The organism is Sphingomonas trueperi (assembly GCF_040545665.1).
Classification (GTDB): Bacteria; Pseudomonadota; Alphaproteobacteria; order Sphingomonadales; family Sphingomonadaceae; genus Sphingomonas; species Sphingomonas trueperi_B.
The window spans coordinates 112,627-170,297 of the sequence record NZ_JBEPMH010000003.1 but is presented as its reverse complement, the minus strand read 5'-3'; the positions used below and the strand labels follow the sequence as shown (position 1 = coordinate 170,297).

The window sequence follows — 57,671 nt, the reverse complement described above, 5'->3', positions numbered from 1 at the left end:
GTTCAACTATCTGCTCAACAACGCGCTGACCTATCGCGAGCGGCGGCTGAAGGGCGCGGCGCTGCTGGGCGGCTGGGTGAGCTTCTGCCTGGTCTGCGCGGTGGGGGCGGCGGCCAATGTCGGGCTCGCGGCGTTCCTCCACAACGTCCAGCATGGTGACTGGCGGCTCTCGGCGCTGGCGGGGATCGCGGTCGCGGCGGTGTGGAATTTCGCGCTGTCGTCGCGGTTCGTGTGGGGGCGGTACTGAGTCCGGAGTAATTTCTAGCCCCTCCTCCTTGGAGGAGGGGTTTGGGGGTGGAGGGATTCCAGAACGCTGGTTGGTCTCTGTGAGACAAAGCCCCACCCCAACCCCTCCCCTGAAGGGGAGGGGCTGAAGCTGGTCAATCCTTACACCAGCTCGGCCAGCGCCGCCGGGCTGAAGCCCTGCAGTTCCTCGCCCGCGCCCGCTTGGACCTTCTTCGCCCAGTCCGGATTGCTGATCAGCGCGCGGCCCACCGCGATCAGATCGAACTCGTCGCGCTCCATCCGCTCGACCAGCTTGTCGAGATCGCTGTGCTCGGAGGTCTCGCCGCCGAACGCCGCGATGAATTCGCCCGAGAGTCCGACCGAGCCGACGCTGATCGTAGCGGCACCGGTGAGCTTCTTCGCCCAGCCGGCGAAGTTGAGGCCGTTCTCGCCGTCGATCTCGGGGAACTCGGGCTCCCAGAAGCGGCGCTGCGAGCAGTGCAGCACGTCCGCCCCGGCATCGACCAGCGGCTGCAGCCAAGCGGCCATTTCGTCGGGCGTGGTGGCCAGACGGGTGCTATAGTCCTGCTGCTTCCACTGGCTGAGGCGCAGGATGACGGGGAAGTCCGGCCCCACCGCCGCGCGGACGGCCTTGACCACCTCGACCGCGAAGCGCGACCGCTCGGACAGGGTCGCGCCGCCATAGCCGTCCTCGCGGGTGTTGGTGCCCTCCCAGAAGAACTGGTCGATCAGATAGCCATGCGCGCCGTGGATCTCGACCGTGTCGAAGCCCAGCCGCTTGGCATCCGCCGCTGCCTTGGCGAAGGCGGCGATCGTCGCCTCGATGTCCTGCTCGGACATCGCCACGCCGCGCGGCTTGCCCGGCGCGACCACGCCCGAGGGGCTCTCGACGTCGACCGACGGCACCCAGTCGGTCTGGGCCTTGGTCGAGCCGGTGTGCCAGATCTGCGGTGCCATCTTGCCGCCCGCGGCATGGACTTCGTCGATCACCGTCTTCCAGCCGGCAAGCGCTGCGTCGCCGTGGAAGAAGGGAATGTTCGGGTGATTGCGGGAGGCCGGGCGGTCGATCACCGTGCCCTCGGAGAGGATCAGGCCGACGCCGCCCTCGGCACGGCGGCGATAATAGGCGGCGTTGGTCGCGCCGGGAATGCCCTCGGGCGCGAAGGTCCGCGTCATCGGCGCCATCACGATCCGGTTGGGCAGATCGAGCGACTTGATGCGGAACGGACGAAACAGGACGTCGGTCGACGCGGTCATGGGAACTCCGTTGCCGTTTGAAACTGAAGTCAAGCTAGCGACTGCCGCGTGCGGATCAAGATGGTCGCAGGGGTGCCCGGCAATTTATCGCCAGCTCGGGAACCACATCCAGTGGATGTAGCTCTGCGTGTCGTTGAGCGGCGCGGCGGAGAGGATCGGGTAGAAATAGCCGAAGCAGACCAGCGCCAGCGCGAGATACCATTCTTCCCACCCCTTGGCGCGCAGCCGGTCGAACTGGTGGAAGGTCACCGGCAGCACCAGGCACAGGAAGAGCGCCGACAGGTGGTAGTAATAATAGAAGCCCAGCGACTTGGGGATGATCGCGAAGATCGCCACTGAGAAGGTCCACAGCAGCGCGAGCGCCAGGGGGCGCCACGCCTTGGTGCGGAACCACAGGACATAGCTGGCGAGCACCGCGACCAGGCCGCCCCACATGATCACCGGGTTGCCGATCAGCAGCACGCCGCGCTGGGCGCCGTGATCCCATTCGTAGAAGAACCAGATCGGCCGCAGCATCAGCGGCCAGCTCCACCATTCGGACTGATAGGTATGATGGGGCAGCACCTGGGTCTGCTGCGCGTACATCTCGCGCTGGAGGTGAAGTAGCCCGCGCAGCCCGTCGGTCGCGCCCGTCATGTAGAAGAAGGTGGGCGCGAAGGTGGCGAAATAGACGGGGATGCTGATCGCGCCGAGCAGGACGAGCGCCGCCAGCGTCGACAACCCCGGCCAGTGCGGTTGGTCGACCGAGAGGAACGCGGCGGCGATCGGGCGGCGGGCGCGGCGGGCGTCGCGCAGCCGGACGGCGATCAGCGCGAGTCCGAACACGGCGATATACGGCGCGGCCGCCCATTTGACCGCGGTAGCGAGGCCCAGCAGCACCGCGCCGACGCACCAGCGCCACCGCACCTGCGTGCGCGACCCGTGCATCGCCCAGAGCAGGAACACCATGCCCCACAGCAGGAAGGCGCCGAGGAACACGTCGAGCATCGCGGTTCGGGCCTGGACGAACAGGCTCTGGTTGAGCATCGCCAGCACCGCGCCAGTCACCGCCACGCGCATCCGCCCGCGCATCAGGATCCAGAGGAAGGCAAAGATGCCGAGCACCGTCGCGGTGCCCGCGATCGAAGGCATCAGTCTCCAGCCGAACGGATTGTCGCCGAGCAGGTCCATGCCCGCGCCGATCAGCTCCTTCCCGAGCAGCGGATGCTCGGTGTTGCGCGGGCCGCTCAGCTCGATCAGCGTCTTGGCGGCGGGGACGTAATGGACCTCGTCGAACATGATCTGGCCCGGCTGGTCGATATGCAGCGAGAACAGCAGCTGCGCGGCGAGGCCGAGCAGCAGGGCGACGAGCCAGGGACGAGTGGCGAGAGCCGATAGGCGAAGGCGCATGGGGAAACGGTAGCGAAGGCCCGGGCGGCGTCCAACAAAATCCTCCCCGAAACGGAAGGCAGAGAGGGCACCTGGCACAAGGCAAAGGTTGACGCACCGCCCCCAAGCGCCGCAAAGCAGCGCCCATGAAGCGTCGTACCGGACAGGATCCCAGCGTCACCCGTAACTGGAAGCCCGCGACTCAGGCGGTGCGCGGCGGCACCGCGCGCTCCGAGTTCGGCGAGACCAGCGAGGCGCTGTTCCTCACCTCGGGCTATGCCTATGATTGCGCGGGCGACGCGGCTGCGCGCTTCGCCGGCGAACAGGCGGGCATGACCTATTCGCGCCTCCAGAACCCGACGGTGGAGATGCTGGAACAGCGTATCGCCCTGCTCGAAGGCGCCGAGGCGTGCCGCACCATGGCGACGGGCATGGCGGCGATGACCGCCGCTTTGCTCTGCCAGGTGAGCCAGGGCGACCATATCGTCCAGGGCCGCGCCGCCTTCGGCTCGTGCCGCTGGCTGACCGACAGCCTGCTGCCGCGCTTCGGCGTGACGACCACCACGATTGATGCGCGCGATCCGCAGCAGTTCGAGGACGCGATCCGCCCGAACACCAAGATCTTCTTCTTCGAAACGCCCGCCAACCCGACGATGGACGTGGTGGACCTGGAGGCGGTCTGCGCGATCGCCCGCAAGCACGGCATCGTCACCGTCGTGGACAATGCCTTCGCGACGCCGGCACTCCAGCGCCCGATCGACTTCGGCGCCGACGTGGTCGCCTATTCCGCCACCAAGATGATGGACGGCCAAGGCCGCGTGCTCGCCGGCGCGGTGTGCGGCTCGGAAGACTTCATCACCAACACGCTGCTGCCCTTCACCCGCAACACCGGCCCGACGCTCAGCGCGTTCAACGCCTGGGTGGTGCTGAAGGGGCTGGAGACGCTCGACCTGCGCATCCGCCGCCAGAGCGAGAATGCGGTGAAGGTCGGCAGCTTCCTCGAACAGCGCGTGCCCCGCGTGAACTTCCCGGCGCTGCCCAGCCATCCGCAGCACAATCTGTTCATGCGCCAGATGGCAGCGGCCGGCCCGATCTTCAGCTTCGAGGTGGATGGCGGCCGCAAGCAGGCCCACGCGCTGCTCGACGGGCTCGCGCTGATCGACATCTCCAACAATATCGGCGACTCGCGCTCGCTGATGACGCACCCGTCCTCGACTACCCATTCGGGCCTCGCCGAGGAAAAGCGGCTGGAGATGGGCATCGCCGAAGGCATGATCCGCATCAATGTCGGACTGGAAGACGCCGACGATCTGATCGCCGATCTCGACCAGGCGCTGCGAGGCGCCGGGCTGTGAAGGCGCTCTTCACCGACGAGGCGACGACGCGCGGCGTGGTCGTCCGCGTGTCGGTGTCGTACCTGCCCGAACAGTCGGAGCCGACCCGCGGCCGCTGGTTCTGGGCCTATCACATCCGCATCGAGAACGAAGGCCCGGTGGCCGTCCAGCTGCTCACGCGCCACTGGATCATCACCGATGGCCGGGGCCTGCGCCACACGGTGGAGGGCGAGGGCGTCGTCGGCGAGCAGCCGATGATCGCGCCGGGGGCGAGCTTCGATTACGTCTCGGGCTGCCCGCTCTCGACGCCGACCGGCTCGATGCAGGGCAGCTATCACATGATCGACGAGGACGGCGACGCGTTCGACGTCACCATCCCGCGCTTCGCGCTGATTGCACCAGCCGTGGCGGGCGAGCAGTGAGGGGCGCGGTACTAGGATCCTCCTCTGCAAGGGGAGGTGTCGCGCAGCGACGGAGGGGTGTCACCGCTGGGGTGGCGGTCTTCGGTTGCAACCGGGGACACCCCTCCGTCAGCCCTGCGGGCTGCCACCTCCCCTTGCAGGGGAGGATCTGACCCATGAAGCGTACGCACCTACCGCTGAACGGCATGCGCGTGCTCGATGCCGCCGCGCGCCATCTGTCCTTCACCCGCGCTGCGGACGAACTGGCGGTGACGCCCGCCGCCGTCGGCCAGCAGATTCGCGCGCTGGAGGACACGCTGGGCGTCGTGCTGTTCCGCCGCACCACCAAGGGGCTGGAACTCACCCCCGAGGCGGAAAGCGGACTCACCGCGCTGCGCAACGGCTTCCTCCAGTTCGAGGAAGCGGTGCGCGCGATGCAGGCGGGGCAGTCCTCCAAGTCGCTGACCATCGCGGCGCCGCGCGACCTCACCGCCAAGTGGCTGATGCCGCGCCTCTCCGACATCGCCCGCGCCGATCCGGACCTGCGCTTCGTGCTGGTCCCCGCCGACGACGCACTCGACTTCACCGAAGCCAATCTCGATCTCGCGATCCGCTGGGGCGAGGGCCCCGGCGAGCATGAGGGCGAGGCGCTGGAAAGCGACGGCATGATCACGGTCGAGCGCCCCGGCGGCGGCAGCATCGACGTGCGCATCTCCTGGCCCGGCTGCATGGCCGAGGACGCCGGATCGCTGGTCCGCGTCGCCGATGCGGGGCTTGCGATCGACGCGGCGGCGCAGGGGCTCGGCCGGGCGACCGTTCCCGAGCTGCTGGCACGCGCCGATATCGAGGGCGGCCGCGTCGCCGTGGTCGGCGAGCCCAAGGCCTCGCGGCTCGGCTATTGGCTGGTCGCGCCGCTGCCGCAGTGGCGCCAGAAGAAGGTGCAGACGCTGGTCGAGGTGCTCGGCGGCTGAAGTGCTGCGCTATTGTTCCTGAATGTTGATGGTCTGGCTGTCGCGCGCGGTAGATGAAATTGGCGCCGTCTTGTCGATAGCCTGCAGCACCTTGGCCGGCTCCGGAAGCCGATCGAAAGCCGGGTAGACGAAGGACTGGTCCAGAGTGTTGAGCGTGACCGCGTAGCCGGGCTTCTTCGCATCGGAAAATAGGTCGGGGTACACAGAGATCGTGCGGCCCGCGTCGGAAAGGGCAATGACATAGTCCTGGGTATCCCCCGGTACATGTCGATATACCCCCAATTCCTTGGTCGGCTCTCCGTCCCGGCAGAAGGTGGCTGGGCTTGCATCCTCCGCCTTCTCTTCCGTTTCCGGCCGCTTCGATGCCATCATTGCCAGCGTCGCACCCAGCAATCCGGCCGCCATGTCCGGTTTCTTCATCTTCGCCTTGGCATCATAGCGTAGCGGCGTGGCACAGGGCTGGATCGGGACGGCGGCGGGCGCATGCTGGGTCTTTGCCCACATGGCAGGCCAGCCGAGGCCGGCGATCAGCGCCGACATCGTGGCATCGAGCTGCGCCGGCGCCTGGTCGATGGAACTGATCCGCACGACGACGAGCCAATCGCCCAGCGGCAGCACCGCAGCGCCGGTGGCCGAATAGGGTGGGGTGGAAGGCTTGTAGATTCGACGAAGCGCAGCGGTGGCGGTGCCGCCGGGCACGGCGAATCCGCTCGGCGTGTCCGCCGCAACTGCGTTGCCATAGGCGCTTCGCAGCAGGATCTGGGTTTCGACGCGGTCGAACCACACCGGCACGCTCATCAGCGACGGGCGGAAAAGGTAGAGAGTCGCCTGCGTCTTTTTGGAATCGCCGAACTGCACTGCGATATCGAGTTCGCCTTGGCCCTCGCTGGTGATTTCGGTGCGGGGCAGGCCTCCGGGCGCTTGCGGGACGATCAGGCCGGTCTGTGCGTGCTTCCATTTTTTGGAGGCCGGCACGTCGAGCGTCGACGTCTGCGCGTGCACGCTGGCCGGCAGAGCGCCCGTGGCCAAAAGCAGGGCGAACCCTGCCGCGATCGATCCCTTGCCCATCTGCCTCTCCTCCCCCAATTGTCCCGTGGATGGTAACCGCAGTTGCTGTGCGCTGCCATGCTCTATCCAGCCGGGCGCTTCGCTACGTCTTCACCCGCCCGATCGGGACCGGCAGCAGCCGGCCCTGATCGTCGCCGATCACCATCACTTCCACCCCGAACGCGTCGCGGAGCGGCTGGTGGGCGAGCGCGGCATCGGCCGGGCCGAACGCCACGGTACGGCCGTCGCGGAGCAGCAGCACGTCATCGGCGGCGCGGGCGGCCTGGACCAGGTCGTGGAGCACGATCATCACGCCCATGCCGGTCGCGGCCAGCCCGCGCAGCCGATCGAGCAGGTCGAGTTGGTGGACGGGATCGAGGCTCGCCAGCGGTTCGTCGGCGAGCAGCCATTTCGGCTGGCCGGCGAGTACCCGCGCCAGCAGGACGCGCGCGCGCTCGCCGCCCGAGAGCTGGGTGACCGGGCGATCGGCGAGCGGGCGGATTGCGGTGGCCTCGATCGCCGCGTCGATGGCGGCATGGTCCTCGGCGGACAGCCCGGCAAACGGTGATCGATGCGGCAGGCGGCCGAGCGCGACGAGGTCGGCGACGCGCAGGTCCCAGTGGACCGTCGCCTCCTGCGGCAGATAGCCGATCCGGCGGGCGCGCTCGCGCGGCTCCAGCCGAGCGAGCAGCTTGCCGCCCAGCTTCACCTGCCCGGCATCGGGATCGAGCAGCCCGGCGAGCGTCCGGACCAGCGTCGACTTGCCCGATCCGTTGGGGCCAAGGATCGCGGTGACCTTGCCCGGCCGCAGCACCGCGTCGATCCCGTGCAGCACCCGCCGCTTGCCGAGGCTGACCGCGAGATCGGTGACGCTCAGTTCCATGTCGACCGCCGGAGCTTGAGGAGCAGCACGAAGAAGAAGGGGGTGCCGAGCAGCGCCATCGCGACGCCCAGCCGCACTTCGCTGGGTCCGGGCGACAGCCGCACCAGGCTGTCCGCCGCCAGCAAAAGCGCCGCACCGCCGAGCGCGCTGGGCAACAGCAGCGCCGAGGGCCGCGCGCCGGTGAGCGGGCGGAGCAGATGCGGCACGATCAGCCCGACGAACCCGACGATCCCGGTCACCGCCACGCTCGCCCCCACCGCCAGGCCGGTGCCGAGCACGACGAGCAGCTGGGTGCGCTCCAGCCGCAGGCCCATCGAGCGCGCCGCCGCCTCGCCCAGCGTCAGCGCATCGAGCGAGCGGCCGGTGAACAGCAGCAGCGCGGAGCCGATCGCGATGAACGGCAGGGCCAGCTGCACTTCCGCATAGCTGCGGTCGGTCAGTGCGCCCATGATCCAGTCGAGGATCTCGGCGGTGGCATAGGGGTTGGGCGCGATCGAGATCAGGAAGCTGGTGAGCGCCGCACCCAGGCTGGCGAGCACCGTGCCGGCGAGGATGAAGGCGACCGCGCTCTCCGCCCGCCAGGCGAGCCCCGCGAGCAGCAGCATCGATCCGCACGCCGCCGCCATCGCGCAGCCGAACAGCACCAGCGGGGCACTGCTCCCGAGCAACACGATCGCGCTCACGGCGCCGAGTGCCGCGCTGGAGGAGACGCCGACCACCGCCGGATCGGCCAATGGGTTGCGCAGGAAGCCCTGCAGCACTGCACCGGACAGGCCCAGCGCCGCGCCGATGGCAATCCCAAGGATCGCGCGGGGCAGGCGGAGCTCGGCGATGATCCACCAGCGCGGATCGTGGCTGAACCAGGCGGCGGGCGGCACCCAGAACTTGCCCGCCATCAGCGAGCCGGCGAACAGCAGCGCGACCAGCAGCAAGAGGCCGCCATTGAGCGCGACCCGGTTCATGCGGCGAGGGTCCGCCGGCAGCATGGGCGCGGTGCAGCAGGGTGGGCGATCGCGATCGACATGGATTCGCCCATAGCATTCCGATCGCGAACGCCTACCGAAACCTTGCCTTGCTCGCTGGAACAGCGGTGCGGGGTGCGACCCCAAACCTTCGTATAGCCATCCCAAATCAAAGCGATGTCCTGCCGTGCGGAGGTTCGATTTCGCCACGCCCCCGGCTGCGCGACAGTCCTCCCGGCAAGACGGGATGGAACCATGTACCACCAGGCGTTGATCGATGTTGCTGCTCCGGCCCAGACGGGCGGAACCCCCGAACTCACCGCGCTGCTGGCGGGTGCGATGCGGTCGCTCGACGAGGACCCGCCGCTCGCCCGGCGCTATCTCGAGCGGCTGTCGAGCCTGCTCGTCACGCCCGGTGCCGACGCGCCGGAGGACCTGCTGCAGGATGGGCCGATGCGCGCCGACGGCGTCGCCAAGGGCGGTCTCGCCGGCTGGCAGCTGCGCCGTGTCGCCGCGCATGTCGATTCCTATCTGCAGGGGCCGATCCTCACCTCCACGCTGGCGGAGGTGGCGCAGTTGAGCACCGGCCATTTCTGCCGCGCCTTCAAGATCAGCACCGGCGAGACGCCGCACGCCTATATCATCCGCCAGCGCATCCGCCGCGCCCAGCTGCTGATGCGCGACACGCGCGACACGTTGTCGCAGATCGCCTTTTCCTGCGGGCTGAGCGACCAGGCGCACCTGACCCGGCTGTTCCGCCGGCTGGTCGGCACGACCCCGCTCGTCTGGCGGCGCGCGTGGCAGCAGGGCGGCTGATCGCGGCCGATTTTTTCGAGACGAGGGCGGCCCTCGCCGGGCTGCCGGATGTTCGGCGGGCAGGATGGCGCGCCGTTCGGCAAGGACTTGCGGGGGCAGGGAGCGCGGCGTCGGGATGGAAAGCGGGCAATCGCTGGCGATCGGCGCCTGGCGGGGCGTGTCGTTTGCGGCGGCACGGATCGACGTCCTGGCGGCCGAAGACGATTTGCTCGTCGTCGGCATGCTCCAGAAGGATATGGCCGGCGCGCATCGCGGCGGCGCCGATGCGGTCGATCATGCGCTGCACGGCACGCTGTTCCGGCTGCGCGAAGGTGGGATCTTCACGGGCGGATTCGGCGAGACGCTGATGCTCACCCGCCCGGCACCGCCCATTCGCGCGGCGACCCTCATGCTGATCGGCACCGGAAACGCGCCGGGTACCAACCCCGAGGCTGTCGGCAACCTCACCGGCTTGGCGATGCGCGCGGCGCTGCGGATCGGCGCGGCATCGGTAGGCTGCCTGCTCGGCTGGTCCGAGCGCGATCTTCCCGACGCGCTGGCCGCGCCGAGTGCCGCTGCGATGATGCGCGGCGCGCTCGCCGCGATCGATGCGCATGGCGGCGAGGCCTTCCCGATGCGATGGACCTTCGACATCCACGACGCCGCCGCGGAACCCACTATCGCCACCTTGCGCGACACCCTGGTGACCTGGCGCTGAGCCATGGGTGCGCAATGCCGCCAAAGCTGCTATGCTTGGCATTCTTCCGGAATGTGGGTGCGCGTACGATGTTGACCAGGGTTTCCAGCGGGCGTGCGCCGGCACGCGTCAGCGCGCCGATCCGCATCCTGCTGGTCGACGATCACATGCTGCTGCGTGAAGGCGTGCGCGCGGTCGTCTCCACCCAGACCGACATGGAAATCGCCGGCGAGGCCAGCAGCGGCGCCGAGGCGATCGGCGCCTATGCGCGGCTCCGCCCCGACCTGGTGCTGATGGACCTGCAGATGGCGGACATGTCCGGCCTGGAGGCGATCACGGCCATCCGCGCCGCCTCGCCGGATGCCCGAATCATCGTCCTCACCACCTATTCGGGCGACGGGCGCGCGATCAAGGCGCTGCGGGCGGGGGCGATGGGCTATCTGCTGAAGGCCAGCCTGCGCAACCAGCTGCTCGAGGCGATCCGCTCGGTGTATCATGGCGGCAAGCATCTCGATGCCAGCGTGGCGACCGCGATCGCGCTGCACGTGCTCGACGAAGACCTCACCGAGCGCGAAGTTTCGGTGCTGACGCTCGCCGCCTGGGGCAATTCGAACAAGCAGATCGCCGCCCGTCTCGAACTCTCCGAGGAAACGGTGAAGGGCCATATGAAGGCGCTGTTCGCCAAGCTCGGCGCCAATGATCGCACCCATGCGGTGACGATCGCCGCCAAGCGCGGGCTGATCGAGCTGTAGAATGCCCGGCGCGGGCGACCATGTCGCTGTTGCGCCACATCTTTTCCTGCATCGCTGCTCGAAGACGACGCAGCGCGACGAATCCGACATTTGGGCGCGCGCGGCGCAGGATTCGCATCAATCATATCCAATATTCGCGGGCGGGGCGGGCCTAGGCCTTGGGTGCAGGCGGCCTCCGCCGCGCCGCGCCGGCTTGGGTCCGGCGCTGACCGGCAGGCTGCTAACTGTTCGAGAGAATAGAACGTAACGCACCAACTTATCCGAGTTTTCGGAAAATGCGCGGCGGCTATTCTGTCCCCATCAACGCCGGACCCCGGCAGCAACAGGAGCCGACCCATGACCCTCACCGCCACCGCCACGCCGGGCAAGTCGCTGATTTCGCCGACCAATCACACGCTCGTGCTGATCGACTTCCAGTCGCAGATGGCGTTCGCCACCAAGTCGATCGACGCGACGATCCTGCGCAACAATGCGGCGCTGATCAGCCGCGGCGCCAAGTCGTTCGGCGTGCCGACGATCCTCACCACCGTCGCCGAGAAGAGCTTCTCCGGCCCGATGTTCAGTGAAGTGACCGGTGCGTTCCCGGGCCAGAAGCTGCTCGACCGCACCTCGATGAATACCTGGGAAGACGCCGCGGTGATCGAAGAGGTCAACCGCATCGCCAAGCCGCGCATCGTGTTCGCGGGTCTCTGGACCAGCGTCTGCATTGTCGGACCCGTAGCCTCGGCGATCGACCAAGGGTTCGAAGCCTATTTCATCGCCGATGCCTGCGGCGACATCTCGGCCGAAGCGCATGAGCGGGCCGTGCAGCGGATGATCCAGCTCGGCGCCGTGCCGATGACCTCGCTCCAATATCTGCTCGAGCTGCAGCGCGACTGGGCGCGCGCCGAAACCTACGACTCGACCACCGGCATCGCGAAGCAGTGGGGCGGGGCGTACGGCCTGGGCGTCACCTACGCCAAGACGATGTTCGGCGCCTCCGAAGGCCATTGAGTTTGCCCCCGGTCCGGCGGCGCGCCCCCTCTCCAGCGCTGCCGGGCCCACCCCGTTTCCTGCCCCCAACGACAAGGAATGCTTCCCATGACTTCCACCGTGACCACCAAGGACGGCGTCTCGATCTTCTTCAAGGATTGGGGACCCAAGGATGCCCAGCCGATCATGTTCCACCATGGCTGGCCGCTTTCGTCGGACGATTGGGATGCCCAGATGCTGTTCTTCCTGGCGAACGGCTTCCGTGTCGTCGCGCATGATCGCCGCGGCCATGGCCGCTCCGAGCAGGTCAGCGACGGCCACGACATGGATCACTATGCCGCCGACGCCGCTGCCGTCGCCGAGCACCTCAACCTGCGCAATGCCGTGCATATCGGCCACTCGACCGGCGGCGGCGAAGTCGCCCGCTATGTCGCCAAATATGGCATCCCGCAGGGCCGCGTCGCCAAGGCGGTGCTGGTCGCGGCCGTGCCGCCGATCATGGCCAAGACCGAAGCCTATCCGAACGGCCTGCCGATCAGCGTGTTCGATGGTTTCCGCAAGGGCACCGCGGACAACCGCGCACAGTTCTTCCGCGATGTCGCCGCCGGCCCCTTCTACGGCTTCAACCGCGAGGGCGCGAAGGTCTATCCGGGCGTGATCGACAATTGGTGGCGCCAAGGCATGATGGGCAGCGCCAAGGCCCATTATGACGGCATCAAGGCCTTCTCCGAAACCGACCAGACCGCCGACCTGAAGGCGATGACGGTGCCGACGCTGGTGCTCGCCGGCGACGACGACCAGGTGGTGCCGTACCATCAGGGCGCCGAGCTGCAGGCCAAGCTGCTGCCGAACCCGACGCTGAAGATCTACCCGGGCTACCCCCATGGCCTGCTCACCACCCATGCCGACGTGCTGAACGCCGACATCCTCGCCTTCGTGCGCGGCTGATCGAAACGCGCCGAGGAGGATTTGCAGATGAAGCCCTATCTGATCTCGCTCGCCGTCGGTCTGCTGGTCGGCGTCATCTACAGCCTCCTCGGCGTGAAGTCGCCGGCCCCGCCCACGATCGCGCTGATCGGCCTGCTCGGCATGCTGCTCGGCGAGCAGGCGGTGCCGATCGCCAAGCGGCTCTTCGCCGGTCACGACGTCGTCGCCTACATCCGCACCGATTGCGCCGAGCAGATCCTCGGCGTGCCGGTGAAGAAGCCCGACGACCAGGCATGAGCCTAACCCGCCGACAGACCCTCGCAGCCGCCGGCGCCACCGCCGCCGGCGCGCTGCTGCCCACACCGCTCTTCGCAAGGAATGCCCGCATGCCCGCTACCGACCTGATCCTCGTCAACGCCCAGGTGACGACGCTCGACCGGGAGAATCCGGTGGCCGAGGCGATCGCGATCCGCGACGGCAAGTTCCTTGCGGTGGGCAGCGAGGCGGAAGTACGCGCCGCTGCCGCGCCGGGCGCGCAGGTGATCGACGCGCACCGCCGCCGGGTGATCCCGGGGCTGATCGACAGCCACATGCACATCATCCGCGGCGGCCTGAACTATAACATGGAGCTGCGCTGGGACGGCGTGCCCAGCCTCGCCGACGCGATGGCGATGCTCAAGCGCCAGGTCGACAACACGCCCGCACCGCAATGGGTGCGCGTGGTCGGCGGCTTCACCGAGCATCAGTTCGCCGAGAAGCGACTGCCGACGATCGACGAGCTCAATGCCGTCGCGCCCGACACGCCCGTCTTCATCCTCCACCTCTATGATCGCGCGCTGCTCAATGCGGCGGCACTGCGGGTGGTGGGCTATACCAAGGACACGCCGAACCCGCCGGGCGGCGAGATCGTCCGCGATGCCGCTGGCAACCCCACCGGCCTGCTGCTCGCCCAGCCCAACGCGACGATCCTTTATTCGACGCTCGCCAAGGGCCCCAAGCTGCCCGAGGACTATCAGACCAATTCCACCCGCCACTTCATGCGCGAAGTGAACGGGCTGGGCGTCACCGGCGTGATCGACGCGGGCGGCGGCTTCCAGAATTATCCCGACGATTACCGGATCATCGAGAAGCTACACGCCGACGGACAGCTGACCGTGCGGATCAGCTACAACCTCTTCACCCAGAAGCCCAAGGAAGAGCTGGCCGACTTCGCCGGCTGGGTGAAGCAGGTGACGCCGGGGCAGGGCGACGACAGCTATCGCCACAACGGCGCGGGCGAGATGCTGGTCTACTCCGCCGCCGATTTCGAGGATTTCCGCGTCGCCCGCCCGGACATGCCGCCCACCATGGAAGGCGATCTGGAGCCGGTGATCCGCCTGCTCGCCGAGCATCGCTGGCCGTGGCGCCTCCACGCCACCTATGACCAGACGATCGGCCGCGCGCTCGACGTGTACGAGAAGGTCAACCGCGACATTCCGCTGACCGGCATCAACTGGTTCTTCGACCATGCCGAGACGATCAGCGATCGCAACATCGATCGCATCGCGGCGCTGGGCGGCGGCATCGCCGTGCAACACCGCATGGCCTATCAGGGCGAATATTTCGTCGAGCGCTACGGCGCCAAGGCGGCCGAACGCACGCCGCCGATCGCCAAGATGCTCGCCGCTGGCCTGCCGGTGGGCGCGGGTACCGATGCGACGCGGGTGGCGAGCTACAATCCCTGGGTGTCGCTCAGCTGGCTGGTGACCGGCCGCACCGTGGGCGGGCTCAAGCTCTATCCGGGGGCCAACCGCGTCAGCCGCGAAAAGGCGCTGGCGATGTGGACGCACGAGAACACCTGGTTCTCGAACGAAGTGGGCAAGAAGGGGCAGATCAAGGCGGGCCAGCTGGCCGACCTAGCAGTGCTGTCGGCCGATTACTTCTCGGTGCCCGAGGACCAGATCGTCCATATCCGCTCGGTGTTGACGCTGCTCGGCGGGCAGGTGGTGCATGGCGACGGTGACTATGTGCCGCTCGCCCCGGCGCTGCCCCGGCCGATGCCCGACTGGTCGCCGGTCGCGACCTTCGGCGGGTACCACCAGTCGCCGGAGGCGCGCGCCCAGCTCGCCTCCGCCTGCGCCTGCCACAGCAGCTGTTCGGTCCACGGCCATGACCATGCTGCTGCCCTCGGCGCCCAGGTGCCCGCCGCCGACGTCCAGAGCTTCTGGGGGGCGCTCGGCTGCGGCTGCTGGGCGGTGTGATGCTCGGTTCTGCCCCTTCCACCTGCGTTCCCCTCCCGCTTGCGGGAGGGGCTAGGGGAGGGGCTGAGCCATATCCGCGCTTCTTCCACGTCATTCCCTCCCCCGACCCCTCCCGCAAGCGGGAGGGGAGCGATAGCCTCAGGAGTCAGCCCATGCGCCTCTTCCTCCTCGCCTCCGCCCTGCTTGTCGCCACCCCGGCGCTCGCCCAGCAGACCGCCGATTATTCGGTGGGTCCGCAATACGACACCACCCATGTCTACGTCCCCGAGGACCAGTTCGACAGCTTCGTCACCAGCTTCCAGGCGACCTTCGGCGGCACGACCAGCAAGCAGGGCGTGTTCCAGGTGACGCCCACCACCAGCCTCACCAAGTCGCAGCTGGTGCTGACGCCCGCCGGCACCGTCTCGGTATTCGGGTTCAAGACGCCGATCCCGTTCCCCTTCGGCGACGAGCGCACCGGCTATCTGGTGACCGACATCGACGCAGCGGTGAAGGCCGCCGTGCAGCACGGCGCGGTCCGCCGGCTGGTGACCTTCCCCGATCCGATCGGTCGCGATTCGCTGATCCAGTGGCCGGGCGGGGTGAACATGCAGCTCTACTGGCACACAACCAAGCCGAGCTACGCACCGCTGGAAACCGTGCCCGAGAACCGCATCTACCTGACCGAGGACGTCGCCGATCGCTTCGTGAAGAGCTGGCTCGGCTATGCGCGTGCCAAGGTGACCGCCGATGACCGCGCGGCGCCGGGCGCCGAAGTGGGCGAGCCCGGCAGGACGATCCGCCGGATCTCGATCACCAGCGGCTATGGCAAGATGGTGGTGTTCGTCACCGACGGCCTGCTGCCCTGGCCTTATGGCCGTGACATGACCGGTTATGCCGTGCCCGACCTCGACGCGACCTTGGCCAAGGCCAAGGCCGCCGGCGTCGAGACACTGGTGCAGCCTTATGCTGCAGCCGGTGGCCGTGCGGCGATCGTTCGCTTCCCCGGCGACTATATCGCCGAGATCCACAGCCCCGCGGGCAAGTGACCATGGCGACGCCGGACCCCCGCTTCGTCGACGCGATTCTCGACTGGCGGCCGACCTGGTTCCTCGCCCGGCTGCTGCTGGTCGGCGCCTATCTGCTGGGCGGGGTGGTGAAGCTCACCGATTGGCAGGGCGCCGTAGCCGAACAGGCGCATTTCGGGATGAGCCCGCCCGCGCTGTGGGCGGCGCTGACGATCGCGATCGAGCTGATCGGGCCGGTGCTGATCCTCACCGGCCGCTGGATCTGGCTGGGTGCGGGGATGCTGGGCGTGTTCACCCTGCTCGCCGCCTTCACCGCCAATGCCTTCTGGACGATGCCGCCGGGCCCGGAGCGGTTCGGCGCGACCAACGCGTTCTTCGAGCATCTCGGCCTGATCGGCGGCTCCGTCCTCGCGGCACTGGTCGCGGAGCAGGCCAAGCGGCGTGGCTAGCCTCGCCGCGGTGGTGGTGCTGGTGGCGGGGACGCTTGTCCCGGATCACCCTCACCCTTCCGCGGCTTCGCCGCTCCCTCCCTCTCCCAGAGGGAGAGGGATTCCAGCCCCCTCTCCCTCTGGGAGAGGGGAGGGGCCCGCCGCCGCAGGCGGTGGGAAGGGTGAGGGTGACCCGCGCGCATCGATTCCCGCCCCCGAACCCTGGCAGGCGCCGACGCTCAGCATCACCCGCTATGACGAGGACTGGTCCGACCTCGCCGATGCCGAGAAGCGCGCGCACCACTGGACCGGGCCGTTCAAGTACATCCCGCTTGGCGGCGATGCATGGCTCTCCACCGGCATTGAAGTCCGGCTGCGCAGCGAATCCTTCCAGGGCAACGGCCTAGGCAACGCGGCCTCGCCGGACGACGCATATCTCTGGACCCGCGTGCTGCCCTATGCCGATCTTCATGTCGGCCGCGTCCGCGCCTTTGCCCAGCCGATCCTCGCCTACGCCGCCGGGGTACGCCCGGCCAACGGTCCGATCGACCAGACCCGCACCGATCTATTGCAGGGCTTTGCCGAGCTCGATCTCGGCCCCGTCACCCTGCGCGGCGGGCGGCAGATGCTGTCGCTCGGCACCGAGCGGCTGATCGGCACGCGCTACGGCCCCAACGTGCCGCTCGCCTTCGACGGCGTGCGCGGGATCGTGACGGTGGGGCGGGCCAAGATCAGCCTGCTCGCCGTCGCGCCGGTGGCACCCCGGCTCGGCACCTTCGACGACCGTACCTCGCCGACCAAGAAGCTCTGGGGCGCCTATGTGGTGCTGCCTGGGATCGACCTCTATTATCTAGGCTATCGCAACCGCACCGCGCAATTTGGCGACCGCACCGGCCGCGAGCTGCGCCATAGCGTCGGCGCACGCGTCTATGGCGTGCGCGACAACTGGCACTGGAATGTCGAGGGTGTCGCCCAGTTCGGGCGCTTCGCCGACGGGCCGATCGCTGCCTGGACGCTCGGCACCGAGCTTGGTCGCAACTTGCCGAACCTGCCCTTCGCACCCGATGCAGTGCTGCGCTTCAACGTGATCAGCGGCGACGGCCATGCAGGCGATCGCCGCCTGGGCACGTTCAACGCGCTGTTCCCCAAGGGCAAGTATTTCGGCGAGCTGTCACCCGTCGGCCCGTACAATCTGATCAACCTCAACCCGCGCATTGCCGGCACGCTAGGCGGCGGCGTCTCCGCCAGCATCGCCGGCAGCGCCTATTGGCGCTACAGCCCGGCCGACGGCGTCTATGACATTCCCGGCAACCTGCTTCGTGCGCCCGGCAACAGCCGCGCCCGGTTCATCGGCAAGCAGGTCGAAGGCGCGATCGCCTGGCAGGCTACCGCCGAGCTCGAGCTTTCCGCTTCGCTTTCCTTCTTCCAAGCCGGTCGCTTTCTGCGCGAAACCGGTGCGCCCCGCCCGATCCGGATGATCGGCCTGGAAAGCAACTTCCGATTTTGAGGACCCCTGCCATGGCCGACCCCAAGACCACCGCTTCCCCGCTCCCGCCGCTGCTCCTGCTGCTCTCCGTCACCACGGGCCTTGTCGACGCGGTGAGCGTGCTGGGGCTCGGCAAGGTGTTCACCGCGAACATGACCGGCAATATCGTGTTTCTCGGCTTCGCGGCGGCGGGTACGCCAGGCTTCACGATTGCGCCCTACATCGTCGCGCTGGCATCCTTCCTGATCGGCGCGCTCGTCGCGGGGAAGGTGGGGTCACATCTCGCCGGGCAGCCGCTGCGGCGCTGGCTGGTGCTCGCCGCCATCATCGAGGCAGTGCTGTTCGGCATTGCAGCCGGTGTCGCCGCCTGGGCTGGGCCGATGGGTATCCTGCCCGAAACCTGCGTCTTCGCGATCATCGCCCTGACCGCGATCGCGATGGGCTTCCGCAACGCGACGATCCGCCAGCTCAAGGTGCCCGATCTCACCACCACTGTACTGACGCTGACGCTCACCGGCATCGCCGCCGATTCGCATCTGGCGGGCGGGCGCAACCCGAACATCGGGCGACGGCTCGCGGCGGTGGTGGCGATCCTGATCGGCGCCTTCCTCGGCGCAATCCTCGTCAACCGCTACGGCCTCGCGATTCCGCTGGTGGTCGCGGGGCTTACCGTGCTCGTCGGCACGCTCGCCTGCGTTCGTCATCCGGTCGCCGCCGAGCCATTGCGGCCCTGATCGACCGCACCCCTTTGACAGCCCGGCGATCGCTCCCTATCGGCCAGCCATGACGCTCCAGCACACCGACTCCATCCTGATCGTCGATTTCGGCAGCCAGGTGACCCAGCTGATCGCACGCCGCGTTCGCGAAGCCGGGGTCTATTCCGAGATCGCGCCCTTCACCACCGCCGCCGAGGCCTTTGCCCGGATGCAGCCCAAGGGCATCATCCTCTCCGGCTCGCCCGCCTCGGTGCTCGACGAAGGCTCCCCGCGGGTGCCGCAGGAAATTTTCGACAGCGGTCTGCCGGTGCTGGGAATCTGCTATGGCGAGCAGGTGATGATGCACCAGCTGGGCGGCCAGGTCGTGCAGGGCGACAGCGGCGAGTTCGGCCGCGCGTTCATCGAGATCGCCGATGGCTGCGCGCTGTTCGACGGCCTGTGGCAGACCGGCGAGACCCATCAGGTGTGGATGAGCCATGGCGACAAGGTCGCGAACCTGGCTCCGGGCTTCCGCCCGGTCGCGGCGAGCCCGGGCGCGCCCTATGCGGTGATCGCCAACGACGAGCGCCGCTATTACGCGATGCAGTTCCACCCCGAAGTGGTCCACACCCCCGATGGCGCCAGGCTGCTGGCGAACTTCGTGCGCCATGTCTGCGGCCTGTCGGGCGACTGGACCATGGCCGAGTTCCGCGCCGCCAAGATCGCCGAGATCCGCGCGCAGGTGGGCGACGGCAAGGTGATCTGCGGCCTCTCGGGAGGCGTCGACTCCGCGGTGGCCGCGGTGCTGATCCACGAGGCGATCGGCGACCAGCTGACCTGCGTGTTCGTCGATCACGGCCTGATGCGAGCAGGGGAGGCCGACCAGGTCGTCACCATGTTCCGCGAGCATTACCATATCCCGCTCGTCCATGTGGACGCGGAGGAACTGTTCCTCGGCGGCCTCGCCGGCGTCACCGACCCCGAGGCGAAGCGCAAGTTCATCGGCAAGACCTTCATCGACGTGTTCGAGGCCGAGGCCAAGAAGATCGGCGGCGCCGATTTCCTCGCGCAGGGCACGCTCTATCCGGACGTGATCGAGAGCGTGAGCTTCACCGGCGGCCCGTCGGTGACGATCAAGAGCCACCACAATGTCGGCGGCCTGCCCGCGCGGATGAACATGCAGCTGGTCGAGCCGCTGCGCGAGCTGTTCAAGGACGAGGTCCGTGCGCTCGGCCGCGAGCTTGGGCTGTCCGACGTGTTCGTCGGCCGCCACCCCTTCCCGGGGCCGGGCCTGGCGATCCGCATCCCGGGCGAAGTGACCAAGGAGCGCTGCGACATCCTGCGCAAGGCCGACGCGATCTATCTCGAGGAGATCCGCAATGCGGGCCTCTACGACACGATCTGGCAGGCCTTCGCGGTGCTGACCCCGGTGCGCAGCGTCGGCGTGATGGGCGACGGCCGCACCTATGACAGCGTACTTGCGCTGCGCGCGGTGACCTCGATCGACGGCATGACCGCGGAGGCGTTCGAATTCCCCGCCGGCTTCCTGCCGCGTGTCGCGACGCGTATCGTCAACGAGGTGCGCGGCGTGAACCGGGTAACCTACGACTATACGAGCAAGCCGCCCGGCACGATCGAGTGGGAGTGAGGGCGCTTCCGGCATGAGCCGGTAAGTAAGGGTGTGTCACAGGAAATTTGTAGGAATATGAACTGTATAGGTTTGCCTGTCGGGGCTGTGAAGGTGCTGTAGATTAGTAGTTTTCGTCTACATGGCCGGCATCGAGATGTACGAGCGATGGACCGGCACGTCCAGGCCGGTGAAGCTTGGCGTAACCCTCAAGCCGCGCGACTTCGGCTATGCGCTGTGCCGGCACTATACCGCCATCCAGTCCTTCGACCAAGCCGCGCTGGTCGCGGCGGGGCACAAGATGCTGCGCGCCCATCTCCAGGCGCGGTGGCTCGGCAGCTGCCAGTACATCCGTGCGGCCACCTGGCTCAAGACCGTCCATCATCAGCTTGGGCGTGAAGTCGATCCGCGCCAGTGCATCCTGCGCGCCTATGGCGACATGCCCGGCGTTGCGAGGCTGGACTTCGTGTAGCGTTTCGCCGGAACTCCGGGGGGATGGCCGCCCCGGCCGGCCCCGTGCAGCATGCCTCAGGCGCGGGGATCAGCCTTGTGTGCTGCCGCGCTCATAGGCGGCCTTGTCCACCTCGCGTCCGCTCAGGATCGCATCATTGAAGATGCGATGGTCGTGCGGCACTTCCACGTCGAAATCCTGTCCAGCGAACTTCATGTGGACGGTGCGGCGGCGATGGTCCCAGTGGAAGAACGCTTCCTCGAACGGCTCGAACAAGTAGCGGTCGCGTTCCTGGAAGAAGTCGCCCTTCTCCATAATCCTGGCTCCGTTCATCCGTCGTTCCTCAGCGGAAATGGGCATAATAAGCGCGGCTCTCGGCAGCAATGGCCTTTGCCCGCGGCGAGTCCGGGGGCAGCGCCCGCCACTGTTCGTACAGTGTATGGCCGCGTCCACCCGGCACGCCGACCTCGCGGGCGATCGCTTGGTAGCTGGCGTCTCCCAGGATCGCGCGAGCGTTGCCGGCGCTTTCCTTGGCGAAGATCATCTTGGCCGTGTTCACCTGGATCTCCGCGGTGAGGCCGCTCTTGGTGACGATGGTCGCGTTGATGCCGCTGTACCCGAGCGGATCGCTGGCCGCGGCGACGGTTTTCACCTTGGCGCCGGCAGCCTCCAGCCGCGCCACGACCCGTCCGATGTCCTTGGCATCGACGATGATCGTGTTGCGCACCAGATCCTTGATCCGGCTGGCGTCCCCCGCATAGTCCGCCATGATCTTCTCGAGCGCCCGACCCTCGCTCTTCACCGGCGCCTTGGCGACCCGGCCGCCGAACACGCCCGCGATCCTGTCCGCCAGCGCATCGACCTCGGCCTTGGCGGCGGGGGCGCGCTCGAGCATCGTCTGCAGGGTGCTGCTCGCGATCGCGCGCCGGGCCGTTGCGGCTTCCACGCCGCTCAGGTCACCGTTCTTCTGCAAGCCCGCAATGTCGCGCAGCGTGAGCTTGCCCTCGTGCGCCACGGCCTCGACGCCACCGGGCGTCTTGCGGGCCGCAGCCACCAGCTCGGGCAGGCGCCCGGCCGCACGCGCCTCCACGACGAGCTCGGCCGTCTTGCCGGCCTGGCGAGCGGCGGTGAACAGCGTGTCGAGCTTGCCGGCCCTGGCTGCTTCGGCGAAAGTCTTGCCGACCGAGCCTGCGCGTGCCGCCAAAGTCAGCGCTTCACTGGCTTTCGCGACCGTCGCGAACTTGCTCACGGGCACGACCATGGCGGCAACTTCGAAGGTCGCCCGGCCGGTGATCTTGCCCCACCATTCGGCCTCGGCTGCGGGCCCCCTGGCCGCCGCGGCGGCATGATCGGCCTTGAGACCGCTCCAATGCGCGGCGATCCAGCCCTTCACGTCGTTGCCGAGCTTCGACGGATCCTGCGCGACGTCTCGCAGATAGCCGGTGATCGCGCCGCCGATCGCCGCGCCCTGATCGGTCACGCGGCTCGCATCGGGCACCCAGGACGGTACCTCGCCCAGCACGCCCGCGCGCTGCGCCCCTTCGACCAGCCATCCGCCGGGACCGGCATCATAGGCGGCTTTCGCGATTCCCCAGGCCCCCTCCACGAGAGACTTGCCGCCTTCGTAGACGCCCTGGCGCATGCCCGCCTGGAACGATGCGACGGAACGTGGATCTTCGAGAAAGCGCTGGAGGCTCTGTCCCCAATCCGTACCGGCACCGGACCGGCGCAATCCCGCGGCCAGTAGCGGGCGGGCGGCATGCAGGATCAGCCCGTCGGGGGAGGCCCAGCTCAGCACCTCGGCGGCCCAATCGGGCGGGCTCGGCGGCGACAGCCCTATTCCGGCCGTAGCACCCGCAGCGAGAGACGCGCCTATCGATGTCATCGCGGACCTCCTTTGATCGCGCGAGGATCATGCGGCGTTCCGGATGGCCCCGCCATCAGCGATTCGATTAGACGGGAAGGGCTTGCGCCTCGCCGAGGGCGAAGGGGCAACGCTGGCGGAGCTCGTGATTGGCTCCGCCGCGCACGTCGATTATCGGCTGACGGTGCGAAAGCCGAGATGCGAAGCGGCGAGTGTCTCCTCCTGCGCATGGCGGGCGGCGGGGCGGTAGCGGGCGCAGTAGTTGCTGGCGCAGAGATAGGAGCCGCCCTTGATCACCCGCGCCTTGGCGTCGGGCTGGCGTGGATCGAAGCTCGGGTTGCCGGGCGATCCATCACCGACCGCGAAGGGGGCGTGGCTGGGCAGGTACCAGCTTTCGGTCCATTCCCAGACATTGCCGATCAGATCATAGGCGCCCGCGCCATTGGGCTTGAAGCAGCCGGCGGGCGCGCGCCCGGCATAGCCGTCGCGCTTGGCGTTGGTGTCCGGGAAGCTGCCCTGCCAGGTGTTGGCCTTGTCGGGGTTGGGCTCCGCGTCCGGATCGGCGAGGCCCACCCGCGCGGCCGCCTCGAACTGCTCCTCGCTCGGCAGCGCGCGGCCGGCCCAGCGGGCATAGGCCTGGGCATCGGCGAAGGTGACGGCGACCACCGGCTCCTCCTCGTGCCCCGCGATGCTGCTGCCCGGACCCTCCGGATGCCGCCAGTTCGCGCCCTTCACGAAGCGCCACCAGCGGCGCGGATCGGGTTCGTCGGTCGGGGTTTTCGGCGGCACGAACACGAAGGCACCGCCGCGGGGTTTCTCCGCTTCGGTGCGATAGTCGGTGGCGGCGACGAAGGCGGCGAACTGGCGGTTGGTCACTTCGTGCGCATCGATGTCGAAGGCGGGGACCTCGGTTTCGGTCGGCGGGCCTTCCTCCGGGTAGTAGCGGCTGTTGCCCATCACGAAGCGACTGGCGGGGATGCGCACCGGCCGATCGAGATGGCTGCCGGCGCACACACGCGGCGGGCCGGCAGGGGTGGGCGCCGCCGCCGGGCGCGTCGCCCAGAGCAGCGGCAGCGCGAGCAGCGGCGGGAGCGCGAGGAGCAGGGCGGGCTTCACGGGAAGGTCGCCGGGGTGGACTGCATCACCACGCCGGCGCCCTTGGCATAGGCGTCCCATGCCGCAACCAGCGTCTTCAGGCGGGCGGGCTGGTCGGCGGCGCGGTCGCGGGTCTCGCCGGGGTCCTCGGCCAGATTGTAGAGCTTCCAGCCGTCGCCCAGATCGACGATCTTCCAGTCGCCCTGCCGGATCGCGCGGCGGCCGAACAATTCGGTGCCGACGATCTCCTTGGGCCCATGCACCGCCTTGGACTGCCCGCGCAGATAGGGCAGCCAGCTGGCCCCGCGCACCGGCTGTACCGTGCGGCCGCCATAGCTGCTGCCCCGCCAGCTGCCGCCGGCCGCCTCGACCAGCGTCGGGACCACGTCCATCACCGTGCCATAGGCATGGCTGATCCCGCCCTGCCGCTTCCAGCCGGGATAGGAAAGGAACGCGGCGACGCGCGTGCCCCCTTCGCTGGTGAAGCCCTTGTAGAGGAAGGACGGCGTGGTCGCCGCCTGCGCCCAGCCTGGGCCATAGGCGGTGTAGGAACTCGCCGCGCCGAGATTGTCGAGCCGGTTGTCCGCCGCCTTCAGCCGCGCCGCCATGGTCGGCAGCTTGGTGGTGGCGAGGTCGATGCCTTCCGCGCCGTTATCGGCGAGGAACAGGATGATCGTGTTGTCATACTGACCGGTCGCCTTGAGGTGCGCGATCACCTTGCCGACATTCTGGTCGAGCCGGTCGACCATCGCCGCATAGACTTCCATCAGCCGCGCCTGCTCGCGCTTCTCCGTGGGCGAGAGATGCGCCCAGTCGCGCCCGTCGGGGAGCACGAAGGGGTGCGGCTTCACGCCCACCGGCACCAGCCCCAGAGCCTGCTGGCGCTTGAGCCGTTCGGCCTGCAGCACCTCGAACCCCGCATCGTAGCGGCCGCGATACTTGGCGATGTCCTCGGGCAGCGCCTGAAGCGGCCAGTGCGGGGCGGTGAAGGTGAGATAGGCGAAGAAGGGCTTGGCCGGATCGACGTGCCCCAAGAACCCGATCAGCTTCGCGGCATAGGCGTCGGACGAGTAGAAGTCCTTCGGCAGGCTCGGCAGCGTGACGCCGTTTTCGCGGTACGTCGCCTGGCCGGGCAGGGGCACCGGCGTCGCATCGATGCCGAAATGGTTGGCGCCGCCCTGGAGCAGGGTGAAGGCTTGGTCGAAGCCGTGCTTGGTCGGGTCGTCCTGCGGGCGCGTGCCGAGATGCCATTTGCCTGAAATCGCCGTCGCATAGCCGAGGTCGCGCAGACGCTCGGCGAGCGTCACCACGTCGTCGGGGAGATAACCCTGATAGCCCGGCTTGCCGATCTGGTTGGGCGCGATCAGCTCGGCCATGTTGCCGACGCCCGCCAGATGATTGTCGGTTCCAGACAGCAGCATCGATCGGGTCGGCGAGCAGGTCGGCGCGGCGTGGAAGCCGGTGAGGCGCAGGCCGTGCTGGGCGAGGGCATCGAGATTTGGCGTGTGGATCTCGCCGCCGAACGCGCCGAGGTCCGAATAGCCGAGATCGTCGGCGACGATGATCAGGATGTTGGGCCGCTTGGGCGGCGCAGCGGGGCGGGGCTGGTCCTTCGCCACCACGGCGGGCGAGGGGAGCAGCAGCAGGAGCAGGGCGGCGAGGCGAAGGCGCATGGATGGCATATCCGAAAAGGAGGCCGCGCTTCTGTCAGTGCGCAGGGTTCGCAGTGGCACCGAAGTCCCCCTCACCCTTCCGCCGCTTCGCGGCTCCCTCCCTCTCCCACAAGGGGAGAGGGAGAAGCGGCACCCCACCTCCCTCTCCCCTTGTGGGAGAGGGAAGGGGCCCGCCGCCGCAGGCGGTGGGAAGGGTGAGGTGGCTGAGACGCCCTATGCGATAGCCCTGGATCGAGGAGCACAGCTATTAGCGGTGAAGGTCAGGCGGCGGCTTCGATCGCGGCGACCGGCTCGGGCTTGAGCACCCGGCTGGGCGCGCCGTCGACCCCGCGCGGCACGTCGCCGGCGATGGTCGCGCGGCGCAGCGTGCGGCGCTGGTGGCCGAAATCGGCGATGGCGCGGTGCTGGGTGGCGCGATTGTCCCAGATCGCCACGTCGCCCGGGTTCCAGCGCCAGCGCACCGTGTTCTCGGGCTTGGTCGCATGGTCCTGCAGGATGCCGAACAGCCGGGCGAAATCCTCGCGGCTGAAGCCGACGAAGCTCTTCACGAAGCTGCCGAGTAGCAGCAGCTTCTCGCCGGTCACGGGGTGGACACGGACCACCGGATGCTCGGTCTCATAGGCGGTGGAAGCGAACACCTCGCGGTGGCGGCGCACCTGCTCGCTGGTCGCCTCGGGGCGCTGCTGGGCATAGTCGAAGGCATTGGTGTGGACCGCGCGGAGGGTCTCCACCAGCGCCTTGAGCGGTTCGGGCAGCGTCTCGTACGCCGTCACTGCATTGGCCCAGAGCGTGTCGCCGCCCGCCGGGGGGATGGTGATCGCGCGCAGGATCGAGGCGGCGGGATAGGCGGGGAGGAAGGTGATGTCGGTATGCCAGGCCGACGCTGCCTCGCCTTCCTTGCTGTCGAGCTCGAGCAGGAAGCGCGAGCCCGGCGCCACCGGCACGGTCGGGTGCGCGAGCGGATCGCCGAGGCGCTCGGCGAAGGCTTCCTGTGCCGCATCGTCGAGATGCGTCTGGTTGCGGAAGAAGATCACCTTGTGGCGGTATAGCGCCGCGCGGATCGCCTCGACGGTAGCGTTGTCGACATCGCCGCCCAGCCGCACGCCGCGGATCTCGGCGCCGATCCGGCCGGCCACGGGGTGGACGTCGAGCACGCTGTCGGCATCGGCGGCGTTGGGGAAGTCATGCGTCTGGATCGTCATGTGCATTCTCCTTCAGGGTCACAGGGGAAGTTGGCCGGCGGCACGCGCATCGAGCGCGCGACGGATCGAGGCTTGGCGCTGCGCGTCGAGCGGGAAGCGCCAGATGAGGGCGGCAGAGAGGATGTGGGCGAGCGCCGGGCCCAGCGCGAAGACGTACTTCAGCGTCTCCAGCGCCTCGGGCGGGTTCGCGCCCTTGGGGCTGAACCCCATCCAGGCGATGAAGGGCAGGGCGATGCCGATGCCGATCGCCGGCCCCGCCTTGGTGGCGAGGCTGAACACCGAGAAGAACAGGCCGGTGCGGTTGTGGCCGGTCTCCAGCTCATGGTGATCGGCGACGTCGGCGACCATCGCGCGGAGCATGAGATTGCCCGAGCCTTGCGCCAGCCCTTGCGCGATGGTGAGCGCCAGCAGCAGCCCGATCCCGCCCGGCACCACGAAGAGCAGGCCGAGATTGATCGCCACCTGCACCAGCTCGCCTAGGATCGCGGTCTCGCGCTTGCCGAAGCGGCGGCCGATCTGCAGCCAGAGGGGCGCGGCGAAGATGCCGAAGACGAACTGGAACAGGTAGAGGCCACTGGCCCAGCCGGGCTCGCCCATATAGTTCACCGCGAAGAAGGTGATCAGCCCGGCGCGGATCGACTGGCCGGCAGTGACCGCCACGTCCGAGGCGAGCACGCGGACCAGCAACCGGTCGTGCAGGATCAGGCTGGCGGTACGGAGGAAGCCTTCGGGCTTGGGTTCGTAGGCCGGGCGCGGCGGCTCGCGAAAGGCGGTGAGGCTCAGCACCAGCGCCGGCGCCAGGGTGAGCAGGATGAAGCCGCCGACGACGTGCAGCTTGAGCGCGATGTCGGCGGGGCGGAACTGTTCGAGCAGGGTCGGCAGGATCAGCACGAGCAGCAGGCCCGAGGCTTGCGCGGTCTGCTGGAAGGTCACCGATCGGGTGCGGCCGTGATAGGCGCCCGAAAGCTCCCCCGCCCAGGCGGAGAAGGGCACCTCGATCATCGTCCATCCGGCGTAGAAGAGGAACAGCGCCGCCGCGAGGTAGAGCGGCGCCACGGTCGCGGGCGGGAAGAAGAGCAGCGCCGAACCCGCCCGAAGAGCAGCCCGCCCGCCGCGATCCACGGCCTGCGCCGGCCGAAGCGGCTGCGCGTGCGGTCGCTCAGCACCCCGACGATCGGATCGGCGGCGACGTCCCAGAAGCGGCCGAGGAAGAAGATCAGCCCGATCGTCGCCAGCGAGAGCCCGTAGTGGCTGGCGTAGAGCTGGGGCACGAACAGGATCAGCGGCAGCCCCGCGCCCGCGATGGGAACCGCCAGCGAGGCGAAGCCGATCAGCCGCCAGGCCGGCGGCTCGTCGGCGCGGATCGGCGGGGAGGCGATGCGGAACCGGGTGTCGTCGGCGGGGATCGTCGCCATGGGCTCACCATTTCGTCCGGAGGGTGGCGCCCAGCGTGCGCGGATCGCCGAGGATCGCCGAAACGAGCCCGGTGTTCGCCACGCTGAGCGTCTGAAAATAGTTCTTGTCGAAGAGGTTGCGGGCCCAGACCGAGAGGTCGAGCCGGCCCTTGTCGAGCCGCACGCCGATGCGGGCGTTCACCAGGTCATAGCTGGGGACGAGCCCGTAGCGGCTGTTGCTGGCGACGGTGTAATAGTTGGAGCGCCACGACCAGTCGGCATGGCCGTAGAGGGTGACCCGGTCGGTCAGCGCGTGCGACGCATCGGTGCCGAGCGAGGCGGACCATTTGGGCACGCCCGCCAGCCGCTGACCGCTCATGCTCTGGACCGGCGATCCGCCCGGCAGCGCGGTGGTCGGGTTGAGCGCCTCGACCGGCGTCGGACCGTTGGGATAGTTCCGATAGGTGGCATCGGTATAGGCCAGCGCCCCGGTGAAGCCGAGCGCCGCGATCGGCTGCCACGCCAGATCCGCCTCGAACCCGCGCGAGCGCACCTTGGGAATGTTGGCGATGTAATTGATGTAGCTGTTGGTACCTATCACCTGCTGGACGATCGTCGTCTGGTAGTTGGTCACGTCCGCCCAGAAGCCGGCGAGGTTCGCGGTGAGGGTGTGGTGGAACAGCTGGGATTTCAGGCCGACCTCGTAGTTATCGGTCTGCTCGGGATCGACCACGGCGCTGACCCCCGCGGGGATGGTGGTCAGGTTGAGCCCCTGCGACTTGGTGCCGCGCGACGTGGTCGCGTAGAGCAGCACGTCGTCGACCGGCTTCCAGCTGAGCGTCGCCAGCCACGACCAGCTGTCGTCCTTGGCGTTCACGCTGTAGTTGGCGGGCGGGGCGAGGCCGTTGCGGATCGCCTGGGCGCGGGTTGCCTGTGCGGGCGTCAGGCCGGCCAGCGACTTGCCGTCGGTCTGTGCCGAGATATAGCTCCCCCATTTGTCCTCATGGGTGAAGCGCAGCCCCGTAGTGAGGCTGAGCCGCGGATCGATATGCCAGCTCGTCTGCGCGAAGGCGGCGAGGCTGCGCGTGTGGGGGTCGGAACGCGAGCGCGAGGTGAAGCCGTTCACCGCGGCGTCCGAAACCGCCGGCGCGTCCGTCGGGTACAGCCAGTTGGGCGCATCCGCGCCGTAGATCGCGGAGCCGACGCCGCGCACCACCTGCCAGAAATAATAGCCGCCGATCAGCCAGTCGATGCGGTGCTCGCCGTTCGAGGCGATGCGCACTTCCTGGCTGAACTGGCGCTGGAAATTCTGCTGGTTGCTCTGGAGGTTGACCGACAGCCGGGTGACGTCGGAATCGTTCGACGGATACCAGTTCCAATGCCGCCCGGCGGTGATCGAGGTGATCGTTGCCCCGCCCAGATCATAGTCGATCTCGCCCGAGAGGCCCCAGGTGTCCATGATCGCGTAGAAGGGCGAGTTGGCGTCGGTCTTGCGCGCGAACGGGTCGAAGGGCAGCGGCGTGTAGCCGGCGCGGACGGCGCGCTGGAGCCAGTTGTTCGCGATCGTCGCACCGTTGCTGTAGCTGGTGAACACCGAGACCGGCAGGTTGATGCAGCATTGCTGGCGCTGGTTGGAATAGTCGCCGATCAGCCGAATCGACAGGCCGCTCAGCGGCGTGACCAGCAACTGCCCGCGCGCCGTGAAGTCGTCGTAATTGTGGACGTCGCGGCCCGTCGTGACGTTGTGGAGGAAGCCGTCGCGGTGCGTCTCGGCCAGGCTGATCCGCGCGGCGGCGAGGTCGGCGAGCAGCGGACCGCTGAGCGACCCGCGCAGCTGGTGGTAGCCATAGTCGCCAAAGCTCGCCTCGCCCTGCGCTTCGGCCGTGAAGCTTGGCAGGCGCGAGCTGATGTTGATCGCACCCGCCGTCGTGTTCTTGCCGAACAACGTGCCCTGCGGCCCGCGCAGCACCTCAACGCGCTCGAGATCGACCAGGTCGAACTGGCTCTGCCCCGGGCGGCCGTAATAGACGCCGTCGATATAGAGGCCGACGCCGTTCTCGATCCCGTCATTGGTCAGCGCGACGTTCGAGCCGAGGCCGCGGATGTTGATGTTGGTGTTGCGCGGGTTGAAGCTGAACACCTGCAGCGCGGGTACGAGCTGCTGGATCTGGTCGAGCCGATAGTCGCCGCGCGCCGCCAGCGTCTCGCCGCTGATCGCGCTGAGCGCGATCGGCACGTCCTGCGCGCGCTCGGTGCGGCGGCGGGCGGTGACGAGGATGTCGTCTCCCTCGGCGGCGGATGCGGCGTCGGTCGGCCCGTCCTCTGCGACCGGTGCGCGCGCCGGTTCGATGGCGGCGAGCTGGACGGTCTGGGCATGGGCGGCGCCGGCGAAGAGCGCAACGAGGCTTGCGCCGGCAAGCCATGCCGGCACGGACGAAGAAAACGGCAATGGAATCTCCCTGGCAGGTCGTGGGCGATCGATCCGCAGCAGTCGCACGGCATCCAGGTCCGGCGCGGCAGGCGTCCGACAGTTGGTGCGGCACGATGGCGATCGTCGGCCTTATGAGACCACGAATAAGGGGTTAGCGGCCCCGGCGTTTCAGCTGGATCATGTCACCTTCCTTTCGGTGGTACGTTATGTCTACTCAAAAGGTAGAGATTGGAAACCTAGTTTGGCTTGGCCGCCGCGAAGTGCAGCTTGGGCGTCGCCGAAAGCGCAGTTTTATTCGTGCTCTCGGCTACGAATCCGGGCACCGACAGGTACCGCTCGCCGGTATCATAGGCGAAGCCCAGGACCCGCAGGCCGGTTAGGTCGGGAAGCTTCGCCGCGATCGCCGCCAGCGTCGCGCCCGAGCTGGGGCCGACGAGCAGCCCCTCCCGCCGCGCCGCCGCCTGGGCGAACCACAGGGCCGCCTCGGCTTCGACCTGGAGCACGCCGTCGAGCATGTCCGCATGCAGGTTGGTGGGTACGAAGCCGGCCCCGATGCCCTGGATCGGGTGCGGCCCCGCGCGTCCGCCGGAAAGTACCGGCGACGCGGCCGGCTCGACCGCGAACACCAGCAGCCCCGGCCATTCCATCTTCAGCGTTTCCGCGAGTGCGGTGATATGGCCGCCCGTGCCGACGCCAGTGATGATCGCGTCGATCGGCTCGTTGCGGAAATCGGCGAGGATCTCGATCGCGGTGGTTCGCGCATGCGCATCGATATTGGCGGGGTTGTCGAACTGCAGCGGGATCCAGGCGCCCGGGATCGCTGCCGCCAGCTGCTCGGCGCGGACGATGGCGCCGGACATGCCCTGTTCGCGCGGCGTGAGCTCGAACTCCGCGCCATAGGCCTGCATTAGCCGGCGCCGCTCCACCGACATGCTTTCGGGCATCACCAGGATCAGCCGGTAGCCCTTCACTGCCGCCACCATCGCCAGCCCGACGCCGGTATTGCCGCTGGTCGGCTCGACGATCGTGCCCCCGGGGAGCAGCGCGCCGCTGCGCTCGGCAGCCTCGACCATCGCCAGCGCGATCCGGTCCTTGAGCGATCCGCCGGGGTTCCCGCGTTCCGACTTGATCCACACCTCGGCATCCGGGAACAGCCGGGACAGCCGGATGTGCGGTGTGTTGCCGATCGTGCCCAGGATGCTCGCTGCCCGCATGTGGCTATACCCCATTCTTTGGCGCGAGCGTAATTCCTACTGATCGAATGGGCAATAAATCACGGCTTGTCTCCGGCCAATTCCAGATTGGCCGTCGGGAAGGGGTCGGCGAGCGTCACGCTGTCCAGGATCCGGGCGGTTTCATCGCGAATCTGCAGCATCAGGCTGCGGAGCCGGCAGGTGGATTCCGGCACGCAATTCTCACAATGCTCGTGCGGATCGCGGCTGGCGCAGGGCACCAGCGCGATTGATCCCCGCATCAGCCGGATGATGTCGCCGATCCGCACCTCGGCCGGCGCCGGCACGAGCACATAGCCGCCTTCGCGTCCCCGCTGCGACCGCACCAGCCCCTCGCGGCCCAGCTCGGAAAGGATGACGGTGAGGAACTTGGCGGGAATGTTCTGCGCGGCCACCATCTCCGCCAGCGGAACCACGCCTTGTCCGTGGCGATCGGCAAGATGTTGCAATGCGCGGATCGCGTAGCGGCTCTTCTGCGAAAGCATGCCCCGCTATGCGGGGATCGGCGGGCGTTTTCAACGCAAGGGCCACGCCGCGCGCGACAAGCGCAAAAAAATCACCGCGCTGCCGCGAAGGATTTCGTTATCCAGGGTCTCTCTGAGGGCAAACAGAATATCCGCGCGCAGCCACAGGAGGGAACGGCGACACGCGACCTGAAATCTGCGCTGCAGCGCCGCCAACTTTTGGCGCGATGGGTCGCGTGCGAGATCGTTCCGCACGAGGGCCGCATCCGCGCCTGGTTCGCGCGCAGACGGCTGGCGCCCGAGGATGTGGATGAGCTGATGCAGGAAGCCTATTGCCGGATCGCGACGCTGGACTCGGTCGACCATATCGAGTGCGGGCACGCCTATTTCTTCTCGATCGCGCGCAACCTGTTGCTGCGCAGGCTCAAGCGCCAGCAGGTCGTCCCCCTGGAGGCGATCAGCGAGATCGAGAGCTTCCGCGACACGCAGACGCCCTCGCCCGAGGAGCAGGTCTCGACCCGCCTCGCTTATGAGCGCGTGATGGTACTGATCGCGGGCCTGCCCGAGCGCTGCCGCCGCGTCGTCGAGCTGCGCAAGATCGAGGGCTGGTCGCAGAAGGAAATCGCCGCGCACCTGGGCATGACCGAAAAGGCGGTGGAGAAGCAGGTGTGGATCGGCGTGCGCGCCATCCGCGAGGGCTGGTCCACTGCCGGTGGGGCATCCGGGGCCGAGGCGCCCGAAACCGGTCGCAAGGCGGGCATCCTGTGAACGATCCGAAGCGCCTGACCGAGGACGAGGCCGCGGCCCAGTGGGTGGCGCGGATGGACGGCGGCAGCTGGAGCGAGGCCGACGAGGCGGAACTGCAGCGCTGGCTGGCGCAGGATCCGCGCCGTCACGGCCTGCTGCTGCGCACCCATGCCCTTTGGCAGGTGCCGCACGTTGCGCCGCAGGCCGCCGCCGTGGATGACGACATGCCGCTGGATACCGCCACGCCAGCCTGGCGGCGGCGCGGGGTGCTGGGCGGGCTGCTCGCGGCCTCGGCGGCCGGGATCGTCGGCGCCTTGCTGCTCCCCGGGCGCGGGGTGGGCTATGTGACCAAGGTCGGCGAGATCCGGCGGGTGCCGCTGGTCGACGGATCGGTGATGACGATCAATTCGGGCACCGAACTGCAGGTCCGCATCGCCAAGCGCGCCCGCGAGGTCGAGCTGGCGCAGGGCGAGGCCTGGTTCGAGGTCGCCAAGGATGCCGCGCGCCCGTTCGTGGTCGCCTCGGGCAAGGTGCGGGCGAAGGCGATCGGCACCGCCTTTTCGGTGCGCAAGCGCGACAATGGCGTAGAGGTGCTGGTCACCGAGGGCGTGGTCGAGACCTGGTCGGACGGCGAGGAGGCGCAGCGCGTGCGGCTCACCGCGGGGCAATGCGCGCTGATCAACGACCACGCCATCGTCCATTACGAAACGGACAAGCCGTCGTCGGTCGACCGTGCGCTCGCCTGGCGCAGCGGCATGATCGACCTCGACGGCACCACGCTCGCGGACGCGGCCGACGAGTTCAACCGCTACAATGATCGTCAGATCGTCATCGCCGATCCTGACGCGGCGGGCGAGCGCTTCGACGGGCTGTTCCGCATCAACGATCCCGAAGGCTTTGCCGAGGCGGTCCGCAATGCGCTGGACCTTACCGTCAACACCAGCGATCCTCGCTTCATACGTATTCAACGCGCGGTGAAGCTGCGTAGCCTGTAATTGGCGGATTGAAAAAATCTTCATTGTGGAAGAATTTGCGTGAAGGAAAATCCAACCCCGGGTCTCTAGGTGTGTACAGGTCGCAAAGACCTGACAAAAAGTAGAATGAACAGGGAGGGGTTTCATGGCGAACGCCACGTTGCGTGGAGCGCTGTTCGCGTCCACGAGCATCGTCTGCATGATCGCGATGCCTGCGGCTGCACAGGCTGCTACGCAAACCAAACGTTTTTCCATCGATGCACAGCCGGCGGAGACGGCGATCGGGCTGTTCGGTCATCAGGCGGACGTGCAGATCATCGCGGCGCGCCGGCTGACGCAGTCGGTGCGCACCAACGGCGTGCGCGGCGAATACACCGTGGGCGACGCGCTCAATCGCCTGTTCGCCGGCACCGGTCTGGTCGCGCGCCAGACCGGTCCGCGCACCTACGCCGTCGTTCCACGCCCCACTTCCGACCGGTTCGTGCCCGCCACAGGCACGAAGCTCGCGCTGTCGGCGCCGGGCGGGGGGACGCAGGCGCAGTCCCCGACGCCTGCGTCCTCCCAGTCCACCGCCGCTGCCGCACCGCAAGTGGCGGGCGAGGACGATCCCGCCATCGTCGTGACCGGCCTGCGCGCCAGCCTCGACAATTCGCGCGGGATCAAGCGCGAGGCATCAGGAATCGTCGATGCGATCTCGACCAAGGACATCGGCAAGCTGCCCGACGCCAACCTTGCGGAATCGCTCCAGCGCATCACCGGCGTGTCGATCGACCGCTCGGGCGGCGAGGGCGCCTTCATCACCGTCCGCGGCTTCGGGCCGGAGTTCAACACGGTGCTGGTCAACGGCCGCCAGGTCGCGACGCCGACCGACCCGAGCCAGGCCTCGGGCCGCGCCTTCGCCTTCGACACGCTGGCCTCGGAGCTCGTCTCGGGCGTCGAGGTCTACAAATCCTCGACCGCGCGCTACCAGTCGGGCGGCGTCGGCTCGACCGTGAACATCAAGACCGCGCGGCCCTTCGACTATAAGGGCCTGAAATTCGGCGCGACGGTCGACGTCAACTATGACGAGAATGCGAAGAAGAGCGCACCCGATGCCTCCTTCCTGTTCGCCGACACCTTCGCCGACGGCAAGCTCGGCGTGCTGGTCTCGGGCAGCTACCAGCACCGCTTTACCCGGCTCAAACAGGCTGCGACCGATGGCTGGCTGGTCAACCCCGCCATCCCCGCGGCGCAGGTCAATGGCGGCAAGGGTGCGGTCGGCGCCGGCAACCCGCAGGGCAACATCTTCATCCCGCAAAATTTCGACACCCGCGTCACGCGCGAGGATCGCGAGCGGATCGGCGGCACGCTGGTGCTGCAATATCGCCCGAGCGACGCGGTGACGGTCACCGCCGACGGCCTCTACACCAAGTTCACCAACACCACCGATGCGCGCTCCTACGGCCACTGGTTCACCGCGTCGAACCTGACCAACGTCAAGACCGATGCCAACGGCACCGCGATCGACCTGACCCAGGCGACCGGCATCGCCACCGACTTCCACGACAAGAAGTTCGACAAGCGCACCAATACGCGCGCCGTGGGCCTCAACGTCGAATGGCAGGTCTCGCCGACCATCACCGCCAGCCTCGACGGCACCTATTCGCTCGCCAAGGAAGATCCCAATGGCGGCAAGGAAGCCTATCTGGCGCTGCTCGGCTATCTGACCGGATCGTCGCGTTACCAGTCGGATGGGTCGCGCCTGCCCTGGCAGACCGAAACGCTGCCGACCTTCGCCAATCCGGCCAGCCGCTGCGGCAGCGCCGTGACCGACTCCGGGCGGCCGGGGAGCACCACGGTGGTGGGCGATGGGCAGCCGATGTGCCAGCACGTGATGCTGCTGCGCGGCTATGGCATCCGCGACGAGGTGAAGCAGGGCCGCGCCGACTTCACCTACAAGGGCGACAGCCTGGAAGGGCTGGTGAAGGCGAGCAGCGGCTTCTACTGGTCCGAGGACAAGAAGGATACGTCGCTCTATTCCAACGACGGCGGCACCGGCTGCACCACCTGCGGCTACAATTTGCCGGTGCCCCCCGGCGTGGCGATCACCACCTTCAACGCAGGCAGCAACTTTCTGTCCGGGGTGAGCGGGTCCAACCGTCTGCCGACCCAGTGGCAGACCTTTGATGGCCCCGCGCTGTTCAACGCCATCACCGCGCAGCAGGGGCCGGGCTTCACCTTTGCGCCGCCGCTGGTCAACGACACCATCGTCAAGGAGCGGGTGATCGGCGGCTATCTCGAAACCGAATGGCACGGCGCGGTCGCCGGCCGGCCGATTTCGATCGTGGCGGGCGTGCGGTTCGAGGATACCTCGACCAACGTCAACGGCTTGGCTACCGCCTATACCGCGCTGGTCAAGCTCGCCAACGACCAGACCCAGTACGGCTCGACCGCGTCCGGCACGACGCGCACCATCGGAACCACCCATTATACCGACATCCTGCCCAACATCGCGCTGAAGTGGCAGGTCTCCAACGCGTTCACCGTCCGCTTCGCCGCCTCGCAGACGATCACGCGACCGACCTTGGAACAGCTATCGCCGGTGACGACGCTGGTGACGCTGCGCCCAGGCAATTTCGCCGCCAGCCGCGGCAATGCCGATCTCAAGCCGTTCAAGGCGAGCAATCTCGATGTGTCGTTCGAATATTATTACGGCCGGTCGAGCTATGTGTCGCTCGGCGGCTATCTGAAGAACGTCAATAATTTCATCGTACTCAACCAGACCACCGGGCCAGTCGCGGGCGTCTCCGGTTCCCTGCTCGACCCGGCCACCGGGCTCCCGGCGCAGTTCACCATCACCGCGCCTGTCAACGGGCAGGACGCGACGGTGACCGGGCTGGAGGCGGCGTGGCAGCACGCGTTCGGCGATACCGGGTTCGGCTTCCAGCTCAACGGTACGCTGGTCGGGTCCAACCGCCATCTCGATCCGCAGGACCTGCGCAACAAGTTCGCGCTGACCGGCTTGTCCAACTCGGCGAATGCGGTGGCCTTCTACGACGCGCACGGGATCGAGGCGCGCGTCGCGTTCAACTGGCGCGACCACTTCCTCCAGTATCTCGCGCCGCCGCCGCTCAACGGGGCCGGCCAGGCGGTCACCCAGGTGCGCGCCTATTCGCAGGTCGATGCCAGCCTCACCTACCATATCACCCCGCAGGTGGCGGTGTTCGCCGAGGGCGCCAACCTCACCAAGTCGATCGCCTTCAAATATGCCTATTACGCCAACCAGTTCCTCAATGCCGAGGATACCGGGCGGCGGTTCAAGCTGGGCGCGCGCATCAGCTTCTGATCCCGCACGGGGGATCGGGGCCGGGCGGGGGCGTACCCGCCCGGCCTCCTTTGTCGGCGGCGCAATCGTGCTAGACCGATGCGCGAGAGAGGAATGTCGGGGATCTGATGAGTCGGCACATTCAGTCGGTCTGCATCGTCGGGGGCGGCTCGGCCGGGTGGCTCACCGCCGCACTGATCGCCGCGCGGCACGGGCCCGATCTGCAGGTCACGCTGGTCGAGAGCGTGCGGCTGGGCATCATCGGGGTGGGCGAGGGCACTTGGCCGACGATGCGCAACACCCTGCGCAAGATCGGCATTTCCGAGACCGATTTCCTGCGCACCTGCAAGGCCTCGTTCAAGCAGGGCGCCAAGTTCGCCGGCTGGCGCACCGGCGCGGCCGATGACTTCTACTATCACCCGCTGGTCCTGCCCGAAGGCTTTCCGGCGGTGGACCTGGCCCCGTTCTGGAACGCCCAGGCGGACGCGGCGGGCACGGCGTCCTTCTCCGATGCGGTGTGCTTCCAGGAATTCCTCTGCGAGCACCATCTCGCGCCCAAGCAGATCACCTCGCCCGAATATGGCGGCGTCGCCAACTATGCCTATCACCTCGACGCGGTGCGGCTGGGCGAGATGCTGCGCGAGCATTGTGTCGGCAAGCTGGCCGTGCGCCATGTCGACGACGACATCATCGAGGTCAAACAGGCCGAGAATGGCGACGTCACCGCCGTCATCGGCCAGCGGCACGGGGGAATCGCCGCCGATCTGTTCGTCGATTGCAGCGGCTTTTCCTCGCTGCTGCTCGGGCAGGCGCTGGGAGTGCCCTTCCTGGACTGCAGCGACGTGCTGTTCATCGATCGCGCGCTGGCGGTGCAGGTGCCGTATGACACCGAGGACGCGCCGATCGTCTCGCACACCGTCTCCACCGCGCAGGACCATGGCTGGATCTGGGACATCGGCCTGCAGAACCGGCGCGGAGTCGGCTATGTCTATTCCAGCCGCCATGCCGGCGCCGATCGGGTGGAGGAGGCGCTCGCCGCCTATGTCGGCCCTGCCTTCGCCGATCTCACCCCGCGCGAGATCACGATCCGCTCGGGCCACCGCGAGACCTTCTGGAAGAACAATGTCGTCGCCGTCGGCCTCGCGGCGGGCTTTCTCGAGCCGCTGGAAGCCTCGGCGCTGGTGCTGATCGAGCTTTCGGCCGACTATATCGCCAGCGCCATGCCCGCGACGCGGGGCGCGATGGACATCGTCGCGCGCCGCTTCAACGAGATGACGCGCTATCGCTGGGACCGGATCATCGAGTTCCTCAAGCTCCACTATATGCTGTCCGAGCGCGAGGACACCGCCTTCTGGCGCGACAATCGCGATCCCGCGACCATCCCGCAGCCGCTGCAGGACCTGCTCGAGCTGTGGCGCCATACCCCGCCCGGCGAGCATGACTTCGCCAGCGCGCACGAGATGTTTCCGGCGGCGAGCTACCAATATGTGCTCTACGGCATGGGCTTCCGCACCGCGCCGCGCGCGAACGCGCTCGCCAATCGCCACGTCGCCGAGGATGCGTTCGAGCGCGTCGCCGCCATGAAGCAGCGGCTAGGTGCCGCGATGCCCACCAACCGCGCGCTGCTGGACAAGCTGGCGCAGTATCGCTTCCAGCCCGTCTGACCCTGAAAGAACCGCAATGAATCTGGTGCAACTCACCCGCAAGGACCACGCAGGACTGCGCCTGGATCCCGCCCGCGCGCTCGCGGCGGCGGCGAGCGTCCACCTCGTGCCGCTGGTCGCGGGCGAGATCCGCAAGGTGGCGAGCCAGTTTCCCGTCTTCCTCGCCAAGGACGGCGAAACCGGGCAATTCTACCCCGCCGCGCTGCTCGGGCTGGAACCGCAGGAAAATCTGTTCTGGGACGGCACGACCTTCGATGTCGATCATGTGCCCCTCAACCTGCTGCGGCTGCCCTTCTTCGTCGGCAGCGGCCCGCTGGAGGGGCAGGTGTGCATCGACAGCGACAGCGCGGCGATCGTCGCGGATGGTCCCGTCGGTATCGTCGAGGCAGATGGCAGCGACAGCGACTACCTCCGGTCCGTGCAGGCGATCCTCGGCGAGCTGGTGGCCGGGCAGGCAGCCACCGCGACGCTGGTCGCGCTGATCACCGAGCACCGGCTGGTCAGCGAAGTGAAGCTCGACGTCGCCTTCCACAACGGCACGTCCGCCTCGCTGTCCGGCCTCTACGGCATCGACGAGCGCGCACTGGGGCGCGCGGCGGCAACCCTCGGCGATTGGGATCAGGTGATGGTGCTGGCGGCGATGGCGCTGTCGCTCGATCATGTGGCGGGGCTGGTGCGGCGGAAGAATGCCCGGCTCGCGGCCGAGGCTTCGTGGTTCGCCCCCGGGGCATGACCATCGCAGCGACGCGGATGGGGACGGAGCAGGTGCCGCTTTGGCAGGCAGACGATGCCCATCCTGCGCCCGTTTTGTTGGTGGAGGCGGCGGCGCGCCTGATGTTCGCGCGGGAGGAGGGCGACCTCTACCCTGGCCTGCGCGCCCCGGTGCCCGATGGATATGCCGATTGGCTGGTGCGCACCGCGGCTGCCGCAGTCGGCAGCGATCCCGCCATCCTGCGAGCGAGCTTCGCGGTAGCCAGGGACGATCCAGCGCGCCTGGCCCCGATCCAGCGCATCCCGCATTTCGACGACTGCTCGGACTCGATCGTGGCAGCGGTCCATTATCTGTGCGCCGCGCCGCATGGCGGCACCAGCTTCTACCGTCACCGAACGACTGGCTTCGAGCGGATCACCGCCCCGCGCCTGTCGCTATGGCGACAGGCACTGTCCAGGGACGGCCAGACTCACGGTCTTCCGCCCAAGGTCTATCACGATGGCGACAGCCCGGCATTCGTCCGCATCGGTCAGGCCCCGCTCGCCTTCAATCGCCTGATTTTCTATCCGGCCAACTGCCTGCATGCCGGCGACATCGCCGGCTCCTGGCACATGGCGGACTCCGGCCCGCGCCTGACCATCACCTCGCTGCTCCGATTCTCCTGACCCGTTTACCGGCCGTCGTTCGGCGCTAGCCGGGCGGGGCCTGTCTGCGGCTGCTCCGGCCGTGATGCTGCAAAACATCTCAATCTCCTGCCACCGCGTCTCAAACCCGCCTGTCTGTCTTGACGGTTCGAGCGCGAGGATGCCTGCCGCGCGAGCACAACGGGGATCATGGGGGCATGATGCTGCGCGGGAAAGGACGTCGCCTTCCGGGGGGAAGGCGTGTCCGCGCTGGCGAACAGGGGGGCGACGATGGTGCGCGAGCCGGGGTGCGCGCGCCATCGTCGCTATTCGCGGCCTTCTGCCTGCCTGAATCCATGTGTGCCGGTGCGGCTGCGCGTCGCACGCCACTTCCATTCGTGAGCGAGTAGAAATTATGCTGACGCGCCGCCGCGCCGCCTTTGTCGATCATCGCAAGGCCATCCTGCCGCGTAACGGGGGGCATCACCTGCGCCGCCTGCTGCTCGGCGCGACGATCCTCGGCGGCGCCGTGCCGCTCGCCGCGCAAGCGCAGAGCGTGCTGCCGAGCGGCGGCAATGTCATTGCCGGCCAGGCGACGATCGGTCAGGCGGGCGGCACGATGACGATCCGTCAGGGCAGCGACCGCGCGATCATCGACTGGGCCAATTTCTCGATCGGCGAAAAGGCAGGGGTGCTGATCGAGAACGGCTCGGGCGCGACGCTCAACCGCGTGACGGGGAGCGCGGTATCGTCGATCGACGGGCTGCTGCGGGCGACCGGATCGGTCTATCTGGTCAACCCCAACGGAGTCGTCATCGGCGCACGCGGCGTGGTCGAGACCGGCGGCAGCTTCATCGCCTCCACGCTCGACGTGCCCGATGCCGCGTTTCTGGCGGGCGGCAGCCTGACCTTTGCGGGTACCTCGCGGGCGAAGGTGGTGAACCTCGGCAAGGTCGGTGCGCTCGGCGGCAATGTCGCGCTGATCGGCGCGGTGGTGGAGAACCGGGGCAGCCTTTCCGCCGTGAACGGCACCGTCGGCATGCTCGCCGGCAGCAAGGTGCTGCTCCGCGACGCCGCGCACGACGGCGGCGGCCTGTTCTCGGTCCTCTATGGCGATGCCCAGACCAGCACGGCCAATGGCGGTGCGATCGCCGCGGCCAATGTCGAGCTGCGCGCGCAGCAGGGCAATGTCTATGCGCTGGCGGGCAATAGCGCCGGCACGATCAACGCCACCGGCGTCCGCCGCGGCGACGGCAAGGTGTGGCTGGTCAGCACGGCGGGTGCCACCGAGGTGGCTGGAACGATCCGGGCGCAAGGCGCGGGCGGATCGGCCGGCGCGATCGAGACATCGGGCGCGCGGCTGCGCATCGGCGCCTCGACGATCGACGCCACGGGCGGCACCTGGCTGGTCGATCCTGAGGACTTGGTCGTCGACGCGACGGCGGCGGCGACGATCAACGCCACGCTGGGAGCCAATACCGGGGTGACGCTCACCACCGGTGCGAACGGCGCCAGCGCCTTTGGCAATGGCGATGCGAACGGCGCGGGCGACATTCTGATCAATGCCGGCCTGGCGTGGAACACCGGCGCGACGCTGACGCTCAACGCCTATCACGGCATCGCGGTCAATGCGCCGATTACGGTAAACGGCGCCGGGGCCGTGGTCCTGCGCACCGACCAGGGCGGCAGCGGCGGGGAAATCGGGTATGCCGTGGGCGGCGCGATCCGCTTTGCCGACAATCAGCCGGGGCAGGCGCTACGCATCAACGATGTGGCGTACAAGCTGCTTTATTCCTGGGATGACCTGAAGGCGATCAATGGCATTGCAGGGCCGTTCGCACTTGCGCACCCCTTGGTGGAGGGCGCCCGCTTCACGACAGCCCCGGTGCCGATTCTGGCCAGCCTCCTGGACGGGCTTGGGAACCGCATCGAGAGTTTCATGATCACACCCACAAAGGCGACCAATGTCGGCCTGATCGGGACGATCAACGGTGGATCGGTGGTGCGGAACCTCGAGATCGGCCGGGTCGACATCTATGACTGGAGCACCAGCGGCAGCAGCCGGATGGGCGGGCTGGCGGGCACCAACAACGGCACCATCGAGAATGTCAGCCTCTACTCCTCGGTATCCACCGGTATGGGCAGCGACGTTGGCGGTCTGGTCGGCCTCAACACCGGCACCATCCGCAATGTGTCGGTAGAGTCTGCGCCTACCGGCAATATAAATGTCGGCGGCGTGGTAGGTCACAACTATGGCCGGATCATCGACGCGCGGCTGACGGCGAGCCAGGAAGTATGGGGCGCCGAGACTGTCGGCGGCCTGGTCGGTGCCAACGAGGCGAGCGGCAGCATCAGCGACTCTTTTGCCAGCGCGCCGGTTGTTGCGGATAAGTATTACGCGCTCAATGTGAACACACGGATTGCCGGGCCCGTCGCGGGCGGTCTCGTCGGAGTGAACTTTGGTAGGATCACGCGATCCTTCGCAACCGGCGCCGTAAAGGGTTCGGACGAGATCGGCGGTCTGGTCGGTACCAATGCGGGCGGGTTGATCGACCTGTCCTATGCAACCGGCGACGTTACCGCATCCGGCACGACGGCCGGCGGGCTCGTCGGTGTCAGTTACTGGAATGGTGGGGCGACCGCGACGCTTCGCAATGTCTACGCGACCGGTAGTGTGACCGCATCTGCCGTGGCCGGCGGGATTGTCGGCGCTTCGGATGGCCTGGTCGAATATGCCTATGCATCTGGAAAGGTGACGACAGACGACTTCAGATATCGCGGCGGTATCGCGGGCAATAGCATGGGCGTCTTGACCGAAGTTCGTTGGGACATGACGGCGACGGGTCAGTATCAGGCCAATGGCAATACGGATGTGTTCGATTCCACCTCCCTCGGGTTGTACGACCCGGCGTTAGTCAAGCGTGCACAGTCCTATAAGAACTGGGACCTCGACACGAGCGGCGGCCAGGACAAGGTGTGGCGCATCTACGAAGGCGCCACTGCGCCGCTGCTGAAGGCGTTTCTTAAGCCCGCGACGATTTCGTTCACCGGCGCTACGACCGCCAGCGTGCTGTACGACGGGACGGACCAGTCCGGTCGTTTCCAAGCCGCGGTCCGGGCGGCGGGCGGCCAGCCGCTCGACTCCACGAAGATATTGGGAAGCCTTCGCTATAGCTGCCAGGGCGGCGCCAATGCCTGCGTCGATACCGGCGCCTACACGGTGCAAGCCGTTGGCGGCCTCTATTCGACCCAATCGGGCTATGACATCGACTATTCCGCCGCGACGGCGAGCCTGTCCATCACGCCGCGGGCGCTGGACGTGACGGCGAACGGCGCGACGATGGTCTATGGCGACAGCGTGCCCACGCTGACCTATCGCCTGGGCGGGGACGGACTGGTCGGCACCGACACGCTGACCGGCGCGCTGTCGACCAATGCCAGCGCGACGGGCGGCCTCGGCACCTATGCCATCACCTCGGGCACGCTGGGCGCCAGCAACAACTACACGCTGCGCTTCACGGGCGCCGACGTAACGGTAACGCCGCGCCCGCTGACCGTGACCGCGGAGGACGCCGCCATGGTCTATGGCGAGGTGCTGCCGAGCTTCACCTATCGGCTGGGTGGTGCGGGCCTGGTCAACGGCGATGCGCTGAGCGGCGCACTTTCCACGAGTGCGAACCCGCTGAGCGGCGTTGGCAGCTATGCGATCGGGCAGGGCACGCTCGGCGCCAACCCGAACTACGCGCTCAGCTTCGTCGGTGGGACCTTGTCGATCACGCCGCGCGCGCTGACGGTGACCGCCGCCGACCAGACGATGGTCTATGGCGAGGCCGTGCCGACGATGGCCTACACGCTGGGCGGTGCGGGCCTCGTCAACGGCGATGCGATGAGCGGATCGCTGGCGCCGAACGTCAGCGCCACCACGGGCGTGGGCACCTATGCGATCGGCCTCGGCACGCTGAGCGCCGGTGCGAACTACACGCTGACGCTGGCCGGCGGCAGCATCGCGGTAACCCCGCGGGCGCTCACCGTGCGCGCGGACGACCGGTCGATGGTCTATGGCAACGCGGTCCCGACGCTGAGCTATGCGCTGGGCGGCGCGGGGCTGGTCAACGGTGACACGCTGATCGGCGCGTTGGGAACGAGCGCCGGGGTCACCAGCCCCGTCGGCAGCTATGCGATCGGCCAGGGGACGCTGAGCGGCGGGGCGAACTATGCGCTCAGCTTCACCGGCGGCACGCTGTCGGTCACGCCGCGCGCGCTGACCGTGACGGCGCAGGACCGGACGATGGTCTATGGCGACGGCACGCCCGCGCTGACCTACAGCCTGGGCGGCGCAGGGCTGGTCAATGGCGACACGCTGAACGGCGCGCTGGCGACGAGCGCGGGCGTGACGAGCCCGGTCGGCAGCTATGCGATCGGGCAGGGAACGCTGTCGGCCAGCGCAAATTATGCGCTGAGCTTCACCGGCGCGAGCCTGTCGGTGACGCCGCGATCGCTGACCGTAACCGCGAACGACCGCAGCATGGTATATGGCAATGCCACGCCCGTGCTGACCTATGCGCTGAGCGGCGCAGGGCTGGTCAATGGCGATACGCTGGCTGGTGCGTTGGCGACCAGCGCCGGGTCGACGAGCCCGGTCGGAAACTATGCGATCGACCAGGGCACGCTGACCGCCGGGTCCAACTATGCGCTCAGCTTCACCGGCGGCAGATTGTCCATTGCTCCGCGGTCGCTGACGGTTACCGCGAATGACCGGAGCATGGTCTATGGCGATGCGTTGCCGGCATTCACTTACGCGCTGGGTGGCGCGGGGCTGGTCAATGGCGACAGCCTCTCCGGCGCGCTGGGGACGACTGCGAGCCCGGCAAGCGCAGTCGGCACCTATGCGATCGGCCTGGGCAGCCTGAGCGCCGGGGCCAATTATGCGCTGAGCTTCACAGATGCGACACTGGCGGTAACGCCGCGGCCGCTGACCGTGACCGCGAACGATCGCAGCATGGTCTATGGCGACGGCGTGCCGGCGCTCACCTATGCGGTGGGCGGTGCCGGGCTGGCCAATGGCGATACGCTGAGCGGCGCGCTGGCAACTCGCGCCGCACCGACCAGCGCGGTGGGTCGCTATGCGATCGGGCAGGGCACGCTGGCGGCGAGCAGCAACTACACGCTCAGCTTCGTCGGCGGGCAGATGGCGGTAACCCCGCGTCCGCTCACCGTGACGGCGGAGGCGCGATCGATCGTCTATGGCGATGCGCTACCGACGCTCGGCTATGGCGTCGACAGCGCGGCGCTGGTCAACGGCGATACGTTGCAGGCAACGCTGAGCGGCGCGCTGGCAACGCGCGCAACCGCGACGAGCGGGGCGGGCAGCTATGCGATCGAGCAAGGCACGCTGCGCGTCGACAGCAATTATGCGCTGAACTTCGTCGGCGCCAACCTCGCGATCACCCCGCGCGCGCTGACCGTGACGGCAGGCGACCGCACCATGGTGTACGGCGATGCCGTGCCGACGCTGGCCTATGCGGTCGACCCAGCCGGCCTGGTGCACGGAGATACGCTGCAAGGCGCGCTGGCTACCTCTGCCGGCGCGACCAGCCCGGTCGGCAGCTACGCCATCGGTCTCGGTACGCTCAGCGCTGGCCCCAACTATGCGATCCGCTTCGGCGGCGCGAGCCTGACGGTGACGCCGCGACCCTTGGCGGTGACCGCGCTCGACCGGACCATGGTGTATGGCGACACCGTCCCGGCGCTGACCTTCAGTCTGGGCGGCGCCGGCCTGGTGAATGGCGACACGCTGCGCGGCGCCCTTGCGAGCAGCGTGAGTTCCGCCAGCCCGGTCGGCAGCTATGCGATCGGCCAGGGGAGCCTGAGCGCGGGCGCCAACTATGCGCTCAGCTTCACCGGCGGCACGCTGGCGGTGACGCCGCGCCCGCTGATCATCCAGGCGCAGGACAGCAGCAAGGTGCTGGGCACCACGCTCGATCCCAGCGGCGTGGGGTTCCAGGCGATCGGCCTGGTCAATGGCGATCGGGTGGACGGGGTCGCGCTGTGGAGCGAAGGCTTCGGCGCCGCAGCGCCCTATGATCCGGATCCCTATGCGATCGCGGTGACGAACGCGTCGGGGGCGGGGCTGTCCAACTATGCGATCGTCTACCAGAATGCGCCGACCGGCCTGATCGTGCGCGATCCCAACGTACGGCCGACGCCCTTGTCGATCCGACTGGCCGGCGACGGCGCCCCCGCGGTCGTCTGGCGGGGTGCGGATGGCGCACTCCGCGGGCCGCGAACGGATGGCCCCATTCCGATGCGACCTTTCCCCGGCATCTTCTTCAAGCGGCAGAACTGAACCGTGCAGACCATCTCTCGTGCGCGCCGCCTGGCGCCCAACGCCCGCCTGCTCGTTCGGCTCGCGCCGCTATATTGCATCGTGCTGCCGCATGCGGCGCTGGCGCAGGCGATCGAGCGCAACCCGGCGCCTTCGCTCCAGCCCGATCCGGTCTCCCCGGTACCCCCGGTCGAGATCGACCCCGCTGCCGACCCGACGGCGCTGGGCGTGACGCTGCGCGGCATCACGCTGCTTGCCGGGGACGCGGTCGCCGCGCCCGACGATAGCGGCATTCGCCTCAAGGGCATCGAGGATGCGCCATGGCTTGCCGATCGGCTGCGGCGCTTCCTCGGGCGTCCGCTCTCGCAGCGCGAGATCAGCACGATCAAGGCCGCCATCGCCAAGGCCTATCGCGATCATGGTCGCCCGTTCGTTCATGTCTCGGCGCCGGAGCAGGAGATTACCTCGGGCCAGCTGACGCTGCGGGTAGAGCAATTCCGGCTTGGTCAGGCGCGAATCTCCGGTGCGGGCGTGGGCGAGGCGGCGCATCTTTCCGCGGGGATCCGCCAGCGCCCGGACGCGACGATCGACGCGCAGGCGCTGAGCGACGATCTCGACTGGCTCAATCGCTACCCCTTCCGCCGGGTCGAGGCGGTGTTCGAGCCCGGGCAGCGCGTCGGCACCACCGACGTGACCTATGTCGCCACCCGCGAGCGGCCCTGGGCGCTGGGCGGCGGCTATGCGAACAGCGGCAGCCCGAATACCGGCATCGGCCGCTATTTCCTCTATGCGCTGGCTCGTCTCCCGGGTCTGCACGACGGCTATGGCAGCTATCAGCTGACCACCTCGGGCCAGCGCTTGACCGGGCTCGGCGCGCATCCCGGCGGCAGCAGTCGCTATGTCAGCCAGGCGGGGCGGCTGTGGATGTCGATCGCGCCGCGGACGAGCGTGGAGGCGAATTTTGGCGACATCCGTTCCAACCAGCCGTTCGAGGCGTTCGATTCGCGCGCACACACCCGCGAATATGGCCTCACCGTCCGCACCGCGCTGGCCAACGTCGCGTCGCGTCTGCGGGGCGAGGTCTATGCCGGGCTCGACTGGAAGACCCAGGCGAGCGACCTGCTGTTCGGCACGCTGCTGGTGCGGCCAACGTCGCGCTACCATGTCGGCCAGGTCACCGCGGGCTATGCGCTGCAGGCCAATGATTCGCTGGGCTCGACCGCGATCGACATCGCCGTGCATGTCAGCCCCGGCGGGATCGACCGGTTCAACCGCATGGCGGCGTTCGAGGCGGCCTCGCAGCACCAGTTCGGCAAGGCGCGCTACGCCTATGCCAGCGGCGTGGTCTCGCGGCGCACCCGGCTGCCGGGCTTCAGCCTGGTTCACCAGCTGAACTGGCAGTTCACCGGCACCGCGCTGCCGCAGACCGAGATGCTGGGCATCGGCGGACGCGGGCAGGTGCGGGCGTACACGCTCGACGACGGCGCGTTCGATCGCGGCGCGGTGCTGCGCAACGAGCTCCGGCTCGATCCGCTGCGGATCGGGCGTGGCCGATGGGCCTCGGCGATCGAGCCCTGGCTGTATCTGGACGGCGGCTATGCCGATCGCCTGCGCGGCGGCGACGCGGGGCCGGTCGGCGCGGTCGGGGCAGGCGCGGACTGGACGCTTGGCCGGCATCTCGCGGTTTCGGGCGATGTCGGGGTGGCGATGAAGACGCTTGGGGCGACCCGCGCGGGCGATCTGCGGGCGAACGTGCGGGCGACCCTGGCGCTCTGAGGCGCCCGCAACGCGTTCAGTCGATGCGCTTCTTGCGCACCGTCCATGCGGGATCGGTGCAGAGCCGGCACCCTTCACCCCGAAACCAGCCCGCAGCCGCCGCGTCGCCGCGCAGCTGCCATTCCAGCCAGGCGACGTCGACCGGCGTCACCCGGCCGCCATTGGCATCCTGGAAGGTGCCGCCATGGCCGACATCGAGGCTGGCGAGCATCGCCGGCACCGCGTCGATCCGGTCGAAATCATCGGTGCCGTTGGGCCAGGCGATGTCCGAGGGCCCACCCATGATGTAGAGCACCGGGGTGTGCAGCCGGCGCAGCGCTGCCTTGTCGATGGTGATGCCGCGGATCGGGTTGGTGCCGTCCTTGAACACCCCGCTGTTGTGGACGATCACCGCATGCACGCGCGGATCGGCGGCGATCTCCAGCGCCTGTAGGCCGCCGCAGCTATGGCCTGAGACCGCGACCAACCGAGGATCGATGCGGCCGAAAAAGGGGCTGCCCTGCCGCGCGTTCTCGGCAAGTGCCCAGTCGATCCCGGCGGCGACCTGCGCGGTCGTCGTCTTGATGCCGAGCGGGCCGGGCGGGGGCGGCGTCTGCGGGCGCGGCGGGGCGCCGGGGCCGGTCAGCACCCGGCCGGGGGCGATCACCAGATAGCCGTGCGAGGCGATCTCGGCGAGGTGGAAGCGCACGCTCGCGCCGTCGTCGCTGCATGCGCCATTGCCCCACACCAGCACGCCCAGCTTCTTGCCGCCGAGCTTGGAAAGATCGGCGGGCTGATAGAGGACATGCTCCGGCAAGCCGGGATCGGTACGCTTGACGGCTGGGTAGGGGCCGGTGCCGGTGGTGTCGGGCATGGCCTCATAGGCCTGTTGCGATGTCTGCGTGGCGGACGCATCCGCCATCCCCAGTGCCCCCATGGTGACGAGCGCCGCCACCGCTGCTGCCAGCTTCATCCCGTTCCTCCCCATCGTCGTTGGGCGTGACCATATCCTCGTCGCGGCGTCCCGGCCAGCAGCGTCGTACGCGGCTCCGGCGATGTTCCAGGATTGCTGTTTCGGAGCGTGGTTCACGGGTTCAGCAGGAAGACCACATAGCCCTGGAAGCGAGGATTGGCGGCGAGTGCCGGGGGCGGTGTCCATTCGCCGCCCTGGAGCAGGCCGATCCGGAAGGCGATCGGCAGGCGGTCGAGTTTGGCGACATAGCCCTGGTAGCCGGGGATGACGTGCCGCCCCTGGTAGATCTGCACGACGACCTCGTCGACGACACCCGCAAGGTTCGCCAGAGCCTCTGGGTCGCCATTGGCGCTCCAGTCGAGCAGCCCGGTGATGCCCAGCTTGTATCGTGGGGGCAGCTTCGTGCGCAGCGTCTTGAGGAAGGCGGCATAGCGATCGAGGTGGCGCGTGCGTGCGTCGAAATCGATCTGGACGCCGGCGACCCGATTGCCCGCGCGCTGCCAGCGTTGGAGTGCTGCGAGCAGTTGCGCGTCGATCCGCGGGGTCCAGGCGAGCGTTTCTACCCGCAGCACCATCCACAGCTCGGCATGGCGTACCTGCGGGACTGCGGGCCGCTGCGCGATCAGCCGCGGCGCATCGCCACCGACCACCGCGCCCTGCAGCAGGTAGATCCGGTGGGCGCGGGCAAGCGCCGGCTGCGGCTTGACCCCGGCCCACAGCCAGAAGGCGTCGTAGCGGGTCGCATCGACGGTCGCCCCCGGCGGGGTCTGGGCCGGCGTTGCCGAGAGCAGCAGCGGCAACGCCAGGAGCAGCCCGAATCGCTTACCAATAATAGCGCAGCTCCTGCGCCCAAGCCGACTTGGGATAGTCGCGCTTCAGCCGCTGGAACCAGCCCTTGCGGACCGCGGGCTCGACGCCCTTGCCGCCGCAAGAATTATACGCGCTGGGCGCATAGCAATTGACCGCGCGGAACAGCGCATAGGCCTTGTCGTCGGGCGAGGCCGTCGCGGAGGCCATCACCGCCTGATAGGCATCCAGCCGGGCATAAGGTGCGCCCGCGAAGCGCGTCGGCGTTCCGCCGAGTTCGTCCTTCGCGGGCTGGCTGTCGAGCAGGAATCCGTCGAAGCCATTCGCGCGGGTGAACTCGCCCAGGCAGAGCATCGCCTTCGCGTCTCCGGGCGCAGTGGCGAGGCGGCGCTGGGTTTCCGGAAAGGCCGGGCAGCCATAGTCGCCGAGCTTCTTGCTCCTGACGAACACCGCTATGGGCAGGGGCTTGGCGCCGGAGAAATCGACATAATAGTCGGTTTCGGCCGGTGCGCTCGCCGGGACCAGCCGCACATCGTCGACGAAGTCGCGGTGCGAACCGCGCGTCGCTTCCTTGTAGAGCAGCGTGAACAGCGCGACGTCGCGCTCGTGGGGCGAGGCGCCCGCCGCCTGGGCCTGCTGCCGCAGCAGCTTCGCATCGGCGACGTTCATCAGCAGCCGGTCGCGGATCTCCTGCGTGCGGATCGGCGAGTCGGGTGCGAACAGGCGCGCGAGTCCGTCGTGCCGCTCCTCGTGCAGCGCCAGCGCCAGCTCGACCGCGGGACGCTGGCCGGGTGCCTTGGCGCCGGACAGCAGGTCGACCCAGAAGCCGCGCACATTGCGATCGGCCCGTGCCTCCAGCGCCATGCCGCGCAGCATCTGCCGGCTGAACTCGAGATAGCTGAAGTTCGCCTGGTGCGACGCATCGGGCAGAAGCTGCAGTGCCTCCTGCGGCTGTCCGCCGAGATGATAGGCATGGGTCGCCTGGAGGAATGCGAACAGCGCCGGGTTCTTGGCAAACCTGCCGCGCTGGGCATCCAGCGCGGCGCGGGACAGGGCGTCGCAGCAGGTTTCGCCCTGTTCCCCGGTGCGCATGTGCATCAGGTCGAACACGGCTAGCAGGATCGGGTCGTGCAGCGTGTCGGCAGTGGCGCCCGCTAGCAGCTTGGCGTCGATCTCCTGCGCCAGCGATACCGCGTCGATGCCGCGCTGTGCGTCCGGCAGCGCGATCAGCGCGGCATATTCCGCCTCGAGCTTCGCCCGGTCCTGCGCCAGCCAGTAGACACGGCGCAGCAGCCCGCGCGCCGAGAAGAAATATTCGCCCCTGGGATAGGCCTTCATATAGCCGCGCAGCGCGGCCTCGGCGTCGGCCACCAGCTTCGGGGCGACCTTCGCGCCTTGCTTCGGCGAGCCATACTCGTCGTAATAATCGACCTGCGCCCGGTTCACCGCGACGCGGCCGAGCATGTAGCGGCCGGTCTCGCGCAACCACGGATCGCGGGCGTTGGCGAGCGAGGCGAAGCGTGCGGCCGCACCGTCGAAGTCGCCGGCATAGAAGGCGGCCGCACCGTCGAGATAGGCGGCAAAGGCCTTGCCCGCCTCCGACTTCGCGCCGTTCACCGCGGCGACGAGCGCGGTGCTTCCTGCGGTGCCCTGGCTGCAGTTGGGCTCCAGGCCCTTCCGGGCGGCGATCAGGGCGGCGCGTTCGGGCTCGGGCACCTTCGCATTCGCGCGGATCGCGGCTTCGAAACTCGCCGTGCCCGCCACGTTGCTGCGGCAGCGCGATCCCTCGCCGTCGGAGAAGTACGGGCTGCCGCCATCGGCGGAGCGCGGCATCAGCAGGGCGATGTCGAGGAACACCGAAGGCCTGGCCGGCGCCACCAGGCGGGGGGCGCCGGGGAGATCGGCGAGGAGCAGCGCGAGGTTGGTCCGGCTGTCGTTCCGGGGTCCCAGCATCGCCAGGTCGTCGCAACCGCTATAGGCGGCAGAGGCAAGCTTCCAGGCGGGGCCGCAGCTATAATCGCCGCTTGCATGGGCAGGCACGCTCCAGAGCGCGCCCGGGCCGAGCAAGAGGAAGAGAACCGTTCGGACCATGCAGCACGCCCCCGTGAAAGTTGCGGGCGTGCGCCTACCGCAGCGGCGCGCGCCGCGCCATAGCCGCCTTGATCGGAGGCCTCAGCCCCGCAGCTTCGCCAGGAAGCGCAGGATCGCGTCGAAATAGGCGCGCTGGTCGTCCCACATGGCAAGGTGGCTGCCGGTCTTGCTGAGGAACAGCTCTGCTCCGGGAATCAGCCGCGCCTCGCGCTCGATGCTTTTCGGGTTCATCTCGTCGTAGCGGGCGCCCATCACCAGCGTCGGCACATGGATGTTCGGCAGGTCGTGCCAGCGATCCCAGTCGCGCAGATTGCCGGTGATGACGAATTCGTTCGGCCCCTGCATCTGGTTGTAGATGGTGCCGTTCGCGACCTCGAAACTGTGGGTGAGCGGCGCGGGCCAGGGCTTCAGCCGGCAGATATAGCGGGTGTAGAGCTCGTCCTGCAGGATCTTGCCATAGGCCTCGCCGCCCTGCTCGCCCGCCGCTTCCAGCGCGGCGAGTTGCCGGCGGATCGGGGCGGGCAGGGCCTGCTTCAGCTGGGCGGTGTAGGCGGCGAAATCGGCGAAGCTGGCGGTCATGCTGGACAGCACGAAGCCGCTGAGCCGCTCGGGGTGGCGCAGCGCATATTCGATGCCGAGGATGCCGCCCCAGCTATGCCCGACCAGCACGAAGCGATCGAGCCCCAGCCCGGCCCGGACCTCCTCCACCTCGTCGAGATAGCGCGGCAGCGTCCACAGGCTGGTGTCGTCGGGCCGATCGGACAGGCCGCAGCCGAGCTGGTCGTAGAAATAGAGCTCATAGCCCGCCTGCGGCAGGAAGTCGGCGAAGCAATCCATATAGTCGTGCGAGAAGCCCGGACCGCCATGGAGGAGCAGCACCTTGGTCGCCCCCGTGCCGACCCGCTCCGTCCAGACCTGGTATTTGCCCGCGACGGTGATGCGGCGGACCTCCCGCGGCAGATCCGGCGCTGCGAGCGCGCGGCCGGCAGGCAGCAGCGCGCCGGCGGCGGCGAGGGACAGGAGCTGGCGACGCGAGGGTTCGAACATCGTGTAATCCACTTCTACAGGGGCGGCGGGACCTCCGCCTCGGCCCGAGCGCGATCTGCGCGGGGCATGGGCGCTTATGCACCTATACGCAGGTACGGGTGGTGTCGGTTACGCCAGCCTGCCGCCCGCAACGCAGCGTTTCCGCAGGCGAACTTGCCGATCACGCCGCGATGCGCGCAACATCCGGTCGTTGCGCCATCGACTCGGGCATAGGGTCGAGCGCTTCCGTGCGCCGCACCGGGCTGCGCGCGTTCCCGAAGGACGAGGCGAAGCGTGGCAGGGCTGAAACAACGATATAGCGGGATCGCGATCCTGCTCCACTGGGCGCTGGCGCTGCTGCTGCTGTTCCAGCTGGGGCTCGGCTGGGCGCTGGAGGATCTGCCGAAATCCTCGCTGTTCGTCGCCTTCCAGTTCCACAAGTCGGTCGGCATCCTGATCCTGGTGCTGTCGCTCGCGCGGTTGCTGACCCGGCTGTTCGTCGCGCGTCCGCCCGCCGAGGGGGCACCCGCGTTGAAGCTGCTGGCGGGCGTGGTGCATTGGGGCCTGTACGGCGTGATGATCCTCGGCCCGATCACCGGCTGGATCATCGTCTCCACCGCGCGGGTGAAGCTGCCGACGCTGCTGTTCGGCACGATCCCGTTGCCGCACCTGCCGCTGGGCACGGCCTGGAACGAGCCGGCCGAAACGATCCACGGACTGATCGGCTGGCTGCTTGCCGGGCTGTTCGTGCTCCATGTCGCGGGCGCGCTGCGGCACCATCTGCTGCGCGACGACGTGATCGGGCGGATGATGCCGGCGGCGCTGTCGCGGCGTCCGGCGCTGTCGATCGCGGTGGTGGTGGCGCTGGCGGCGTGCGTGTCGGCATTCTTCGCCGGTTCGTGGCGATACAAGGGCCATGCCGAGGTACCCACGCCCTCCGCCCCGCTGCCCACGCCGGGCTCGACCCCCGAACTGCCGGCCGCCCCGGCACCGACGCCGGAAGCCTCGGCCAGTCCAGAGCCCGTGCCGTCGCCTTCGGCCTCGGCAACCGACGCGGCCATGCCGGTGCGCAGCTGGAAGGTTGCGCCGGGCGGCACGCTTGCCTTCCGCACCGTCTATAGCGGCGAGACGATCAACGGCCGTTTCGCCCGCTGGACCGCCGACATCCAGTTCAGCCCCGACGACCTCGCCCATTCGAAGATCGCGGTCGACATCGACCTCGCCTCAGTGAGCAGCGGCGATTCGGAGCGCGACGACACGCTGAAGGGCGACGATTTCTTCGGCGTCGCCGCGCACCCCAAGGCGCGCTTCACCGCCACGCGGGTCCGCAAGCAGGGCGCCGGCTATGTCGCCGACGGCACGCTGGCGCTGGCCGGCGCGACCAAGCCGATGCCGGTGAGCTTCACGCTCAAGATCGACGGCGACCATGCCCAGGCGAGCGGCACTGCCACGGTGAAGCGCCTCGCCTTCGGGGTCGGCAAGGGCCAGTGGAGCGACCCCAGCACCATCCCCGACGGCATCGCCGTGACGTTCCGCTTCGCCGCCGACGCGAAGTAGGCGGAGAATGGAGGTTCGCGCAGCCCATGCTGCCGATCGGGACGTCGTGATCGCCCTGTGGCAGGCGGCAGGGCTCACGCGTCCTTGGAACGATCCGGCTGCCGATTTCGATCGCGCGGTGCAGGGCGAGACGTCCGCGATCCTGTTGCGCCACGACGACGCGGTGCTGCTCGGCACCGCGATGGTGGGCGAGGACGGGCATCGCGGCTGGGTCTATTATTTGGCGGTTGCCGAGTCGGCGCGGGGGCAGGGGCATGGCCGGGCGCTGATGGCGGCCGCCGAAGCCTGGCTGCGCGCGCGGGGCTGCCCCAAGCTTCAGTTGATGGTCCGCGAGGGCAATGATGCGGCGATCGGTTTCTATCGTGCGCTGGGTCTGGAGGTGCAGCCGGTTGTGACGCTCGGCCGTTTCCTTCACTAAGCGCGCATGACCATCGCGCTCTACGGAATCAAGAATTGCGACACGATGAAAAAGGCGCGGGCCTGGCTCGATGCCAACGCAATTCGCTATGTGTTTCATGACTATAAGACCGAGGGCGTTGATCCTGCGCGGCTCGATCACTGGATCGCGGCGCAGGGCTGGGAGCCGCTGCTGAACCGCGCCGGCACCACCTTCCGCAAACTTCCGGAGATGGACAAGACGGACCTTGATTCGGCCAAGGCGCGCGCGCTGATGATCGCGCAGCCCTCGATGATCAAACGCCCGGTTCTGGAATATCCGGGCGGTTTGCTGATCGGATTCGCGGCAGAACGCTATGCCCGCGCGTTGCTCTGAGCACGAAAAATTAACGGATTCGTGGCCTAACCACCGTGTTTATCCTAAATTAACACGATAAACGACACGGGTTACTGGGATCAGATGGCGTCTTATATTCGACAACGGCCAGCTAGCTGGTTTCGCACCGTCGCAACGATGCTGGTCCTGTGGGGGCTGCTCGGCTGCCTCGTATTCTATGCCCATGCGACGCTGTCGCTGCCCCGCGGCAGTGAGCCGAGTTTTTGGAACTGGGAATATTATCAGGCGGTTCCGCGCTGGTTCCTGGTCGATTACGCGATCGGCGTCGGCGCCAGCCTGCTCGGCTCGCTCGCCATGCTGCGCCGCTCGCGCAAGGCTAATATCCTGTACGTCGTCTCGCTCGCGGCGGTGATCGTGCAGTTCGGCTATCTGTTCGCGACCGGCGGGCTTTCGGGGCCGGTGCAGGCCTTCGTGATTCCCGCCTTCATTCTTGGCGTCGCGATCTTCCAGATCTGGCTCGCCGGCATGGCGACGCGGCGGGGCTGGCTGCGCTGACCCGGAGCGGGCTGGCAACACCGCCCGCTACCCGCTAGACCGCGCGCCATGTCGCACCAGCTCACGCTCGATACTGCCACCAGCCGCGCCAATCCCACGCCCGCGCCGATGAAGCGCGTCACCGTGCCGGCGATCCGCAAGCGGAAGGGTGGCGAGCCGCTGGTGATGCTAACCGCCTATACCGTCCGCATGGCGCAGCTGATGGACGAACAGTGCGACATGCTGCTGGTCGGCGACAGCCTCGGCCAGGTGATCTACGGCCTGCCTTCCACCGTGCCGGTGACGCTGGAGATGATGGCGGCGCACGGGGCGGCGGTGGTGCGCGGCAGCTATCACGCGCTGGTGGTGATCGACATGCCGTTCGGCAGCTACGAGGCCTCACCGCAACAGGCGTTCGAAAGCGCCGCGCGGCTGCTCAAGGAAACCGGCGCGGCAGCGGTGAAGCTCGAAGGCGGCGCGGCGATGGCGCCGACGGTCAAGTTCCTCAACGAGCGCGGCATCCCGGTCATCGGCCATATCGGCCTGACCCCGCAGGCGATCAACGTGCTGGGCGGCTATGGCGCGCGCGGCCGCAGCGAGGCTGAGCATGCCAAGGTGGTTGGCGACGCGGTCGCGATGGACGAGGCGGGGGCCTTCGCGATCGTCGTCGAAGGGGTGGTCGAGCCGATCGCCGTCGAGATCACCAAGGCGGTGAAGTGCCCCACCATCGGCATCGGCGCGTCGGCGCAGTGCGACGGCCAGGTGCTCGTCGCCGAGGACATGCTCGGCCTGTTCGAACGCACCCCGCGCTTCGTGAAGCGCTATGACGATCTGGCCGGCCGCATTTCCGCCGCGGTTGAAACCTATGCGGGCGAGGTACGGTCGCGGGCCTTTCCGGGACCGGATCAGGTCTATGCGCCGAAGGACTGACGGAGTAGGGCGATTTGCGTTCACGGCACGCGGCGCTAAGGTCCGCGGCCGCATCAGATCCATGGAGTAGATTTTGGCGCTTCCTCCTTCCGGTACCACCGACGAAGCCTTCCTTCGCGAAGTCGACGAGGAATATCGGCGCGATCAGCTGATCCGCGCCGGCCGTCGCTATGGCATCTGGATCGCGATCGGCGTCGTGGCCTTCCTGGTCGCCGTCGCCGGCTGGCTGTTCTACGATCACAGCCAGCGCACCGCCGCCGAAGCGCGCGGCGAGGAATATGACGCCGCGCTCCAGCTCGCCGCGCAGAACCAGGTCGGCCAGGCGCAGCCTGCGCTCGACAAGCTGGCGCAGGGCGAGGACGGCTATGCCGCGATGGCGCGCTTCACCCAGGGCAATTTGCTGTTCAGCCAAGGCGACAAGAAGGGTGCGGCGGCCAAGTTCGCCAGCATCGTCACCGACACCAAGCTCGCCCAGCCGTTCCGCGACCTCGCGCTGGTCCGCCAGACCCAGGCCGAGTTCGACACGCTCAAGCCGCAGGACGTGATCCAGCGGCTCGGCACGCTGGCCAACCCCGACTCGCCCTGGTTCGGCACCGCCGGCGAGATGGTGGCGGCCGCCTATCTGAAATCGGGCAAGCGGACGGAAGCCGCGAAGCTCTATCGCCAGCTGAGCGAAGCCGGCACCCGCGTGCCGGATTCGATCCGCGAACGCACCGCCGAACTCGCCAAGACGCTTTCGGTCACGCCCACGGCAGCGACCGCTCAGACCCAGGAAAAGCAAGCTAAATGAACACGAAGGTTCGCGTTGTAACGGCAGTTGCCGCGCTCGCGCTGGTGAGCGGCTGCGGCGTCTTCAAGGGCGGCGGCGGCAAGAAGACGCCCGTGCTCGGCGAGCGCGTGCCGATCCTGGTGACCGAGAACGACATCACCGCCGACAAGACGCTGGCGGGCATCGAGGTCCAGCTGCCCGAGGCGGCGACCAACGAGAATTGGAGCCAGCCCGGCGGCAGTGCGT

Annotated in this window: 51 protein-coding genes and 1 pseudogene (2 of these 52 only partly in view); 32 read left to right on the top strand and 20 right to left on the bottom strand. The window is 68.2% G+C overall.

What is annotated here, in order from left to right; all coding sequences use genetic code 11:
* Positions 1-247, top strand: the end of a protein-coding gene (locus tag ABIC65_RS11570) for a glycosyltransferase family 2 protein (protein WP_354308813.1). It extends 854 nt beyond the left edge of the window; the window shows 247 of its 1,101 coding nt (coding positions 855-1,101); the start codon falls outside the window, past its left edge; the stop codon is at positions 245-247.
* A 140-nt stretch (positions 248-387) separates the two neighbouring features.
* Here the strand turns inward: ABIC65_RS11570 and ABIC65_RS11565 are convergent, their stop codons facing one another.
* Positions 388-1,503, bottom strand: a complete 1,116-nt coding sequence (locus ABIC65_RS11565) for an NADH:flavin oxidoreductase (protein WP_354308812.1) — start codon at positions 1,501-1,503, stop codon at positions 388-390.
* Positions 1,504-1,587: 84 nt separating this feature from the next.
* Positions 1,588-2,892, bottom strand: a complete 1,305-nt coding sequence (locus tag ABIC65_RS11560) for a phospholipid carrier-dependent glycosyltransferase (protein WP_354308810.1) — start codon at positions 2,890-2,892, stop codon at positions 1,588-1,590.
* Between the two features lie 125 nt (positions 2,893-3,017).
* Between ABIC65_RS11560 and ABIC65_RS11555 the strand changes: the two genes are divergently transcribed.
* The 3 genes from ABIC65_RS11555 (at position 3,018) to ABIC65_RS11545 (ending at position 5,577) form a co-directional block, all read left to right on the top strand.
* Complete coding sequence (locus ABIC65_RS11555; protein WP_354308808.1) at positions 3,018-4,226, top strand: trans-sulfuration enzyme family protein; 1,209 nt, start codon at positions 3,018-3,020, stop codon at positions 4,224-4,226.
* Complete coding sequence (gene apaG / locus ABIC65_RS11550; RefSeq protein WP_354308807.1) at positions 4,223-4,627, top strand: Co2+/Mg2+ efflux protein ApaG; 405 nt, start codon at positions 4,223-4,225, stop codon at positions 4,625-4,627. The genes ABIC65_RS11555 and apaG overlap by 4 nt, the downstream gene beginning before the upstream one ends.
* Before the next feature lie 155 nt (positions 4,628-4,782).
* Positions 4,783-5,577: a LysR family transcriptional regulator gene (locus ABIC65_RS11545; protein WP_354308805.1), complete on the top strand. Its 795-nt coding sequence runs from the start codon at positions 4,783-4,785 to the stop codon at positions 5,575-5,577.
* 9 nt (positions 5,578-5,586) lie between these two features.
* Here ABIC65_RS11545 and ABIC65_RS11540 read toward each other — a convergent pair whose 3' ends face one another.
* The 3 genes from ABIC65_RS11540 to ABIC65_RS11530 form a co-directional block, all read right to left on the bottom strand.
* Complete coding sequence (locus ABIC65_RS11540) at positions 5,587-6,645, bottom strand: hypothetical protein (RefSeq protein ID WP_354308803.1); 1,059 nt, start codon at positions 6,643-6,645, stop codon at positions 5,587-5,589.
* Positions 6,646-6,727: 82 nt separating this feature from the next.
* Positions 6,728-7,507 carry an ABC transporter ATP-binding protein gene (locus ABIC65_RS11535; RefSeq protein WP_354308802.1) on the bottom strand — a complete coding sequence of 260 codons (780 nt, stop codon included), beginning with the start codon at positions 7,505-7,507 and terminating at the stop codon, positions 6,728-6,730.
* Entirely contained in the window at positions 7,498-8,469 is a 972-nt protein-coding gene (locus ABIC65_RS11530) for a FecCD family ABC transporter permease (RefSeq protein WP_354308801.1), read from the bottom strand. Before ABIC65_RS11530 ends, ABIC65_RS11535 begins: the two co-directional genes overlap by 10 nt.
* A gap of 255 nt (positions 8,470-8,724) precedes the next feature.
* Between ABIC65_RS11530 and ABIC65_RS11525 the strand changes: the two genes are divergently transcribed.
* The 13 genes from ABIC65_RS11525 to ABIC65_RS11465 all read left to right on the top strand — a co-directional run bounded on the left by ABIC65_RS11525 (position 8,725) and on the right by ABIC65_RS11465 (position 20,567).
* Positions 8,725-9,285, top strand: a complete 561-nt coding sequence (locus ABIC65_RS11525; RefSeq protein WP_354308799.1) for an AraC family transcriptional regulator — start codon at positions 8,725-8,727, stop codon at positions 9,283-9,285.
* A 115-nt stretch (positions 9,286-9,400) separates the two neighbouring features.
* Entirely contained in the window at positions 9,401-9,982 is a 582-nt protein-coding gene (locus ABIC65_RS11520) for a M17 family peptidase N-terminal domain-containing protein (RefSeq protein ID WP_354308798.1), read from the top strand.
* Positions 9,983-10,050: 68 nt separating this feature from the next.
* Positions 10,051-10,713 (top strand): response regulator transcription factor, encoded by a 663-nt coding sequence (locus ABIC65_RS11515; protein ID WP_354308797.1) that lies wholly within the window; start codon positions 10,051-10,053, stop codon positions 10,711-10,713.
* Between the two features lie 336 nt (positions 10,714-11,049).
* Positions 11,050-11,706 (top strand): hydrolase, encoded by a 657-nt coding sequence (locus tag ABIC65_RS11510; protein WP_354308795.1) that lies wholly within the window; start codon positions 11,050-11,052, stop codon positions 11,704-11,706.
* An 87-nt stretch (positions 11,707-11,793) separates the two neighbouring features.
* A complete protein-coding gene (locus ABIC65_RS11505) occupies positions 11,794-12,633 on the top strand; it encodes an alpha/beta fold hydrolase (protein ID WP_354308793.1) in 840 nt (279 codons plus the stop codon).
* A 27-nt stretch (positions 12,634-12,660) separates the two neighbouring features.
* Positions 12,661-12,909: a DUF1427 family protein gene (locus tag ABIC65_RS11500; RefSeq protein ID WP_084583914.1), complete on the top strand. Its 249-nt coding sequence runs from the start codon at positions 12,661-12,663 to the stop codon at positions 12,907-12,909.
* Positions 12,910-12,998: 89 nt separating this feature from the next.
* Positions 12,999-14,852 (top strand): amidohydrolase, encoded by a 1,854-nt coding sequence (locus ABIC65_RS11495; RefSeq protein ID WP_354309382.1) that lies wholly within the window; start codon positions 12,999-13,001, stop codon positions 14,850-14,852.
* A gap of 152 nt (positions 14,853-15,004) precedes the next feature.
* A complete protein-coding gene (locus tag ABIC65_RS11490) occupies positions 15,005-15,880 on the top strand; it encodes a VOC family protein (protein ID WP_354308791.1) in 876 nt (291 codons plus the stop codon).
* Between the two features lie 2 nt (positions 15,881-15,882).
* Positions 15,883-16,308, top strand: coding sequence for a DoxX family protein (locus tag ABIC65_RS11485; RefSeq protein ID WP_354308790.1), 426 nt, complete (start codon positions 15,883-15,885; stop codon positions 16,306-16,308).
* A 184-nt stretch (positions 16,309-16,492) separates the two neighbouring features.
* Positions 16,493-17,794 carry an alginate export family protein gene (locus tag ABIC65_RS11480; RefSeq protein ID WP_354309380.1) on the top strand — a complete coding sequence of 434 codons (1,302 nt, stop codon included), beginning with the start codon at positions 16,493-16,495 and terminating at the stop codon, positions 17,792-17,794.
* A gap of 11 nt (positions 17,795-17,805) precedes the next feature.
* Positions 17,806-18,507, top strand: coding sequence for a YoaK family protein (locus tag ABIC65_RS11475; protein ID WP_354308789.1), 702 nt, complete (start codon positions 17,806-17,808; stop codon positions 18,505-18,507).
* Positions 18,508-18,556: 49 nt separating this feature from the next.
* Complete coding sequence (gene guaA / locus ABIC65_RS11470) at positions 18,557-20,116, top strand: glutamine-hydrolyzing GMP synthase (protein ID WP_354308788.1); 1,560 nt, start codon at positions 18,557-18,559, stop codon at positions 20,114-20,116.
* Positions 20,117-20,237: 121 nt separating this feature from the next.
* The gene (locus tag ABIC65_RS11465; protein WP_354308786.1) at positions 20,238-20,567 is read left to right on the top strand and encodes a hypothetical protein; all 330 of its coding nucleotides are present in this window, start codon (positions 20,238-20,240) and stop codon (positions 20,565-20,567) included.
* 69 nt (positions 20,568-20,636) lie between these two features.
* On the opposite strand, the gene ABIC65_RS11460 is transcribed toward ABIC65_RS11465, so the two are convergent.
* From ABIC65_RS11460 to ABIC65_RS11410, 11 genes and pseudogenes are all read right to left on the bottom strand, one after another.
* The gene (locus ABIC65_RS11460) at positions 20,637-20,861 is read right to left on the bottom strand and encodes a hypothetical protein (RefSeq protein WP_354308784.1); all 225 of its coding nucleotides are present in this window, start codon (positions 20,859-20,861) and stop codon (positions 20,637-20,639) included.
* Positions 20,862-20,889: 28 nt separating this feature from the next.
* Positions 20,890-22,431 (bottom strand): hypothetical protein, encoded by a 1,542-nt coding sequence (locus ABIC65_RS11455; protein ID WP_354308783.1) that lies wholly within the window; start codon positions 22,429-22,431, stop codon positions 20,890-20,892.
* 150 nt (positions 22,432-22,581) lie between these two features.
* A complete protein-coding gene (locus ABIC65_RS11450; protein WP_354308781.1) occupies positions 22,582-23,526 on the bottom strand; it encodes a formylglycine-generating enzyme family protein in 945 nt (314 codons plus the stop codon).
* The gene (locus tag ABIC65_RS11445) at positions 23,523-25,178 is read right to left on the bottom strand and encodes an arylsulfatase (protein ID WP_354308780.1); all 1,656 of its coding nucleotides are present in this window, start codon (positions 25,176-25,178) and stop codon (positions 23,523-23,525) included. Before ABIC65_RS11445 ends, ABIC65_RS11450 begins: the two co-directional genes overlap by 4 nt.
* A 260-nt stretch (positions 25,179-25,438) precedes the next feature.
* Entirely contained in the window at positions 25,439-26,380 is a 942-nt protein-coding gene (locus ABIC65_RS11440; protein ID WP_354308779.1) for a TauD/TfdA dioxygenase family protein, read from the bottom strand.
* 18 nt (positions 26,381-26,398) lie between these two features.
* Entirely contained in the window at positions 26,399-27,436 is a 1,038-nt protein-coding gene (locus tag ABIC65_RS11435) for an MFS transporter (protein WP_354308777.1), read from the bottom strand.
* Positions 27,379-27,795: an MFS transporter gene (locus tag ABIC65_RS11430; RefSeq protein ID WP_354308775.1), complete on the bottom strand. Its 417-nt coding sequence runs from the start codon at positions 27,793-27,795 to the stop codon at positions 27,379-27,381. The genes ABIC65_RS11435 and ABIC65_RS11430 overlap by 58 nt, the downstream gene beginning before the upstream one ends.
* Positions 27,796-27,799: 4 nt before the next feature.
* Positions 27,800-30,205, bottom strand: coding sequence for a TonB-dependent receptor (locus ABIC65_RS11425; protein ID WP_354308774.1), 2,406 nt, complete (start codon positions 30,203-30,205; stop codon positions 27,800-27,802).
* A gap of 302 nt (positions 30,206-30,507) precedes the next feature.
* Positions 30,508-31,419, bottom strand: a pseudogene (gene cysK / locus ABIC65_RS11420) (cysteine synthase A); the annotation flags it as partial.
* A gap of 59 nt (positions 31,420-31,478) precedes the next feature.
* Complete coding sequence (locus ABIC65_RS11415) at positions 31,479-31,922, bottom strand: RrF2 family transcriptional regulator (protein ID WP_354308772.1); 444 nt, start codon at positions 31,920-31,922, stop codon at positions 31,479-31,481.
* Between the two features lie 30 nt (positions 31,923-31,952).
* Positions 31,953-32,117: a hypothetical protein gene (locus ABIC65_RS11410; RefSeq protein ID WP_354308770.1), complete on the bottom strand. Its 165-nt coding sequence runs from the start codon at positions 32,115-32,117 to the stop codon at positions 31,953-31,955.
* A gap of 3 nt (positions 32,118-32,120) precedes the next feature.
* On the opposite strand from ABIC65_RS11410, the gene ABIC65_RS11405 reads away from it, so the two are divergent.
* The 8 genes from ABIC65_RS11405 to ABIC65_RS11370 all read left to right on the top strand — a co-directional run bounded on the left by ABIC65_RS11405 (position 32,121) and on the right by ABIC65_RS11370 (position 48,026).
* Positions 32,121-32,669, top strand: a complete 549-nt coding sequence (locus ABIC65_RS11405) for an RNA polymerase sigma factor (RefSeq protein ID WP_354308768.1) — start codon at positions 32,121-32,123, stop codon at positions 32,667-32,669.
* Positions 32,666-33,643, top strand: a complete 978-nt coding sequence (locus ABIC65_RS11400) for a FecR family protein (RefSeq protein ID WP_354308767.1) — start codon at positions 32,666-32,668, stop codon at positions 33,641-33,643. The genes ABIC65_RS11405 and ABIC65_RS11400 overlap by 4 nt, the downstream gene beginning before the upstream one ends.
* Positions 33,644-33,767: 124 nt before the next feature.
* On the top strand, positions 33,768-36,947 hold the full coding sequence (locus ABIC65_RS11395) for a TonB-dependent receptor (RefSeq protein ID WP_354308765.1): 3,180 nt from the start codon (positions 33,768-33,770) through the stop codon (positions 36,945-36,947).
* Positions 36,948-37,054: 107 nt separating this feature from the next.
* Complete coding sequence (locus tag ABIC65_RS11390; RefSeq protein ID WP_354308763.1) at positions 37,055-38,590, top strand: tryptophan halogenase family protein; 1,536 nt, start codon at positions 37,055-37,057, stop codon at positions 38,588-38,590.
* Positions 38,591-38,606: 16 nt separating this feature from the next.
* A complete protein-coding gene (locus ABIC65_RS11385) occupies positions 38,607-39,323 on the top strand; it encodes a SapC family protein (protein ID WP_354308762.1) in 717 nt (238 codons plus the stop codon).
* The gene (locus tag ABIC65_RS11380; RefSeq protein WP_354308761.1) at positions 39,320-39,967 is read left to right on the top strand and encodes a DUF6445 family protein; all 648 of its coding nucleotides are present in this window, start codon (positions 39,320-39,322) and stop codon (positions 39,965-39,967) included. Before ABIC65_RS11385 ends, ABIC65_RS11380 begins: the two co-directional genes overlap by 4 nt.
* 373 nt (positions 39,968-40,340) lie before the next feature.
* Entirely contained in the window at positions 40,341-46,271 is a 5,931-nt protein-coding gene (locus tag ABIC65_RS11375; protein WP_354308760.1) for an MBG domain-containing protein, read from the top strand.
* Positions 46,272-46,274: 3 nt separating this feature from the next.
* Positions 46,275-48,026 carry a ShlB/FhaC/HecB family hemolysin secretion/activation protein gene (locus ABIC65_RS11370; protein WP_354308759.1) on the top strand — a complete coding sequence of 584 codons (1,752 nt, stop codon included), beginning with the start codon at positions 46,275-46,277 and terminating at the stop codon, positions 48,024-48,026.
* Between the two features lie 16 nt (positions 48,027-48,042).
* Here the strand turns inward: ABIC65_RS11370 and ABIC65_RS11365 are convergent, their stop codons facing one another.
* From ABIC65_RS11365 to ABIC65_RS11350, 4 genes are all read right to left on the bottom strand, one after another.
* Positions 48,043-48,978: a hypothetical protein gene (locus tag ABIC65_RS11365; protein WP_354308758.1), complete on the bottom strand. Its 936-nt coding sequence runs from the start codon at positions 48,976-48,978 to the stop codon at positions 48,043-48,045.
* 113 nt (positions 48,979-49,091) lie between these two features.
* The gene (locus ABIC65_RS11360) at positions 49,092-49,778 is read right to left on the bottom strand and encodes a DUF3142 domain-containing protein (protein ID WP_354308756.1); all 687 of its coding nucleotides are present in this window, start codon (positions 49,776-49,778) and stop codon (positions 49,092-49,094) included.
* Between the two features lie 22 nt (positions 49,779-49,800).
* Positions 49,801-51,876: a hypothetical protein gene (locus ABIC65_RS11355; RefSeq protein ID WP_354308754.1), complete on the bottom strand. Its 2,076-nt coding sequence runs from the start codon at positions 51,874-51,876 to the stop codon at positions 49,801-49,803.
* An 81-nt stretch (positions 51,877-51,957) separates the two neighbouring features.
* Positions 51,958-52,923 carry a proline iminopeptidase-family hydrolase gene (locus ABIC65_RS11350; protein ID WP_354308752.1) on the bottom strand — a complete coding sequence of 322 codons (966 nt, stop codon included), beginning with the start codon at positions 52,921-52,923 and terminating at the stop codon, positions 51,958-51,960.
* 273 nt (positions 52,924-53,196) lie between these two features.
* Here ABIC65_RS11350 and ABIC65_RS11345 point away from each other — a divergent pair, with 273 nt between their 5' ends.
* The 7 genes from ABIC65_RS11345 to ABIC65_RS11315 form a co-directional block, all read left to right on the top strand.
* Positions 53,197-54,459: a YceI family protein gene (locus tag ABIC65_RS11345; RefSeq protein WP_354308750.1), complete on the top strand. Its 1,263-nt coding sequence runs from the start codon at positions 53,197-53,199 to the stop codon at positions 54,457-54,459.
* A 7-nt stretch (positions 54,460-54,466) separates the two neighbouring features.
* Positions 54,467-54,877: a GNAT family acetyltransferase gene (locus tag ABIC65_RS11340; protein ID WP_354308748.1), complete on the top strand. Its 411-nt coding sequence runs from the start codon at positions 54,467-54,469 to the stop codon at positions 54,875-54,877.
* A gap of 6 nt (positions 54,878-54,883) precedes the next feature.
* Positions 54,884-55,231: an ArsC family reductase gene (locus tag ABIC65_RS11335; RefSeq protein WP_354308746.1), complete on the top strand. Its 348-nt coding sequence runs from the start codon at positions 54,884-54,886 to the stop codon at positions 55,229-55,231.
* A 138-nt stretch (positions 55,232-55,369) separates the two neighbouring features.
* Positions 55,370-55,747, top strand: coding sequence for a hypothetical protein (locus tag ABIC65_RS11330; protein WP_121078793.1), 378 nt, complete (start codon positions 55,370-55,372; stop codon positions 55,745-55,747).
* 48 nt (positions 55,748-55,795) lie between these two features.
* Complete coding sequence (panB, locus tag ABIC65_RS11325) at positions 55,796-56,656, top strand: 3-methyl-2-oxobutanoate hydroxymethyltransferase (RefSeq protein WP_354308745.1); 861 nt, start codon at positions 55,796-55,798, stop codon at positions 56,654-56,656.
* 73 nt (positions 56,657-56,729) lie between these two features.
* Positions 56,730-57,446, top strand: coding sequence for a tetratricopeptide repeat protein (locus ABIC65_RS11320; protein ID WP_354308744.1), 717 nt, complete (start codon positions 56,730-56,732; stop codon positions 57,444-57,446).
* Positions 57,443-57,671, top strand: partial view of an outer membrane protein assembly factor BamB family protein gene (locus ABIC65_RS11315; protein WP_354308743.1) — the beginning only. The gene runs 1,103 nt beyond the window's last position; the window shows 229 of its 1,332 coding nt (coding positions 1-229); its start codon is at positions 57,443-57,445; its stop codon lies beyond the right edge, outside the window. The genes ABIC65_RS11320 and ABIC65_RS11315 overlap by 4 nt, the downstream gene beginning before the upstream one ends.

Excerpts from the sequence above, each read along its gene's own strand:
- ABIC65_RS11565 (WP_354308812.1), bottom strand. The coding sequence starts at position 1,503 with ATGACCGCGTCGACCGACGTCCTGTTTCGTCCGTTCCGCATCAAGTCG.
- ABIC65_RS11560 (WP_354308810.1), bottom strand. The coding sequence starts at position 2,892 with ATGCGCCTTCGCCTATCGGCTCTCGCCACTCGTCCCTGGCTCGTCGCC.
- ABIC65_RS11555 (WP_354308808.1), top strand. The coding sequence starts at position 3,018 with ATGAAGCGTCGTACCGGACAGGATCCCAGCGTCACCCGTAACTGGAAG.
- ABIC65_RS11545 (WP_354308805.1), top strand. The coding sequence starts at position 4,783 with ATGAAGCGTACGCACCTACCGCTGAACGGCATGCGCGTGCTCGATGCC.
- ABIC65_RS11540 (WP_354308803.1), bottom strand. The coding sequence starts at position 6,645 with ATGGGCAAGGGATCGATCGCGGCAGGGTTCGCCCTGCTTTTGGCCACG.
- ABIC65_RS11535 (WP_354308802.1), bottom strand. The coding sequence starts at position 7,507 with ATGGAACTGAGCGTCACCGATCTCGCGGTCAGCCTCGGCAAGCGGCGG.
- ABIC65_RS11530 (WP_354308801.1), bottom strand. The coding sequence starts at position 8,469 with ATGAACCGGGTCGCGCTCAATGGCGGCCTCTTGCTGCTGGTCGCGCTG.
- ABIC65_RS11525 (WP_354308799.1), top strand. The coding sequence starts at position 8,725 with ATGTACCACCAGGCGTTGATCGATGTTGCTGCTCCGGCCCAGACGGGC.
- ABIC65_RS11520 (WP_354308798.1), top strand. The coding sequence starts at position 9,401 with ATGGAAAGCGGGCAATCGCTGGCGATCGGCGCCTGGCGGGGCGTGTCG.
- ABIC65_RS11515 (WP_354308797.1), top strand. The coding sequence starts at position 10,051 with ATGTTGACCAGGGTTTCCAGCGGGCGTGCGCCGGCACGCGTCAGCGCG.
- ABIC65_RS11510 (WP_354308795.1), top strand. The coding sequence starts at position 11,050 with ATGACCCTCACCGCCACCGCCACGCCGGGCAAGTCGCTGATTTCGCCG.
- ABIC65_RS11505 (WP_354308793.1), top strand. The coding sequence starts at position 11,794 with ATGACTTCCACCGTGACCACCAAGGACGGCGTCTCGATCTTCTTCAAG.
- ABIC65_RS11500 (WP_084583914.1), top strand. The coding sequence starts at position 12,661 with ATGAAGCCCTATCTGATCTCGCTCGCCGTCGGTCTGCTGGTCGGCGTC.
- ABIC65_RS11495 (WP_354309382.1), top strand. The coding sequence starts at position 12,999 with ATGCCCGCTACCGACCTGATCCTCGTCAACGCCCAGGTGACGACGCTC.
- ABIC65_RS11490 (WP_354308791.1), top strand. The coding sequence starts at position 15,005 with ATGCGCCTCTTCCTCCTCGCCTCCGCCCTGCTTGTCGCCACCCCGGCG.
- ABIC65_RS11485 (WP_354308790.1), top strand. The coding sequence starts at position 15,883 with ATGGCGACGCCGGACCCCCGCTTCGTCGACGCGATTCTCGACTGGCGG.
- ABIC65_RS11475 (WP_354308789.1), top strand. The coding sequence starts at position 17,806 with ATGGCCGACCCCAAGACCACCGCTTCCCCGCTCCCGCCGCTGCTCCTG.
- guaA (WP_354308788.1), top strand. The coding sequence starts at position 18,557 with ATGACGCTCCAGCACACCGACTCCATCCTGATCGTCGATTTCGGCAGC.
- ABIC65_RS11465 (WP_354308786.1), top strand. The coding sequence starts at position 20,238 with ATGGCCGGCATCGAGATGTACGAGCGATGGACCGGCACGTCCAGGCCG.
- ABIC65_RS11460 (WP_354308784.1), bottom strand. The coding sequence starts at position 20,861 with ATGGAGAAGGGCGACTTCTTCCAGGAACGCGACCGCTACTTGTTCGAG.
- ABIC65_RS11455 (WP_354308783.1), bottom strand. The coding sequence starts at position 22,431 with ATGACATCGATAGGCGCGTCTCTCGCTGCGGGTGCTACGGCCGGAATA.
- ABIC65_RS11445 (WP_354308780.1), bottom strand. The coding sequence starts at position 25,178 with ATGCGCCTTCGCCTCGCCGCCCTGCTCCTGCTGCTGCTCCCCTCGCCC.
- ABIC65_RS11440 (WP_354308779.1), bottom strand. The coding sequence starts at position 26,380 with ATGACGATCCAGACGCATGACTTCCCCAACGCCGCCGATGCCGACAGC.
- ABIC65_RS11430 (WP_354308775.1), bottom strand. The coding sequence starts at position 27,795 with ATGGCGACGATCCCCGCCGACGACACCCGGTTCCGCATCGCCTCCCCG.
- ABIC65_RS11415 (WP_354308772.1), bottom strand. The coding sequence starts at position 31,922 with ATGCTTTCGCAGAAGAGCCGCTACGCGATCCGCGCATTGCAACATCTT.
- ABIC65_RS11395 (WP_354308765.1), top strand. The coding sequence starts at position 33,768 with ATGGCGAACGCCACGTTGCGTGGAGCGCTGTTCGCGTCCACGAGCATC.
- ABIC65_RS11390 (WP_354308763.1), top strand. The coding sequence starts at position 37,055 with ATGAGTCGGCACATTCAGTCGGTCTGCATCGTCGGGGGCGGCTCGGCC.
- ABIC65_RS11385 (WP_354308762.1), top strand. The coding sequence starts at position 38,607 with ATGAATCTGGTGCAACTCACCCGCAAGGACCACGCAGGACTGCGCCTG.
- ABIC65_RS11380 (WP_354308761.1), top strand. The coding sequence starts at position 39,320 with ATGACCATCGCAGCGACGCGGATGGGGACGGAGCAGGTGCCGCTTTGG.
- ABIC65_RS11375 (WP_354308760.1), top strand. The coding sequence starts at position 40,341 with ATGCTGACGCGCCGCCGCGCCGCCTTTGTCGATCATCGCAAGGCCATC.
- ABIC65_RS11365 (WP_354308758.1), bottom strand. The coding sequence starts at position 48,978 with ATGAAGCTGGCAGCAGCGGTGGCGGCGCTCGTCACCATGGGGGCACTG.
- ABIC65_RS11355 (WP_354308754.1), bottom strand. The coding sequence starts at position 51,876 with ATGGTCCGAACGGTTCTCTTCCTCTTGCTCGGCCCGGGCGCGCTCTGG.
- ABIC65_RS11350 (WP_354308752.1), bottom strand. The coding sequence starts at position 52,923 with ATGTTCGAACCCTCGCGTCGCCAGCTCCTGTCCCTCGCCGCCGCCGGC.
- ABIC65_RS11340 (WP_354308748.1), top strand. The coding sequence starts at position 54,467 with ATGGAGGTTCGCGCAGCCCATGCTGCCGATCGGGACGTCGTGATCGCC.
- ABIC65_RS11335 (WP_354308746.1), top strand. The coding sequence starts at position 54,884 with ATGACCATCGCGCTCTACGGAATCAAGAATTGCGACACGATGAAAAAG.
- ABIC65_RS11330 (WP_121078793.1), top strand. The coding sequence starts at position 55,370 with ATGCTGGTCCTGTGGGGGCTGCTCGGCTGCCTCGTATTCTATGCCCAT.
- panB (WP_354308745.1), top strand. The coding sequence starts at position 55,796 with ATGTCGCACCAGCTCACGCTCGATACTGCCACCAGCCGCGCCAATCCC.